This window comes from Planktothrix sp. PCC 11201 (genome assembly GCF_900009135.1).
Lineage (GTDB): Bacteria > Cyanobacteriota > Cyanobacteriia > Cyanobacteriales > Microcoleaceae > Planktothrix.
In genome coordinates, this window is sequence record NZ_LT797704.1 from 115343 (window position 1) to 173013 (window position 57671).

A 57671-nucleotide genomic window follows, 5' to 3' on the forward strand; every position below is an offset into this window, starting at 1 on the left:
TTAACCGATGCTAACCTAACCGATGCCATCGGGTTTAATCATGAAGATGCCATGATTTACAATACGATTATGCCCAATGGTCAAGTCCTATTATCAATGTTTTGACACTCCCTGTGCCTAAAGGCGTGGGGATTCTTTGTTCATAGAGCCAACTTGCTCGAACAGGATTTCTCCAGCCCGAGTAGAGGTCGATTCTCCCAAAGCGTTGCTCATGTCTAGCATGAAAGTTCCCGTATGCCCTACGGTACTCAATCCTCGACTAAGGATATTTCTAGCTGCATTTTCATCTCTATCCATGACACAACCGCACCTACAAACATGGGTTCTAGTGGATAGCGTTTTCTTAACAATTTCACCGCAACTAGAGCAATATGAGCTGGTATATTGCGGATTTACCGCTACCGTGACTCTTTCAAATACTTTCCCAAAATATTCAATCCAGACCCGAAACTGATACCAAGATGCGTCATTAATAGACTTAGCTAAACAATGATTTTTTACCAGATTTTTAATTCTCAAATCTTCGTAGGCTATCAAGTCGTTAGACTGAACTACGCACCGTGCTAATTTCACAGCATGGTCTTTACGTTGCCTACTTATTTTGAGGTGGCGTTTCCCTAAAATCTGTCTAGCTTTGCCTCGATTTTTTGAACCTTTGACTTTTCGGGAAATCCGACGTTGTGAACGTTTAAGAACCTTTTGACCTTGACGGAGAAATTTAGGATTCTCAACCGTGACTCCATTTGAATCGGTGTAGTATTCCTTCAAGCCCACATCTAGTCCAATAGTATTTCCAGAAGGTTTTGTATTTTCTTTCCGGTCAACATCGACACAGAATTGAACATACACGCCGTCTGCACGTTTTACTAATCTCACCCGTTTTATTTGGCTAATTTGGTAAAAGTGTAAGTCGCGTGTGCCTTTTAACTTGAGTTTACCAATATTTTTTTTATCGGTAAACTTTATGGATTTTCTATCATCTGCAAGTTTCCAACCCGTTGATTTATACTCAACAGAACGGCAGTTTTTCTGGAATTGGGGATATCCTTTTTTACCCGGAATTGACTTTTTGCAGTTCTCGTAAAAACGGGAAATAGCAGACCAGGCTCGTTCAGCACAAGATTGTCTGGCTTGAGAATTGAGTTCATTAGCAAACGGAAAATTCTTCGCAAGCACGGCGCAATATTTATTTAAATCATACTTATCTATTTTTTGATTATCCATCCAATAGCGTAAACAGCTATTGCGGACAAATTGTGCTGTACGAATTGCTTCCTTTACTGCTTCAATCTGACTGGCTTTTCCGTAAGTTTTGAACTCAAATACTAACATTGCCTTACCTCTCGCCTGATTTTTTATACTATATCTTTGGGCACAAGATTGGCTGATATTTTAACAAAGGNCACTAACATTGCCTTACCTCTAGCCTGATTTCTTATCCTATATTTTTGGGTACAAGATTGGTTGATATTGCAACAAAGGTTTACAATAAAAAGCCTAAGTAGAACTTAGGGGTTTTAAACCCATTTTTCCGATAAATTAACCGTTAAGGTTTTTCCATTAACCAACACTTTATCCCCTGTGACTAACTTTCGTCCCCTGCGAGTTTCAACCTCACCATTGACTTCAACATCACCAAATTTAATTAGGATTTTGGCTTGTCCCCCGGTGGAGACTTCACCCATAAATTTTAGAAATTGATCGAGTTTAATGGTTTCAGACATAAATCAAAATCGGTAAACAGTAAACAGTTATAGCAAGAGGCAATAGGGAATAGGCAATCTCGCTATAGGTAAATACTTACTGTGAGCAGCTTTTAGCTTTCAAGAATGTCCTAATAGATGTAGAGACTGCTATATCAGTTATCAGTGTAAGATTTATCAGTGTTTACAGTTAATAAAAAATTAACTGTAAACTTCCTAACTGATAACTGTTTACTGATGACTGATAACTGATTTTATTCGTCTTCGTCCTCGTCGTCTTCGTATTCGTCATCAATTAACTCATCATCGAGGATAGCCGATAATAAAGGATCATCTTCACTATCTTCAAATAGGACTTTGCTGCCTTTGCCGAAACTAGAGGTTGCTGCTTTGGGTTCTGGGGGTAATTCCCGTTCAAAACTGTTATAGACCCGGGCGGTTTTATCATCCAAGACCACATCCCGCAGTTCGTCCTCGTCTTCCTCATCCAAATACAACGTCCCGTTATCGAAGCCATACTCGGCATTACCGGATTCCTCATAGGCATTGAATCCCGTTCCCGCCGGAATCAGGCGTCCGATAATCACGTTTTCCTTGAGACCGCGTAACCAGTCGGATTTGCCCTCAATCGCCGCTTCGGTCAAGACCCGGGTGGTTTCTTGGAAACTAGCCGCCGAGATAAAGCTATCGGTATTTAAGGAGGCTTTGGTAATCCCCAATAACACGGGGGTATATTTGGCGGGGGCACTTCCGGTAATCGACATGGCATCATTCACCTGTTCCACCTGGCGCAGTTCCACCAATTCCCCAGGTAACATAGTCGTATCGCCCCCATCATCAATCCGCACCTTAGAGGTCATCTGACGGACAATCACCTCAATATGCTTATCGGAAATATCAATCCCCTGGGACTGATACACCGACTGCACCTCGTTGACCAGGAACGCTTGACACTGGCGGAAACTGCCCAAAGCCGCATCATACATTCCTTCCCCCTGTTCCAGATAATGGTCATAGAACACTTCTAGGATTTCATGGGGATTGCTAGGGCCATCGGTCAGGGTTTGTCCGGCTTCTACTTTGTGACCATCGGAGACAATTGGGGATTGACCCGAACCCAGGGGATAATCCGTAACCGTGCCATCATTTTCAATCACCCGTAGTTCGGTGACGTCATCATCCATCGTCACCTGGGCCGTTCCCGGACGTCGGGCTAAAACGCAGGCTTCCTTGGGTTTGCGGGCTTCTAATAATTCTTCAATTCGGGGCAACCCTTGAATAATATCTCCGGTTTTGGCCCGTTCAAACACCAGCAACACCAAGTTATCCCCCCGTTGTACCAAGTCTCCGTCCTTAACGTGGAGAATGGCACCGGAAGACACCCGATAGGGCCGACCCCGACGCAGGGTAATCTGATTTCCCGTGACCGGGATAGTCCCCTGACCCACGATTTTGTCACCAACGGCAATGACTTGACCGGACTCCGATAGCTTAACCCCTTCAGCAATTTCAATCCCTTCTACCAACAGTTGACCCAATTTCACCGTCGGTTTAACGCCTTCGGGCAACTCAATGGTCATTTGGTCAATATCTCGTACCACTAAACAACGGCGCAGAATTTCCGACCCCGACCGAATCCCCTGAATAATCCCGTCTTCCTTACACATGATTTCCGTGCGGGTGACCACGGCGCCTTTTTCTATTTCATCTCCATCCTTGACCAGTAACCGGGTGCGGGTACTGCCCTGGGTGGCATCAGCGATCACATCCCGACGAATCACCAAGGATTCCAAAATCACTAACTGTAACTTCCTGACATCGGGGTCATTCTCATCGGGAAGTAACTCAATATCGGCCGCTAACTGCGGGGCTTCGATGCCAATACTAATCACTAACTGGGTTCGTAGCAGTTCCACCCCTTCCACAGACCGTACCCGTTCCCCATCTTTATAGGTTAAACGTTGCACGGCTCGCAGGACAATAGATTCGTTCAGAGATTCCTGAGAAGGTACGGTAGGATTTTCGGGAACGCTAAACTCCACCACAGGGCGCAACAGCAAGGCTGGGCCTTCGGGAGTTTCCACATATTCCACATAATGCAAGTCCTGAGACACAATTCCCGGAATCACCTCTTGGCCGGGATTGACAATCTGGCCATCAATCGCCATCACCATTTCCGGGTCATCCACCAGATGCAGTTCCCCGGGTTTGATGACGATTTCTCGCAGAATATCATTTTTCTGAGTAACTTCAATCACCCCATTACTCTGACAGAAGATATCCTTAACCACTTCCATCCCCGCTTCCACATACTGTCCATCCTCAGTTAACAGTAGGGAAATATCCTTATTCACCTCATGGCATTCTTCGGGAATCCATAATAAAGTGCCTCCCTGGGTGACTTCATAACCCTGTTTTCCCTTACCCCGTTTGGCGACTTCCACCCCGGCGTATTTAATAATCCCCCCGGTTTTGGTGCGGTAGCTATCATCCATCAGTTCCGCAATCACATCGTGGTTTTCCACTTTGGAACCCGGACTGACTTTGAGCATGAAGCGATGGTTACTATTGGTTTCAATAATATGTTGTTCCCGTCCCTGCATCTGTACTAAGCGAACTAAGGCTTGATCCAGCAATACCGAAGCGGTAATAATCTCAATTTCCCGAGGTAGCTCATCGGGAGCAAACTGTTCCCGAATTCGGACTAATCCCCCATGCTCAGAAACCAGTTTGGTTTGGGCGAGAACGCTTCCTGGATGCACCTGGTCACCATTTTTGACCAATGGTTCCGCCGCCGGGGGCAGGTTATACACTTCTCCTCCGAGAACCCAAATCAGCCCCCCCCGTTGGGCGATGCGGGTCATGTTCCCTTGACGGTCGGTTTTTTCTTCGGGAACTACGTCAGCAAATTTGACTTCCCCAGCTAAGTCCGTGGCCACGTCCTTGGTGGCTTTTTCCGTGGTTTTCCGGGCTGTCCGACCCCCAGCGGCAATTTCCGCTAGGATTTCGTCAGCTTTGACCCTTTGGCCTTCTTGAACAATAATCGTTGTTCCTTGGGCGATACTGTGTTTTTCGGTGTTTTTTCCGCCACCTTCGACAATAATCTGGCCGGTGCTTTCCACGATAAAGGCATCATCCCCGTGACGGGTACGGAAGGGACGGACTCGCAGGGATTTGGAGAACTTGACTACCCCATCAATTCGAGCTCGGATCATTCCGGCGGCTTCGGCGGTGAATACCCCTCCAGTGTGGAATGTCCGCATGGTTAACTGGGTTCCGGGTTCGCCGATACTCTGGGCGGCAATAATTCCCACCGCTTCCCCCAGGTTAACGTTATGACCATGGGCTAAACTCCAGCCATAGCAATGTTGACAGACGGAACGATTGGCTTCACAGGTTAGAGGCGATCGCAATAGCACTTCCTCAACCCCGGCTTCCTGAATAGCTAGGGCTAACTCCTCACTCACGGAGTGATTTTTCACCGCCTGTTCTGACTGATATGTGACAATTTCTCCGGTTTCCGGGTGGCGAACATCTTCCCCTAACACCCGGCCCATTAACCGATCTTTGATCGGAATTAACACCCGTTCCCCATCGGTCATACTGCGAGTCCAAATCCCCTTGCTGGTTCCGCAGTCAATTTCCCGCAGGATCACATCCTGGGAAACGTCTACTAAACGGCGGGTTAAATACCCTGAGTCGGCGGTTCGTAGGGCCGTATCTACTAGACCTTTACGCGCCCCATAGGAGGAAATAATATATTCCGTAACGGTTAAGCCTTCCCGGAAGTTGGTTTTAATCGGTAAATCAATAATCTCCCCTTGGGGATCGGCCATTAATCCCCGCATTCCTACTAACTGACGGACTTGGGAAATATTCCCCCGGGCGCCGGAGAAGGCCATCATATAAACGGAGTTCAGGGGGTTACTGGCTTTAAAGTTTTCCACCACCCGATCTTTCAGGGCTTCGGACGTCCCATTCCAAGTATCAATAACTTTTTGGAACCGTTCAACTTCGGTAATTTCCCCTTTAATATAACGGCGTTCTGTATTTCTAATTTCTTCTTCCGCTTCTTCTAATAAGGCTTTTTTGGAAGGGGGAATCTGTAAGTCATCAACACTAATAGAAACCCCGGCTTTTGTGGCATAGGTAAACCCTAATTCCTTTAATTCATCGGCAATTTGGGCGGTACGAGCCGTGCCATAATTCATAAAAGCCCAGGACATGATTTTCTTTAATTGTCCTTTATCAATAACTTGATTCCGAAAGATTTTTTTGTTAGTCATGATGTAAATCAGTTATCAGTTATCAGTTATCAGTTACCAGTGCAAGATTAATCAATGTAGAGACGTTGCATGCAACGTCTCTACACTGATTACTGTATTAGTGTGTCTTGAACGGTTTTATTGAAAATGACACGTCCCGGGGTAGTACGGATATATTGAGCTAGAATATTACCCTCGGAATCTTCTCGAACTCGTCGCATTAGTTTCCCTGTTTTTTTGCCCACATAAGTTTTAGTGATCACTCCAGTTAAGTCGTCTGTATGTTCGACTCCTATCTGTTCTGTTTCATCCGATAAAATCTCCCCATCAAATCGCACCATAACATAGGAATGTAAACCCAAAGCACCCTGTTTATAGGCTAAGATTACGTCTTCTAAATCAGCAAAATAGCGGTGACTTTGATCCTCTAATTTGGGGTTTTCTGCGGTTAAATAATAACATCCCAACACCATATCCTGACTGGGTGTCACAATCGGTCTACCCGTGGCTGGGGATAGGATATTATTCGAGGCTAACATCAATAACCGAGCTTCAGCCTGGGATTCAATCGATAGGGGGACGTGAACAGCCATTTGGTCACCGTCAAAGTCAGCGTTAAAGGCGGGACAAACTAACGGATGCAGTTGAATCGCCCGACCATCGACTAAAATCGGTTCAAAGGCTTGAATCCCTAAACGGTGCAAGGTTGGGGCGCGGTTTAGCATCACCGGATGTCCTTGGATGACTTCTTGTAAGACTTCCCAAATGCTGGCATCATTCCGTTGAATCAGTTTTTTCGCCGCTTTAATATTGTTCACTAATCCTTGACGAATTAGGCGGTTAATTACAAAGGGTTGGAACAATTCAATTGCCATTTCCCGTGGTAAACCGCACTGGTGCATTCTTAATTTTGGCCCCACCACGATAACCGAACGTCCAGAATAATCGACCCGTTTTCCTAATAGGTTTTGACGGAATCGTCCTTGTTTTCCTTCGATAATATCGGAGAGGGATTTTAAGGGTCGATTATTCGCCCCCACCACCGTCCGACCCCGGCGACCGTTATCAATTAAGGCATCAACAGCTTCCTGTAACATCCGTTTTTCGTTACGGATAATAATTTCTGGGGCGAGAATTTCCTGCAACCGGGCTAACCGATTATTTCGGTTAATCACCCGACGATATAGGTCGTTTAAGTCGGAGGTGGCAAATCGACCCCCATCTAACTGCACCATTGGCCGTAAATCGGGAGGAATGACGGGAATCACATTCAAAACCATCCAATCTGGTTTGGAACCTGTCGCCACAAAGTTATCAATTACCCGCAATCGTTTAATTAATTTGGCGCGTTTTTGTCCCTTAGCAACGGCAATTTCTTCGCGTAATCTTTCGGCTTCTTCTTCTAAGGGAATATCTTCGAGCAAACGGGAAATGGCTTCGGCTCCAATTCCGACTTCAATTCCGGTTAAGGTGGAATCCTCACTATAAATTTGGTCTTCAATTTCTAACCAAGTATCTTCGGTTAATAACTGTTTATAGGATAGGCCATCATAGTTACCCGGATTTAACACTACATAGGCATTAAAATAAACGACCTGTTCTACATCCCGCAATGGCATATCTAATAAAATAGCCATATAACTAGGAATCCCTTTCAGATACCAAACATGGGTCACAGGAGCGGCTAGTTTAATAAAACCCATACGGTGACGACGAACCCGGGATTCTGTTACCTCCACCCCGCAGCGTTCACAGACAATTCCACGATGTCTTACCCGTTTATATTTCCCACAATGACATTCCCAATCCTTTGCCGGGCCAAAAATTCGTTCACAAAATAACCCGTCCATCTCCGGTTTCAGGGTTCTGTAATTGATGGTTTCAGGTTTTGTGACCTCTCCAACCACCTGACCATTCGGTAGGGCTCTTTCTCCCCACTGGCGAATGCGTTCTGGAGAAGCGATTCCAATTTTAACGTAATCAAACCGTTGTTCAATTTTAGCCATTTTATTCAGGGAATAGGGAACAGGGAACGGGGAACAGGGAATAGTAAAGAATTCAACAGTTGGTTAACTTCTCAACTGATAACTCCTCAACTGTTAACTGTTAACTGATGACTGATAACTGATAACTGTTAACTGATGACTGATAACTGTTAACTGATGACTGATGACTGATAACTGATTACTCGTCTTCTTCGACTGAACTACTTAAATCATAAGTAGGTTTAGCGGGGGCAAAGTTATTGGAGGTGTAGGTCATCCGGGTAGCTGGAATATCAGCCATCAGGTCTACTTCCACATCTCGGCTTCCACCTTCGTCGGTGGTTTCCACTTTATGCACCGCAATATCCAAACACAACGACTGCAACTCTCGCATCAACACCTTGAAGGACTCCGGTGTCCCAGGACGGGGAATGGCTTTACCCTTAACAATAGCGTTGAGGGCTTCGTTGCGTCCCTGCATATCGTCGGATTTGACCGTTAACAACTCCTGCAAGGTATAAGCGGCTCCGAAGGCTTCCAAGGCCCAAACCTCCATTTCTCCAAACCGTTGTCCTCCTTGTTGGGCTTTTCCTCCCAAGGGTTGCTGAGTTACCAAAGAGTAGGGGCCAGTAGACCGGGCGTGAATCTTATCATCAACCAAGTGAACTAGTTTCAACATATAGGCAATCCCCACGGTGACGGGTTGGTCAAAGGGTTCTCCGGTACGGCCGTCATAAACGATGCTTTTCCCAGGATAATTTTCGTTAAACAACCAATCTTTCTTGGTTTTCTCCCGGGCTTCTTTTAACTTCCCGTGCACGGTTTCCCGGGACATTTCGGGGCCGTGCATTTCATCAAAGGGAACCACTTTGAAGCGTTTTTTCAGGTTTTGACCCGCCCACCCTAATAAACATTCAAAGATTTGGCCGACGTTCATCCGACTGGGTACACCCAAGGGATTCAAGACAATATCCACAGCCCGACCATCGGGGAGATAGGGCATATCCTCAATCGGCAGAATCCGAGACACAATCCCTTTATTCCCGTGGCGTCCGGCCATTTTGTCCCCGACTTGGATTTTGCGTTTTTGCGCTACATAAACCCGCACCACCATATTCGCCCCAGGCGGTAACTCATCCCCCTGTTCCCGGGTGAAGACGCGCACATCCACAACCCGACCTTTTTCTCCATTGGGAACCCGCAGGGAGTTATCCCGCACATCCCGGGCTTTTTCTCCGAAAATTGCCCGCAGTAATTTTTCTTCCGGGGGTTGGTCGGATTCCCCTTTGGGGGTGACTTTCCCGACTAAAATATCCCCTGATTCCACCCAAGCCCCGACTCGAATAATCCCGTTTCCATCGAGTTGTCGTAGGGAATCTTCCCCGACGTTGGGAATTTCCCGGGTAATTTCTTCCGGGCCGAGTTTGGTTTGTCGGGCTTCAATTTCGTATTTTTCAACGTGGATGGAGGTATAAATATCCTCTTGGACTAGACGCTCACTAATTAAAATCGCGTCTTCGTAGTTATATCCCTCCCAGGGCATATAAGTCACCAGAATATTATGACCTAAAGCCAGTTCAGCCCCTTCGGTGGAGGAACCATCGGCTAACACCTGACCCGCTACCACCTGATCTCCTTCATAAACCAAGGGGCGCTGGTTTAAACAAGTATCTTGGTTAGAACGTTGATATTTTTGTAACTCATATTCATGTTCTTTGCCCGTGGTATCCATGACCCGGATACAAGACCCGTCAATATAGCTAACTTCCCCATCGGTACGGGAGACAATCACCATCCCGCTATCCCGGGCGGCTTGGGCTTCTAGTCCGGTTCCGACTAAGGGCCGTTGTGGACGGAGCAGGGGGACGGCTTGCCGTTGCATATTAGACCCCATCAAGGCCCGGTTGGCGTCGTCGTGTTCCAAGAAGGGAATCAAGGAGGTGGCGACGGAGACAATCTGTACCGGAGATACGGCGGCATAGTCCACCTGCATCGGAGTTGTGGTGGTGAATTCCTGGCGATAGCGCACCGGCACAATATCCCCTAAAATTGTCCCCTCGGCATCGGTTCTAATATCCCCTGGGGCAACCCGCAGGTCGTCTTCTTCGTCGGCGGTCATGTACACCGCAGGTAAGTCCCGGCGGACTTTACCATTTTCGACTTTATTGTAGGGGGTGGCAATAAATCCGTAGGGGTTGACCCGGGCTAAGGTTGCCAAAGACCCAATTAATCCGGCGTTTGGCCCCTCTGGGGTTTCAATCGGACAAATCCGACCGTAGTGGCTGGGGTGAATATCTCGGACAGCAAAACCAGCCCGTTCCCGGGTTAGTCCCCCGGGGCCAAGGGCGGATAAACGGCGTTTATGGGTTAGTTCCGCTAAGGGATTGGTCTGATCCATAAACTGCGATAATTGGGAACTACCGAAGAATTCTTTAATGGCAGCCACTAGGGGTTTGGGGTTGACCAGGGAGGCCGGGGTTAAGGCATCGGCATCACTTACGGTCATCCGTTCTCGGATAATTCTTTCTAAGCGGTTTAAACCGACCCGAATTTGGTTTTGCAGCAGTTCGCCCACTGACCGTACCCGACGATTTCCTAAGTGGTCAATATCGTCGGTTTCACCAATATCAAATTCTAGGTTAATCAAATAATCAATCGCCGAGAGAATATCAACGGAGGTTAACACCCGGGTAGTATCGGGAATGGTGAGTCGCAGCTTTTTATTCAGTTTATAACGTCCGACCCGGCCTAGGTCATAGCGTTTGGCATCGAAGAAGCGGTTATTAAGTAACTGTTCCCCACCAGCTACCGTCGGGGGTTCCCCGGGACGGAGTTTGCGGTACAGTTCCATTAAGGCGTCATCTTCGGTAAATTCCCCTTCCCGTTCAATGGTTTTTTCAAAGTATTCGGGGTGACGCAGGGCATCGAAAATTTCGTTATTGGTGAGTCCCAAGGCTTTTAATAAGACCTGGGCGGATAGTTTGCGGGTTTTATCAATTCTGACCCACACTAGGTCATTTTTATCGGTTTCAAATTTTAACCAGGCGCCTCGGTTGGGAATTAGGGACGCACTATACGTCCGTCGCCCGTTTTTATCAATTTCAGATTTATAATAAACCCCGGGACTTCTGACAATTTGGTTGACGATGACTCGTTCAGCCCCATTGATAATAAAAGTTCCCCGTTCTGTCATTAGGGGTAAGTCCCCAATAAAGACTTCTTGTTCTTTAATTTCTCCAGTTTCTTTATTAATTAAACGAGTCGGAACGTACATTTGAACGGCATAGGTACTATCCCGTCGTTTGGCTTCATCAACGTCATATTTAGGACGTTTAAGTTTATAGTCTTTAGCTAAAAAATGCAGTTCTAGTTTCCCTGTATAGTCGGTAATAGGGGAAAAACTTTCTAATTCTTCAATCAACCCGGCTTCTAAAAACCAACGGAAACTTGACCGTTGAATTTCAATTAAGTCAGGAAGTAAAAAAGTGGGTTCGTTATGGGTTAGACTTGCCATTTATCAGTTATCAGTAATCAGTTATCAGTAATCAGTGATTGAGTTAATTGTTATCAGTTATCAATAATCAGTTATCAGTCATCAGTCATCAGTTAATCGTTAAGAAGTTTACAGTTAATTTATTAACTCCTCAACTGATAACTCCTCAACTGATAACTGTTAACTGTTAACTGATAACTGAAAGAGTTGACAGGCGTTATCGGTGGTTTGTTGAGATAGGGTTTCTAGGGAAATGTCCCGTAGTCGGGCAACGGTTTCGGCAACATGGCGCACAAAGGCGGGTTCGTTCCGTTTTCCCCGTTGGGGAACAGGCGCTAGAAAAGGACAGTCCGTTTCGATTAAAATTCGATCAGACGGAACTAGACGGGCGCATTCCTGAATGGCGATCGCATTTTTAAAGGTCACGGTTCCGCTAAAGCTGATATACAGTCCCAATTCTAAAAACGACTGTTGTTCCTCGGGAGTGCCTCCCCAACAGTGCATGACCCCGGAAACTTTGCCCCGTTGTTGCCAAAATTGCCTTAGTAGAGGAATCATGGTTTCTGCCGCCTCCCGACAATGGATAATCACAGGTTTATGCAAACGATAGGCAATTTCTAGCTGTTCGGTAAAAACCTGGATTTGTTGATCTCGGTTATCGGCTTTATAGAAATCCAGCCCCATTTCCCCAATCGCAACGACTCTATCATCGGATTGGGCAAGTTGGGTAATGGTTTGGGCCGAGGTAGAATCCCAGAGTTTAGCATCCAAGGGATGCAACCCAACAGCAAAGCTGAGTTCCGGGACTTGATTGGCAATTTCCTGTATTTCCTGAAATTCTCCAGGGTGAACACAGGAATGCACCAAACGGACTACTCCCGCCTCTTGCCATCTCTGCCGAATTGCGTCTAAATCCGATGCCAAGGCTTTGAAGTTAATATGGACGTGGGTATCGATCAGTTGCATAGTCCCTTTACTCAGATTGATCAGCAATCAGTGATCAGGATCAAGACGTGCCGATATCGAGCCATGCTGTTAGGCGATTGGCGCGTCCGTAATCAGTTATTGGTTTTTTCGTGCCAGCGTCCTCGCCGACTCCTTTCTATTCCTATTAGCTGTTTACTCATAACTGATTACTGATTACCGTTGACTGATCACTGATGAGCTAGGCTGCAACAGTTTGGTGGCGCTTTAAAGCTCTAGCCAAGCGAGATTTTTTCCGAGCACCATTGTTAGGATGCAGCACGCCCTTTTTCACGGCTTTGTCGATTTTACTAAAGGCAGCCGACATTTGTTGATTGACGGCGGTGAGATTATCGGTTGTAGGGTCAGTCCCGAATTTATCAACAGAGGTCAGACATTTTTTCATTAAAGTCTTGACGGCTGACTTGTAAGATTTATTACGCAACCGATTGCGCTCTGCGATTTCGACTCGTTTGACAGCAGATTTAATATTAGCCATAGGTTCTGATTGAAGAAGACGCAGGTATTCCGATTAGAGATACTAAGTTACAGACATACCAATATAACATTTATTTTGTCAAATTTAACCAAACTTCCTATTCACCTACAGGAAGCATCACAAAAATTATGGACTCCAGTCATTGTAGCAAAAAAAAAAGGGTTTAACGCTCTGTTCTTGGTTCAACAAGCCCCGTAACCATCTAGGATAGCTTTTTGTGCTATACTGAACCAGGTATGAATCCCCAGAGTGTTGCCCCAGTGGCTAGAACTCTAAAGTATCGCTTAAGGATACAAAGTCTGGGTATGGACAGGGAAACCAGGGGTAGAGGTTCATCCCGGTTGTCTGTTCCGTATCTGCTTCTGTGTGTGTTTTTTAAGGTTGGCACTCCGAATCACCATGCTGCGAATTATTACTCAGTGGGTTGAAGCACAAGCTGAATTGCGACGGATCTCTGACCGTACCCATGATGACGCGATGATCCATAAAGAAGCAACCGTGCGGGAAGTCTTGCAAACGGTTCGGCGTCAAGGGGATAAGGCACTTCTGCACTATACGGAAGAATTCGATCAAAAAATATTGACATTAGATGAGTTGCGGGTGAGTGGTTCGGAGTTGGACGCAGCTTACCAGCAAGTATCGAAGGAATTGTTGGATGCGATCCAATTTGCCCGCCAACAAATTGAAGCCTTTCACCGCCAGCGCACACCTAAGTCCTGGGTGCAGTTTGGAGAGGATGATATTGTCCTGGGCAAACGGTTTACTCCCGTTGACCGGGCGGGTTTATATGTACCTGGGGGAAAAGCTTCGTACCCCAGTACGGTTTTGATGAATGCGGTTCCGGCTCAGGTAGCCAAGGTTCCCCGAATTGTGATGGTGACTCCCCCAGGGCCAGATTCTAAGGTGAACCCGGCGGTGTTGGTGGCGGCTCAAGAGGCGGGAATTCAGGAGATTTATCGGGTCGGTGGGGCGCAGGCGATCGCAGCTTTGGCCTATGGTACGGAAACGATCCCGAAGGTGGATGTGATTGCTGGCCCGGGCAATATTTATGTCACCTTGGCAAAAAAATTGGTTTATGGCACGGTGGGGATTGATTCCCTGGCTGGGCCATCGGAAGTTCTGATTATTGCTGATGGGGTGGCGAACCCGGTTCATGTGGCGGCGGATTTATTAGCCCAGGCTGAACATGATACCCTGGCGGCGGCAATTTTATTAACAACGGATTCGGCCTTAGCCCGGCAGGTGGTGGCGGAGGTGGAACGACAGTTGGTGAACCATCCCCGACGCACGTTGACGGAAAAAGCGATCGCCCACTATGGGGTGGTGGTGGTTGTCGATTCCTTAGAGGCCGCGGCGGAGTTGTCCAATGAGTTTGCCCCGGAACATTTGGAATTAGAAGTAGCCGAACCCTGGGACTTACTGGAGAAAATTCGCCATGCCGGGGCAATATTTTTGGGTTGTTCTACCCCAGAAGCGGTTGGGGATTATTTAGCTGGCCCTAACCATACTTTACCGACATCGGGGGCAGCCCGTTATGCCTCGGCCCTGGGGGTAGAAACGTTTATGAAACATTCGAGTTTAATTCAGTATTCCCCCACGGCTTTACAGAAGGTTGCAGGCGCTATTCAGGTGTTGACGCTGGCTGAGGGTTTACCTTCCCATGGGGACTCGGTAAGGTTGAGAACGGAACCTTCACTGTGAGTGATGGCTGTTAACTTTGAGGTCTTACCTTTAGAATAAGGGTTTGAAGTGGTAGGATTTCAAGGCGCGGTGATTTTCCAGTTGTTTAAAGGAGACGTTTTTGTGCTAAATACGATTTTGGTTGCTGTGGATGATTCACCAACTGCTAAGTTTGTGATTAAGGCGCTGGGTCAACTGCAATTGCAGCCCACAACCAACGTGATCTTCTCTCATGTTGTTCCGACGGTGGAATCGGATTTTGATCTGGTGGCGGATCGGCCCGGCCACCGGACGGATGAATTTCCCTATGGTCATCTGGAAAAGCAACTACGGGTTTATCAAGATCAGTTAGATTGTGAGACGGAAATTGAGATCGTAGCGGGTGATCCGGCGGAAGAAATCATTCGATTGGCCAATATTTATCAGGCGGATCTGATTATTATTGGAAATCGAGGATTAACGGGAGTCAAGCGAATCTTGGAAGGATCGGTGAGTTCTCAGGTGGTTTCAGAGGCGAATTGTTCGGTTTTGGTGGTTAAGGAAATTTAAAGTGAGTGGTAAGTTGCGATCGCCAATCAGTCTTTAAGTATCAATTTATCTAATCTAAATAAGCGCATTAAGCCCCAAACCTGCAACGTTGGAGTTGGCTTTTTGGGCAACTTAATAATAGTAATAAATCCTATTTTAAGTAAAGTAACCAAATATAACGCTAAATATAGCGGGAAATAAGATTTTTGTCAATCCCTGTCACTAAATATGGAATTAGAGTACAGTGGTAAGGCGTCAATTCATTATAGCATTGGGTAAAAATATTGACTATGCAATCAACATCACCATCCCTTACCATCACCCCTAATAAAAATATTAAAGTTATTAAACGAGATGGTAGTCTGGCCCCATTAGATGTCTCTAAAATTCGAGAAGTCGTTAACTGGGCTTGTGAGGGAATGGAGGCGAATCCGATTACCCTAGAAGCGGGACTCACCACCCGTCTGCGCCATGGTGTGACCACCCGAGAAATTCAGGATAATTTAATTAATTGCGCCTTGGAGTTATGCAGCCCCTCCGACCCAAACTGGCGTTATGTGGCGGGAAGACTACAGATTTGGAGTTTATGGAAGGATACCTTAGTCCGTCGGGGTTATGAATACGGCGACTATTGCAGAACGGTTCATAATAAAGTGGAACAGGGACAATATGACGTTCGGATTCTGACCTACACCGCCGAGGAACTTCAAGAAGCCGGCAGTTGGATCAACCCCGAATGGGATAAGGATTATGATTATGCTGGGGCTGTTTTGTTAAATAAACGCTATTTATTAACGGATGAATTACCCCAGGAAGCTCTATTAACCTGTGCATTGCTATTAGCAATTGTGGAAAAACCCGAAAATCGGTTATTTTGGGCTAGAAAGTTTTATCAAGCGATCGCCGGGCGGAAAGTTTCCTTAGCCACCCCAATTTTAGCAAATTTAAGGATTCCTCACGGCTCCTTAAGTAGCTGTTTTATTACGGCAATGGATGATAATTTAGAAAGTATTTTTGACACGATTAAAGATGCCGCTAGAATTTCTAAAAATGGCGGGGGTGTGGGTACAAATGTCAGCCGAGTCCGGGCAACGGGCAGTTGGGTGATGGGGAAACAAAACACCTCGGGGGGTGTGATTCCTTGGATTAAATTATTAAATGATACGGCGATCGCAGTGAATCAAGGCGGACGTCGAGCGGGGGCGATTACGGTGAGTTTAGATGTCTGGCATTTGGACGTTCCTGAATTTCTGGAAATGCAGACGGAAAATGGCGATCAACGTCGCAAAGCCTATGATATTTTTCCTCAATTAGTGATTCCTGATGAGTTCATGCGTCGGGTAATCAGTCGAGAGGATTGGACACTGGTTGATCCCTATGAAGTTAGGGAAAAACTGGGCATTGAATTGGCTACGACTTGGGGAGAATCCTTTGAAAGTGTTTATCAAAAAATAGAAGCCAACTTAGATACGGAAATCACCCTTTATAAAAAGGTTAATGCCCGGGATTTATTTAAGTTGATTATGCGTTCCCAAGTGGAAACCGGAATGCCCTATTTATGGTTTAAGGATACCTCAAATCGGGCGAATCCGAATCAACATGAAGGCTATATTCCCGGGGGGAATTTATGTCAGGAAAGCTGGTCAAATGTCAAGCCCGGAGAGGAAGCCCATACTTGCAATTTAGATTCGTTAAATTTGGCAAATATTGAACAGGAAGAACTACCAGAAGTCTGTGAAATTGCGGTGCGAATGTTAGATAATACGATTGAAATTACTAACACTCCTTTTGAAGCCAGTAAAAACCATAACCAAAAATATCGGACAATTGGGGTCGGGGCGATGGGATTAGCCGATTGGTTAGCCAAAAATCGCTTAACCTATAACCATTTAAACGAAATTAGTCATCTGTTTGAGGATATTGGTTTTTATTGCACTCAAACCTCTATGGAACTCGCTAAGGAACGGGGGTATTATCCAGCTTTTCAAGGCAGTGCTTGGAGTCAAGGAAAGTTAATTGGGGCGAAATCTGTAGAGTGGTTTTTGCAACACGCAGCCCAGAAAGAACGCTGGCAACAATTGAGTTTAGATATTCAAAAATATGGGATTCGCAATTCTCATATTACCGCGATCGCGCCTAACACATCTTCTTCCTTAGTTCAAGGATGTACCGCTAGTATTTTACCCTGTTATAGTCGTTTTTTCTATGACAAATGGGCAAAAGGAACGGTTCCCATTGCTCCGCCATTTCTTCAGGATCATTTTTGGTTTTACCCGGAAAATAAAAGCCTCAATCAACAAATTGTTGTTAAGGCGGTGGCGACGGTTCAAAAGTGGATTGATACCGGAATTTCCATGGAATTAATGTTTAATTTGAATGAGGGCGTGTATTTTCCAGATGAACCCGATCGGGCTATCAAAGCTAAGGATATTTTTGATACCTTAATCTTAGCTTGGCAAGAAGGCTGTAAGGCGGTTTATTATGTCAGAACGGTACAGCGTGATAGTTTCAAAGAAGCCGATGATGGCTGCGTTGCTTGCGCTAATTAAAGGCTAACAGGCTAACTTTATAGAACTATGTCATACTGGTGGAGGAAAGTTATCTTAAATTCCTTGACTTTACGAGTATGACTTTAGACTTTGCTTCATCCCCAGCCCGGGACAAAAATGGGCATAAAAAGCCCTTAACGATGCCGATCAATCCGATTTTCAATCCGAATGGAAATGATGATATTAATCATCGTTCTATTTGGTTTGGGGAAACCACAAATTTAATGCAGTTAAATGATGTGCGTTATTCCTGGGCCGTGGGTTTGTATAAACAAATGCGCGAGAATTTCGTGCGACTCGTTTTAGCCTAAAGATGCTCAAACCCTTGTGTTATAAAGCATCGGGACGGTTAGTTCCTGAATAGTTTAGGAATAACTTTTGTATCCATCTAGGTGAGCTTAATTTAAGCAAGTCCTAGCCTCTGAGTGCAAGAGGAAACGCCCTGACATATCCATCTTGGATAGCCCCTACTAAGGCGACTGATTATCAATTTAGTAAAGCGGGGACAGTTTCAAAACTGATAATTGCTGAAAACAGTTAAGAAGTGGCAGGAACGTCATGGGTAGAACAAACGAAGTACCGTTGAGCCATCGTTATCGCGCAGCAGGGAATATAAGCTTGTGTTATGGACACGCCCTGCGTCGGAAATAACCGACAAGAGTAGAGAAATCCGATATCGAAATTTTCTGGATTTGCACTTCTCATACCTCCGGTGGAAAGGTACGCCCTAAAACGTTCAAACCAATGGATACAAAGGAACGAGATAACCCAATTTCAAGCTCTTAATATCAGGTCGAAATATTAAGAAGTCAGTCAAGACAAAAATCTAGGAAACTAGGCTGAAATTGGGAAGGATGGGATAAGAAGCAAACGCTCACCATGAATTGACATGGAATGCCTAAAAAGGGATGGGGTAATGCCCGAGATAAGCAGACGTATCTCGCAATATGCTGATAGCTAGATTTTGGAAGTAGTAGGTTAAATGTCTAATTCACATTCGGAAATTAAACCCAATAGTGAGGAATGGAGAAACATCGATTGGCGTAAAGTCGAGAGATATGTCTTCCGCTTACAAAAACGAATCTACGCAGCTTCACGAGATGGCGATGTGAAAAAAGTCCGCCAGTTTCAAAGAACACTCATGAGGTCATGGTCAAGCCGAGTCTTAGCGGTACGACGGGTTACTCAAGATAATCAAGGGAAGAAAACAGCAGAAGTGGATGGAGTTAAATCTTTATCCCCAGAAGCTCGTTTACACCTTGCAGGACGACTTCAGATGACAGGGAAAGCCAAACCAACAAAAAGAGTATGGATACCCAAAAGGAATCAAAAAGAAAAACGTCCGTTAGGAATACCCACAATGTACGACCGCGCAGCACAAGCATTGGTTAAATTAGCCCTAGAACCCGAATGGGAGGCGAAATTTGAACCCAATAGCTATGGCTTTAGACCAGGACGTTCTTGTCACGATGCGATGTGTCAAATTAAAAATCACCTAAAGCATGAAGCTAAATATGTACTAGATGCAGATATAGCCAAATGCTTCGATAAAATTGACCATCAAAAATTACTCAATAAACTTGGCATGAAAGGTAAAGTCAAGCATCAAATTAAAGCTTGGCTGAAATCTGGAGTTCTCGATAACAGAAAATTTCATGAAACCATTGAAGGAACACCACAAGGGGGAGTTATATCGCCCTTACTGGCTAATATCGCCCTTCATGGATTAGAGGAACGACTAAACGAATATATCAAAACTGTTCCTCTAAAGGACTGGAATCAGACGCAAAATAAATGGCTTGTAAAAAGCAAAGAAAGAAGGATAAGTTCATTGGGATTTATCCGATATGCCGATGATTTTGTAGTTCTTCATAAGGAAAAGTTTGTCATTGAGAAATGCCAAGAAATTATTATTGAGTGGCTGAGTGACATTGGTTTAGAACTCAAACCTGAAAAAACCAGTATTTCTCATAGTTTAGAGACAAATTTATTCTCTAATGGGAAAGCTGGGTTTGATTTCCTTGGCTACCATGTACAACAGTACAAAGTTGGTAAACATCATCAACATAAAGCCGGAAATAAAAAGGTTGAATTTAAAACCTACCTGACTCCAACCCAAGACAATCTCAAAGCTCATCAAGAAAAAATCAAGTCAATTATCCTTAAACATGAAAGTAGCCCCCAATCCGTCTTAATTAAAGAATTAAATCCTGTAATTATCGGATGGAGTCGCTATTATTCATTTTCCGATGCTCAAACATTAGGAATTTTTAAAGGGCAAGATAATTTGACTTATCTAAAACTTAGAAGATGGGCTAAGAAAAGATGTAAAACGATAGGGAAGGCTTCAAGAAAATATTGGAAAAGAGATGGCACAAGAAATTGGGTGTTTATATCCAATGAAGCTAAATTATTTTTCCATGTTGACTTTGAAACCACAAGCAATCCTTTAGTTTACAACAAAGTCAAGGGTGATAAAAGTCCTTATGACGGAGATTGGGCTTACTGGAGCGCAAAATTAGGTAAAAACCCTAACGTACCTCAAAGATTAGCAAAAATCTTAAAGTATCAAAAGGGTAAATGTAACCATTGCGGACATTATTTTTACGATGAAGATGTGATTGAAATTGACCATATTACACCTAAATCACAAGGCGGAAAAGATGAATATAAAAATCTTCAAGCCCTTCATCGCCATTGCCATCATCAGAAGACAAGATTGGATAAACAATCTTGTCAGGAAGTCTGATATTTCAGTAAGCGTATTGAGTAGCCGTGTGAGGTGAAAGTCTCATGCACGGTTTCGGAGGAGAGATGGTTAATGGCAACATTACCATCGACTCTAACTGGGTACCTGAAAAATTAGATATTACTCAGGATGTCGTGGATGTGCGATTCGTTTAACCTAAAATAAGCTGAAAGGTTTATGGGACGGTTAACCCAGTTGTTAAAACTGGTGATAACTGATTACATTTGTGGGTGAAATTCCGTGAATTAAGTCCCACCCCTCAAGTGCTGAGGTGAAAGCATAACCCCTAGTTTGACTGGGTAGCAACCAACAGATTAAAGCGGGGTTAAAAGGTAGAACTACTGGAAGCCAAATCTGGTAACTATCGAGCAAGAAGTCCATGCGTAGCGCAAGCAAAGATGTGTCTAAACCATCGTTACATCTAATGGTGTAATGGCTAAATCAAGACAAAACTTGATTAACACCAAGCCAAAAGGCAAGAATAAGGCATAAGCGATTATCTACTCGACTTATAAGCACCGCCAATAAATCCGGTGGAAAGCATCACGCTAAAGACCTCAAACAAATGTGTAATCGGAACGAAGTAACCCCTATATATCTCTGGAAAAAGGTCGAAAATCCAGTAAGTAGCTAACGAATGATATGTAGGGAAGGGATGGTGTCAAAAGCGAATGCCTTGTTGTAATGACAAGGATATGCTGACAGATGCTCGGTAATTCCAAAGAAATAGAACAAGTAGCAATTTATATGTCTAAAACGCAGAACAATCTGACGGTGGAATGGAACCAAATCAATTGGCGTAAAGCTGAAAGATTGACGTTCAAGTTGCAAAAGCGAATATTTCAAGCGAGTAAACGAGGCGATGTTAAAGCAGTTCGTAAACTTCAAAAGACCCTGATTAGGTCTTGGTCGGCAAAATGTATCGCGGTACGTCGGGTAACACAAGATAACCAAGGTAAAAATACGGCGGGTGTGGACGGAGTAAAATCTCTGAACCCGAAGCAACGTATAAACCTGGTAGGAAAGTTGAAGTTAACCAATAAGGTAAAACCAACTCGTAGAGTTAATATCCCCAAACCTGGAGCAACGGAAACTAGACCACTAGGAATACCCACAATCAACGACCGCGCATTGCAAGCGTTAGTTAAACTAGCGTTAGAACCAGAATGGGAGGCGCTCTTTGAGCCAAACAGTTATGGTTTCAGACCAGGACGTTCCTGTCACGATGCAATCGAAGCAATATATGTCAGTATCAATAAAAAAGCCAAATATGTGCTTGATGCTGATATCTCAAAATGTTTCGATAAAATCAATCACAAAGCATTAATTTCAAAAATACACACATACCCTACATTAAGCCGTTTAGTAAAAACATGGCTCAAGGCAGGGTACTGTGACGGAAAAGAACTTTTTCCTACCCATGATGGTACACCACAAGGAGGGGTAATTTCACCCTTACTTGCGAATATTGCCTTACATGGTATGGAAGAAAGAGTCATGCAATATGCAGAAACTCTGAAAGGGTCAAAAGTAAAAAATCGTCAAGCCCTTAGTTTAATCCGTTACGCTGATGACTTCGTAATAATCCATGAGGATTTAAACGTTGTCAAAAAGTGTCAAGAGATAATCGTTGATTGGTTAAGTGATATGGGATTGGAATTAAAACCAAGTAAAACAAAATTAACCCACACACTCAATGAAATTGATGGAAAAGTCGGGTTTGAGTTCTTAGGATTCTATATACAGCAGTACAAAGTAGGAAACTACAGAGGTGCTTATAGTGCATACGGAATACCACTAGGTTTTAAAACATTAATCACACCCTCTAAAGTCAAAATCAAAACACATCTTGCCAAAATAGCTGAAGTAATAGATACCCATAAAAATGCACCTCAAGCGGCTTTAATTAACAAGCTGAATCCAATTATTAGAGGTTGGTCAAACTATTACTCAACTAAAGTTAGTAAGGAGACTTTCTCAAGAGTTGACCATCTAACTTATGACAAGTTGAGAGCTTGGGCAAGAACGAGGGGGAAAGGGGACATCAATAAAGACAAATACTGGAGAACAGTAGGCGACAAAAATTGGTGTTTCAGTACAGAAGATGGAATAGAACTAATCAAACACGCCAGTACGCCAATCATCAGGCATACAAAGGTTAAAGGTGAAGCTAGTCCATTTGATGGTAACTGGATTTATTGGAGTAAACGAAGAGGCGAATATCCTGAAACTCCTAACAGAGTTTCTAAATTAATCAAAAAACAAAAGGGTATTTGTCCCCACTGTGGTTTGTATTTCACAAGTACAGACATTGTAGAAGTTGACCATATTAAACCAACATCATTAGGTGGTAAAGACATCTATGATAATTTACAACTTCTACACAAACATTGCCACGACATAAAAACGGCTCATGATGGTTCTTTAACGAAAAATAAGCAATTACCAATAGTTGAGAACTATGACAAGAGTCCGTTTTGAATCGTATCCATAACAAGGATGGAATTATCAAGGAGCCGTGTGAGGCGAAAGTTTCATGCACGGTTCTGAAGGAGAGGTCGGAGTGGTAACGCTCCTATCGACTCTAACTATGTTAACTTAACTCCCGATGAACGTTGGGCATTTGATGGAATTTTAAGTTATTTAACCTTCTTAGATTCTGTTCAAACCTGCAATATTCCTCATCTGAAAAGTTGTGTAACTGCTCCAGAAATCAGTCTTTGTATGGCGGAACAAACTTCTCAGGAGGCGATGCACAATCAAAGTTATCAATACATGATTGAAACGATTATTCCATCTGATCGGAGAACCTTTGTTTATGAATTTTGGAAAACCGATAGTGTCTTGCGCGATCGCTGTGAATTCATTGCCGGGATTTATCAACAATATATGGATAATCCCACCCTGGAAAATTACTTTATTTCCCTGTTAGCAGACTATATGTTAGAAGGGATTTACTTCTACAATGGGTTAAATTAGTGGCCCCCTAGCACCGCGAGATGTTAGTGAAAACTCATCAAATTGCTGGAACCCCCTAAAGCCTTTATACCAAAGCGAAATTAGAAATGATTAGCGCGCCAGGTGCGAGAGCAGAAAAAAGTTAAAGGATTGATTGGAAGCCGCAAGGGATCTAATCTTTACAATGGGCAATCAGCAGCCAAGCTCCTCATAAAAGGAGAAGGTTCAACGAACAGAGGGTGAGTATCTTTAACCGACTTGACCATAAGGGGATTGACTTTTATAATGGATGTATCATCTGATTTAATAGTGATCTGTATGGCAAGTTTAACAGGTGTTGTCTATCAGATTAAAAATCTTAAAAACGGCAAGATTTATATCGGTTGCACAACGATTAATTTTGGCAATAGACTGGCGCAACATATCCGTAGTATAGGGCAAATTAAAACAGACCTATATGATGATATGAAAAAAGACATTAAGGATTTTTCTTTTTGTGTTATTGAAGATAACATCCCCTGTCGTGATTTGAGAAAAAGAGAGTCACACTGGATTCATTTTTTTCAATCTACAGTCAATGGCTATAATCAAGTCATTTTTAATGGAAATGAGAAACTAACGGAACACAATATTTGGGAGATTAAAGATTTAATTATCAGTACAAATCTTAAATTCCTAGAAATTGCTGATATGTACAGTATCTCACCTGATGCAATCGCTGATATAAATCTTGGTCGCGCATGGCTAGATGAATCTGCCGAGTATCCCTTGAGAAAGCGGACTATTAAAAGGAAAAAACTTTCTGAGAATGATATTCACCAGATTTATGAATTGCTGCGTGATCAGACACTATCTTTTAAACAAATTACTGAAAGATATGGGTGGTCAAGTGAAGCCGTTTTAAGAAAAATTAATAATGGTACATACAACATCAGTCCATTACCTAAAGAATGTTATCCGATTAGATCGGTTGATTCTCGGAAAGGGCACAAGGTTAAAGATAATGGTATGTTCTAGCCCCTACTGAAAGGATGGGTAGTAGCGTTATCTACTTCTACAATTTAGCTTCACGGATGTTAATGCCGGGATCTGCTGATATTTTCAAAATGATTAACCGTTAAATTCATAGCGGCTTTTCACGGTAACGTGGATCGAAAACCCCTCTAATTCAGGGAAACTCTCAATTGAGACAATCCTGAGCCAAGTAGAAAAATTAACTTTCCCCTGTCATTTGGATTGATGCTTGGGAAGTTATTGATTCTAAAGGTGCAACGACTAGCAATAAAAGCGTAGGTTCAAGTGAACCGAAACGGGGGGCTTCCTATTAGGAAGATGATATAGTCTATTCTGAAAGGTAACTTTCAGCAGTTCTTAAGAGAACGGGCAAGGAGTAACGACCCTTGTTGAATATTAAGGATGAACTTTCTCATGTTCGGTTATTCCAAAAATTAATTCCTGAAGCCATGGAAGTGTTTACCCACTCCGTTGATCAGATTTATGAAATGTTCAATACCGCCGTTGAACATGAATGTAAATGGACGAATCATATTGTCGGAAATAATATCTTGGGAATCACGGAATATAGTACGGAACAATACACCAAATATCTAGCCAATATTCGGTTACGGTCTATCGGTTTAGAGCCCCTTTATCCCGATAAAAAGTACAGTAAAAGTCCCTATACCCATTTAGAACGCTTCTCGGATACCAAAAAAGAAGCCCATACTAAAGCTAACTTCTTTGAAGCCAGCGTCACCAGCTATGTGATGTCTTCTGGGGTCAGTGGTTGGGACGAAATCTAACCCATCGTAGAGACGTGCCATGGCGCGTCTCTCTTGTGGCTCTGTTGCATTTCTCTACCCCAATCCTAAAATTTGTGTCACCATAGAGAAAATAGCTTTCTAATGGTTTTTGCTCAAACTCCGTATGAATACTATCCGTCCCACAACCGCTGCTCTAATTCCGATAGAAAGACTCAAACATTTAATTAATCAATCCATTACCACCCTAGAAACCCTACTTCAAGACCCAGCAGTTTCTCCGACTGAACGAGCGAATATTGCCTTAAAAATATTAGAAATGTCGGGATGTTCTTCCGTTACTCCCCTGCAAGTTCCACACTCTCCATCCTTACTAGCTTCATCCACAAATTTTAACGCTTCTTCTATTTCCCAACCCGCTACAACCACCATTGAACTTCTCCCTCCTTCCGCCCCAATTGTAGCGGAGAACAATCTGGAAATTTTACCTGCCAATTATGTGCAGATTGAAAATTTTTTAAAACCTCAAGAACACAAAGAAGCCTTAAAAATTGCTTTCAAACAACCGGATAAATTTGTGGGTTCTAAAACAACTACTCAAGCCAGTAATTATCGAAAATCTTCCATTCTATATGCCACTTTGTTTCCTGATTTCTATGAATTACTGCGTAAAAAACTAATTGCTACAATTCCTTCTATTCTGACTCAGTTAAACCTTTCGCCCTTTACCGTTTCTCAGGTGGAAATGCAACTAACCGCCCATAATGACGGGTGTTTTTATAAAATTCATAATGATTCGGGTAGTCCCGAAACCAATACTCGCATAATTACTTATGTCTATTATTTTTATCAAGAACCTAAAAACTTTTCGGGGGGAAATTTAAGACTGTATGCTACGGAATGGCAAAATGGTTATGCCTTGAATGAAGGGGAATTTATTGATATTGAACCCCATAATAATAGTATTGTTTTTTTTGATAGTCGTTGCAAACATGAGGTCATGCCTGTTAGTTGTCCCTCCCAACGGTTTGAGGATGGACGCTTCACCCTCAATGGTTGGTTTCGGGCAGGCTAACTCAATATTAGATAGTCGCAAAAAGCGATCGCCTAATTTAAAGACTGACCGCTTTTTAAGCCTAGATTGAAAATTGGATTAATTAGGAAAACCACTACAGCGAACACCCTTCTGGAGTATAAAGGTTTAAATATTTTCCTGATATCCAACCATAGGCTTTTTTATCATCACCTAACGGTTTTCCTAACCACCATAATTGCTGATTAAAGCAACATTCAATTAATTCGACATCAACATGATTTGGGATTTTATAAATTATATTATCAGAAACAGCATTGGGAGATGAACGTACATTAAGATTGGTGTCCGTTGACAAACTAACAGTTGCAAATTCTCGATCAGAAAGTAGAACTAAGGCGTGGGGTTTATAGACATACCAAACCATACTTTTATCTTTGCCACTTCCTAATGATGCAACTAATGTAAGTTTGTAATGATCGGGGTTGTGATCTTCGTAACTACTTAGAATTAAGCGACTCCCGAGCGGAAAATTGATTTTTTGAGCCTCTGTTAAGGTTGAGGAATCAACAGGATGCAATTTTAACAGGGTTGTGTGAGTAATAATTAATCGCATTTTTATTCGGGGTGTAATTTGATTTTGACTTCACCGACGGTTTCATAAATTCGGGAGAATTCTGAGATCCAGATGCTCCATTAATTGAGTTTATGACTTTTAATTATTTTGCTATTCTAGCACGCAGGAAAAAGAATACTTAATCCTTGATCTCAAAAACATACATAGTTATTTGATTTTGTCAATATAAATTACAAATATTTACATTTTGTAATAATCAAAAATATTTCACGAGGGGGATTAAGCCCGGAGTTTTTTGGCAGAAATGCTGCCTAAACTCAGCATAAAATTGCTTAAATCAACAATAAATTGGGATTTGTAGCCACTATTTTGTATTTTTTACATAAAAAACGCATTATGGTATCTTGACAAAAATTCTACATCTTCGGGCTCAACCTGTCAACCCCCTAATTTTTGGTCAAAAATATGAGAATTATTCTCAATAATTTGGCAGTTTACAGTTGTTTACAATTCTGAGTGTTTGAAATTTTAAAATCATCTGTACAGATTTATTATTTTTACTTATTTGTTTTTCCTTGGGGATGGGAGATAATAGAGTTAAAAATAATAGTCGATAATTGAATGTCCGTTTCAAGCTAAAGTAAGAGACGTTGCTCTAGCGGTCAGCATGATTGAAGTCGAAAAGTTGTGTAAAACCTACGGTTCTACTGTAGCGCTGCGGGATGTTTCCTTTGCGGTGGAACCTGGGGCAATCTTGGGATTTTTAGGGCCGAATGGGGCGGGAAAAACCACCACCCTGAGAATTTTATCGGCTTATCTTCCGGCGACCAGTGGAACGGCGAGAATTGCCGGGTTTGATGTGCATGAAAAATCCATGGATGTGCGACAACGGATTGGTTATTTGCCGGAAAATCCGCCGTTGTATCCCGATATGACCGTGGAAAGTTATTTGTATTTTGTGGCCCAGATTAAACGAGTTTCGGCGGGCGATCGCCAAACCAATGTAGAAACGGCGATGAGAAAATGCGGATTATGGGACAGGCGAAAATCCCTGATTAAAAAATTATCGAAAGGCTACCGTCAACGGGTGGGAATTGCTCAAGCCATTGTCCATGATCCACCTGTAATTGTATTAGATGAACCCACGGTCGGGTTAGACCCGCGACAAATTATTGAAGTCCGAAATTTAATTAAGAGTTTAGCCGGGAATCATACGATTATTTTGTCAACTCATATTTTACCTGAAGTGAGTATGACCTGTAGCCAAGTGGCGATTATTAATCGAGGTGAAATTGTGGCAACGGGGACACCGGAAACCCTGATGGAACAGTTGACAGGAGGTTCGGGATATGAAGTAGAACTCGACGCAGAAATAGAGGCGGAAAAATTAGCCAGGTTGAAACAGATATCGGGGGTAAAGGTTATTGAAAAAGTGGGTGATTTAGGGGAGTCAAACCGAGGGATATGGCGATTGGGTTGTGAACTCGATCAAGAACCGGCGCCGGAAATTTTAGCGATGTTACTGGCATCGGATTTGAAAGTGTATGAACTGCGGCGGACTCGTGCGAGTTTGGAAGATGTATTTTTAGAGTTAACCACCCAAACTCAGCCCGAAAAAACAGAGGTGATCACAACAGCAGATTCCCAGACCCTAGAGGATATAGAAACCGAGAAAAATATTAGTTCAGAATTGGGGAATGAGGAATCTAAAAATAGAGAAGATCCTGATTCTCAACCTAAAAATTCCACATTAGATCGGGAGGAAGAATAATTATGCTAATAATTTTGAACAATATTATGGCAATTTATCGTAAGGAATTACAGGGGTATTTTGCCTCTCCCTTGGCCTATGCCATTGCTGGAGTGTTTTGGCTAATTACCGGATACTTTTTTATTGAGATTTTATTAGGGCCAGAGGGGTTAATTCAACAGGTTGCCTACCGAGATCAGATGGGAATAACCGAACCTCCCATTGATTTACCCTATGAATTTTTACAAGTTTATTTGCGCTTGATTGGCACCTTATCGTTATTTGTGTTACCGATGTTGTCCATGGGTTTATATGCAGAAGAACGGAAACTGGGAACTTTAGAATTGTTAGCCACTTCTCCGATCACAAATTGGGCGATCGCCACGGGAAAATTGTTAGGGGTACTGACGTTTTATATCACAATGATTTTACCCTTAATGGGATTGCAAGCCTTAGCATTCAGCGCATCTCAACCCCCGGTTTCTCCTGGGTTATTTTTATTAGCTCATTTAGGGTTAATTTTATTGGCGGCGGGAATTTTATCCCTGGGGATGTTTATTTCTTCCCTGACCGATAGTACAATTTTGTCGGCGGTATTTACCTTCGCGCTGGTTTTATTTCTCTGGGTAATTGACCTAATTGGTGGAAGTCTGGGAGGAGTATTAGGAGAGGGGTTAAAACAATTATCTCTAATTTCTAGTTACACTAACTTTATCCGAGGAATTGTGGATAGTAGTAGTATAGTCCTGTTAGCCAGTTATATTATTTTAGGAGTATTTCTAACAGCACAGTCCATTGATGCTTTACGTTTCCAACGTTCTTAATAATAAATATGATCAAAACCCAATTTAAACTCAATCGTCAATTTATACAATTCCTATTCTGGCTTGGCCCTAGTTTAATCGTCATGGGATTATCTGCGGGGGTCGTGATCGGAAGTTGGGAACCAATTCCTTTAATCTTAATTATTACCGGAGTTGTAATTTTAGGATTATGGTTTTTATTCCAAGCCTATTTTAAACCCCAGGATCAGTCTCAAACTCCCTACTGGACTCGCCGATCTACCCAAGCTGGAACTAATGCTTTAGCTTCTACGGTTTCTGTATTCCTAATTTTAGGATTAATTAATTTTGTCGCCATTAGAAATAACTTCCGCATTGATTTAACCGAAAATCAACAATTTACCCTATCTCCCCAAACTCAAAACTTAGTTAAAACCGTTGAACAACCTGTAAAAGTTTGGGTTTTTGATCGAGGAAAAAATCCCCAAATTCAAGAATTATTAACCAACTATCAACGCATTGGCGGTAAAAATTTTCAGTATGAATTTATAGACCCCCAAGCTCAACCCGGACTGGCGCAACAATTTGGGGTGAAAGAGTTTGGCGAAATCTATTTAGAGTCAGGAAAAAAACGACAACGGGTCAGGAAAGAAGCCTTAGAACCTTTAACCGAATTAAAACTGACCAATAATATTGAACAATTATTCAGTAACCGGACTCCCAAACTTTACTTTATCCAAGGTCATGGAGAACGACCCTTAACCGAGGGACAGGGAGGATTATCAGAGGCAATAAAAAGTTTAACCGAAAAGAATTTTATCGCCGAACCTTTAAATTTAGCCGAACAAACGGCTGTTCCAGCAGATGCGGATGTGATTATTCTGGCTAGTCCCCAACGTAAATTATTTGAAGGAGAAGTTAAGGCCCTAGAAACCTATTTGGATCAAGGGGGTAGTGTTTTATTATTATTAGACCCGCAAACTAATCATGGTTTAGATGAACTCCTAGAAAAATGGGGAGTTAAGGTTGATCCGCGCCTAGCTATTGATGGGTCGGGGGGTGGCCGTTTAGTGGGGTTAGGGCCGACAGTTCCGATTGTGCGAGAATATGGTAAACATCCGATTACTCAAGATTTTGGTAATGGAATTTCGATTTATCCCTACGCTAGTCCGGTGGAAACCCGCACCATTGATGGGATTACCGAGAGTCCGTTAATTTGGACAAATGATCAAACCTGGGCGGAAAGCGATCTCAAAAGTCCTGAACTCAAGCTTAACCCGCAAGTAGACCGACCAGGCCCCCTATCCCTGGGAGTTGCCTTGAGTCGTCCCCAGAAACAGGCTGAAAAGTCGCCAACGAAACCATCCTCCCAACCCTCTCCAGAGAAACCCGAAGCCCGGTTAGTGGTGTTCGGAAATTCGCAATTTGCCACCAATGGATGGTTTGGTCAGCAACTGAATGCCGATGTGTTTCTTAATTCTGTCAGTTGGTTGAGTCAGTCCGACCAAGAAACTTTATCTATTCGTCCGAAATTAGCCACCAGTCGCCGAATTGCTATGACCCCAACTTTAGGACAAACTTTGAGTTGGTTGGCGTTATTGGTTTTACCGATATTTGGGTTTGGGATGGCGGTGTTTGTGTGGTGGAAAAGACGTTAGTTGGAATTAATTGTTGTTTTTACGGGGGGAAGCCTGATATAAACACAAAGACACAAAGACACGAATAATGATAATATACTTCCATGAGTTGACTCCACCATTTTCGACCTGCTACCCAACAACCACACATCTTTCAACGTCTGAAAAGACTGATAGACTTTGGTAACATTTTATCAGCCTATTGTTGTATATTTCATTTTAATTCCAGGGGGAAATATGGGTATAGGCAAACTAATCTTGGGAGGATTAGGTATTTTGGGTGTGGGTGCATTTTTAGGGATGCAATGGATTAACTCCCAACAACAAGAAGCTATTGCTCAAGTCCAAACTCAAATCTCTGAACTTGAATCCAGAAAAGTGTCGGATTTGAATACTTTAAAGGCTAAAAAAAATCAACTAGAAGCGGTGAATATTCGTTTAGATAATATACCCAATTTACCGATTTTTCCCGAACCCTTTGAACTGCAAACCCTGGATTCAAAGTTAGAAAAAATTGCAGCACAGTTGAAACCAGAAACCCAGGCATTAGAGAATTTAGAATCGGCTCAAAAATTAGCCATGTCAGCTTCTGTGCTGGTTCAAAATCCCCCTCACCCCACCCAAGTTTGGCTAGATGCTCAACAACAATGGGAGCAAGCCATTAATTTATTAAAGGGGATTTCTAAGAATACCTATGCTTACCTTGAAGCTCAAAAAAAAATGATCAGTTATGGGGAAAATTATGAGATTATTAGTATGCGAGCTACACAAGCAAATCAAGCTGTTCAACTTAATAATAAAGCTCTAAAACAAATAGAATTGGGTGCATATCAACAGGCGATTCAAACTTTAAACCAAGCCACAAAAATCAATCCAGGGTTAATCGAATCCTATTTGAATCGAGGTGCTGTTTATGTTCGATTAAATAGTCATCAATCTGCGATCGCTAATTTTGATCAAGCCCTTAAAATTAATCCTGAAAGTCCAGAAGCCTATTTATTGAGAGGAGAACAATATTTAGGAATGGGAGATTATGGCCTGGCGTTATGGGACTATAATCAAGTGATTAAATTGAATCCTAATCATACCAATGCTTATTTAGATCGGGGTTATATTTATCGAGAATTAAATCAGCCAGAAAAGGCTATTGCTGACTTTAAAAAAGCCTCAGAATTATTGGGAAATGATGGGGATATTAAAACACAACAATTAACCCTATCTATTGTCCAAGAATTAGAAGCCTCTCGTCCGGTCATAGTTGTAGAAACAGAGGATAACAATGATTATCAAAGGTTAAGACGGAAGAAAAATAATTATTCTAGTTATTCTGGGAGTTCTAGGAGTTCGAGTCGCAGTCGTAGCCGAAAAAGACGATAATAGACCCAAACTATAAATGGTAGGGGGAATTAATGAATTCCCCTACATCTGGGGTGAAATCCCCAAATTCCCGTCAGTCCCGTTAAATCTAAAACCCACAATCAGGGTTAATGGAAAGTCGCCAAGTTCGGTCAAAACCTGAACCAAAGGTATCATAACTGTAACCTAAACGATAGGGAAAATGTCCCAAGGGCATCGTTTTAGGATTACCTTTCTCATAAATCATTTCCCGAGGATCAATACCCCAGCCCACCGCTTTTTCAAACCTTTGATAACGGTCTTCGAGTTTCTCCGAGGAATTACCCATGGCTTTAAAAATCTTGCCCTGAACACTCAAACCAAACCGCCCACCGGAGTATTTTACCCATAACCGATCAACCCCCTGGAGTTCTGAACAGGGAATCTCAGAAATTACCAGGGGCGCCGGAACATGAGGGCGATTTTCCATCGGAATTCGATAGGCTTCAAAGAGTTCCAGAGTTTTCCAGTCCGCTTTGATCCATTGACCCGTCGCTAACGCATCAATCACCGCACAATATTTAACCCGATGGGTGATGGAGGCGACCCCATTCCACACCCCCCCACTCACCCCGTTGCCCGTGGTGGCGGGTAAATGTCCTTGGGGGGCGCGGGGGGAAAAATTCAGTTGTTCATATTTTAGCCACTGGCCCCCTTTGCGCCAACCGACGCGATCGCCAAATTTCTCAGCTATATCGGGGGTATACTCACCGATTATCCCCCCCAGAGATGTCCAAATTTTTTCCTGTTGGCTAAATCCAAAACGACCATCACTATAGTAATTCCACAAGCGATTAATTGTTTGTAAATCCTCACAGGCTAAACCCGACCCATCCTTTTTTCCCAACCAACCTTCTGCTTGTCGGTTACTCAATTTAAGTAAAATCTGAAAGGTTTCTTGATCGGCTTCTTTCCAGCGATTTTCAGTTAACAACTGTTTTAGGGGTTGATAGTTTATATTGGTATAGGAGGTCAAATTAAAGACTGGATCGGGTTTAGGCTGTTGACCCCCAAACTGACAAGCCTGAAAACTCCAAAAGCCTATCAATACCATCAATCGCCAAGTTAAAGATTTTTGTAACATCTTAAGAGTGGTTGTTTGAGGAAGACTAGCTAAAATCAATTCTATAAATTGCGAAAATCATGATATTATTCTAATAATATTGCGGTTTTATATATTATTAGTTAATCCTTGAAAAACCCATAATTTAACTTCCCTCCTAACTCGGATAGAACCTAGCACAGCTTAATCGCAGTCCCAGCGTCGTTGGGTTATTCTTTCCTGGGGTTTCTCTGGTTCTTGCTATCTTTTTTGTTACAATAACTGGGCAGCTTCAATCCAATTTCCCATAAAATATAATGTTATCATGTTTTCACATTCATGATTTTTATTACCCAAAACCCAAAACCCAAAACCCAAAACCCATTACCCCTTAACCCTTATGACATTTTCTCCGATTCCTTTAATTGGGCTGCGGGCTGATCATTTCCGTCATCCTTTGGATTTACAAGCCACGAATACCTTAAAACAATTTCCGGGTTTAGATTTGTTAGTGCGACAATTGTTAGGAGGTCTGGGAGAACAGTTTTTTTATTTAGAAAATATTGCTTCCAGTATTTTGGTGAGTGAAAAACAGTTACCTCATTTGCATCAATTATTATTAGACGCTTGCAAAATATTGGATTTAGAACCTCCGCAACTGTATATTCGCCAAAATCCTGTTCCCAATGCCTATACCTTTGCCATGCGGGGAAAACAGCCGTTTATTGTAATTCATACCTCCTTAATTGAATTATTAACCCCAGATGAAATTCAAGCGGTGATTGCCCATGAGTTGGGACATTTAAAGTGTGAACATGGGGTTTATTTAACCCTGGCGAATTTAGTGATATTAGCGGCTAATCAATTATCTCCCTGGGGAACAATGTTGACCCAGGGTTTACAGACCCAGTTAATGGAATGGGTACGTTGTGCAGAATTTACTTGTGATCGGGCGGCATTACTGGCTACCCAAAATCCTAGAATAGTCATGTCGGTATTAATGAAACTATCGGGAGGCTCTCCCAGTTTAGCCCCGCAACTCAACTTAGATGCCTTTGTCGCCCAAGCTAGAACCTATGATCAAATTAGTAGTACGGAACTGGGAGAACTGCTTAAACAAGCCCAAACAGCCCAATTAAGCCATCCCCTGCCAGTGCTACGGGCGAGGGAAATTGATCGTTGGTCAAGTAGTCCGAATTATCAGGACTTGCTAAAAAGAAAGTTTATGGTGTATGATGGTGAAGCCAACCGAAAGGGCGGGTGGCGGAATTGGTAGACGCACCGCACTCAAAATGCGGCGGCTTCGGTCATAAGAGTTCAAGTCTCTTCCCGCCCACTTCAAAGCCTTAAAGAGCTTCACTCTCGTAGTAAGCCCTTTAGGGCTTTATCATTATTTAAAGGTTTTTGTATCCCAATCACCCCATATTAAAATTATTTAAACATGGACATCACCCTAAATCCCGGTGACTTAGCCCCGGACTTTGTTCTACCCGATAGCGATGGCAACCCCGTGGGTCTGAGTGATTTTCGCGGGAAAACGGTGGTTTTATACTTTTACCCCCGGGATAATACCCCGGGATGTACAAAAGAAGCCTGTGGGTTTCGGGATAATTACGGAGAATACCAAGAAAAAAATATAATTGTTTTAGGGATTAGTACGGATAATTCGGCTGCCCATCGTAAATTTATTAATAAATATCAGTTACCCTTTCCTCTATTAGTTGATGAAGGAGGAAAAGTAGCAACTGAATATGGCAGTTACGGACTGAAAAAATTTATGGGGAAAGAATTTATGGGGGTATTTCGTCATACTTTTGTGATTGATACTGAAGGTCTGATAAAAACTATTTATCGCAAAGTTAAACCAGAAACCCATAGCCTAGAAATTCTGCAAACCCTTGATAAACCATAGGATTTTCCTGATTTTGTACTTATGATAGGGATAGGCTGGTTAGTGGCAAAAACTTAAAAACGCCCATATTCTTTGAATTAGAGGAGAAAAAAACACTTTGGTTGTATCATTTGCCAAATATGTTTGGAAGTTTGGACAAACGGTATTAGGGATTATTTTTCGTCATCCTATTCCCGGAACCAGTATTATCCCAATTCTACCCGATGGCAAAATTGTGCTGGTGCGCCGTCGAGATAATGGCAAATGGGCCTTACCCGGAGGCATGGTAGATTGGGGTGAAGATATCCCCACCACAATTAAACGAGAACTGGCAGAGGAAACTGGGTTAGAATTGGTTAAAATTCGCCGTCTAGTGGGGGTCTATTCTGCACCTGATCGAGATCCGCGAGTTCATTCTATTTGTGTTGTCGTCGAAGCGGATGTTCAAGGTAACTTTCAAGTTCAGGACATCCAGGAAATTACGGAGGTCAAAGCCTTTCCTATTACATCTCTCCCCTCCGGTTTCAGCCATGACTGTGAACGACATCTTCAGGACTATTTACAGGGTTTAACCACCTTAGCGTAAGGTTTTGTCCACGATATTAAAAATTTAGGATGTATCAATTATTTCATCACTTCCGAATTCAAGTGTCCCAGGGACAGATTTTCTGGCGTGAAGTCGGTGATGGCCCAGCAATTATTTTTCTCCATGGGTCTTGGACGGATAGCAGTCAATGGGTGCCGTTGATGCAGCATTTAAGCCTGGATCATCATTGTTTTGCACCGGATACCTTGGGATCTGGAGAGTCTCGAACGGTTACAAAAATTCACCCTTCGATTAATTTAGAAGTTGAGTGTTTAGCTGAATATATTCAAACCCTCAAAATTAAAGAAGTTTGTTTAGTCGGTAATGGGTTGGGGGCTTGGATAGCAACCCGTTATGCCTTGAAATATCCCGAAACGGTTAAGGGTTTAGTGGTAATTGCCCCGGAGGGAATAACCTTTAAAAACTATAAAAAAGAATGGGGATGGAAGCGACAATTAGCTGCTCATTTTTCCCCGTTATTTTTGTTTTTGAAACTGATTTATCCCCTAGGGTTTCTATTGGGACAAGGCAAAAAAATGAAGGCTTGGTTTAGCGATCGCCAAATTATGCGGGAGTGGCCGGTTGCCAGTAAACTCTTGTACTGTCGTCGATGGAAGGAAATTCAAGAGGAAATGTTGAATCAACCTCTGGAATGGTTGAAGTTGCCCACTTTGGTTTTACAAGGAGATGAGGATACCGCCACCGCCTTGAACCAGAGTAAAACTTTCTCCGAGATCGCACCGATGGCTCAATATCAGATGATTGAGGGGGGAAAACCGAATTTACCCCTACAAATGCCGGAGGTTATCGCCCAATATATTCGGGAATTTATTACCCATCAGGTTCAGTTTTCAGAGCCGCCATCCCCCGAAATATTAGATCAGGGTCAGCCACAGGATGAATACCCCTATCGGGAAACTGCTTGGTAAAGTAGGAAAGTAACAAATTGCGATCGCCTCCGGTGATCACCATCGCCCCCTGGGGATATTGTTTTTGCCAGGCTTCGATAAAATCGCGTATTCCCGCCAACAGGGTATAAATAATTCCGCTCTGAATTGCCTCTGGGGTTTCCGTAGCCCAGCGTGGTGGCAGTTCGGGGGGAAATTCAATTCCAGGTAAGGCGGCGGTTTTCTGAACCAGGGAAGACCGTTGTAGCCCTAAACCGGGTAAGATAGCCCCTCCCACTAACTTTTGATCGGCATCGGCGGCGGTGAAGGTCAGGGCAGTCCCGGCATCAATCACTAAAATTGGCCATCCATACTTTATTCCCGCTCCTAAGACCGCTAAGGCGCGATCAATACCTAGGGTTGAGTACATTCCGTTCAGGGGAATATCAGCTAAGGTCAAAACCCGAACTTGGGGGAATGTTGCCAAATATTCGGTGGGTTCGCAGACCACTGAAGCAACAATTAAAGGCAAATCATCTTTGAGGGTGGGGAGTGGCTCGGTATTGTCCTCATCCCAAGTCTCTAATACCGTTTTACCTGATAACTTAGCCCAATGTCGCCGAGAATTTCCCAGCATTAACCCTAACCAGGGACGATTTCGGAATGAGTATAATTGAGGGGATTGACACATCTATCTTTAGGAATACTTTCAATTTTATCGAGAATATTGTAAAATATCTTTACATTCAGGTTTCAGGGTTGACAGTGCATCTGCAAACTCTATTTTCATGGATCAGTGACCATCCTGATATTAACCCGCTTAACCCAAAACTTTTTCTTCGCCTCAAGCTAAGAAATATCTGATTTATAAAGTTGATCAAATTTTATTGAATAGTTATTGGGTACAATTTTATGTCTATACTTGATTTAGATTCTCCATACTGTTCATTACCTAAAAATTCTCTTTTTAGCAATTCTGAAAACTTATCATCAGTTACCGCCTCTGAAGGGGATACAGAAGCACACCGGATGCAGTTTTATGATCTAGTCAATCAGATTAATAAAGAAATTATTAGTACGTTGGATTTAGATCAGGTATTGAGTTCTGCTTGTCAACATTTGGGGCGAATTATTAACTGTAGTCGAGTCAGTATTTTAGTTAAAGAATCTCATTCTGACCATGAATTTACCACTAAAAATGAATATAATCAAGGTGAATATTTAAGTCAGTTAGGGATTAAACTCAATGTTGATGATAACCCCCATTTACAAGCCTTATTATCTCAATCTCAACCTTTAGCAGTAACAAAATTTCAAGAATTTCCTGGTTTTGGGGAAACGATAAAAGCCTTAATTGATCAATTAGATATTAAATCTATGTTAGCGGTGGCTGTGCGCTATCAAGGGGAAGTCAAAGGGATTATTGGACTGCATCAATGCAATCATGAACGGGAATGGCAGGACTGGGAAATTCAACTTTTAGAGGGTATTGCTTCTTCCTTAGCGATCGCAATTCATCATGCACAACTCTATCAAGAAAGCCGTGCTAAGGGGGAACAAGAAGCATTATTAAGATTAGTGATTAATCAAATTCGGAGTAGTTTAGATTTGACGGCAATTTTAAACACCGCAGTGGCGGGAGTTCGGCAAGTTCTGAATACAGATCGAGTTGTGATTTATCAGTTTATTAATGGTTGGGAAGGAGAAATTAAAGTAGAGAATTATCGAGTCCCTTGGCCATCAATTTTTGGAGATAAAATTACCGATAATTGCTTTCCCGAACAACATGGGCAACTCTATAAAAATGGACGAGTTCGGGCAATTGATGATATTCATAAATCTGATTTAGATCCCTGTCATCTGAATTTCTTAGATATGTTACAAGTTCGAGCCAATTTAGTTGTCCCGATTATCATGGGAGCAGAAATAGAAGATCATCAACCGCAGATAGATGGTCAACTTTGGGGATTATTAATTGCTCATGAATGCAGTAATCCTCGTTCTTGGAAAAACTGGGAAATTGATGGATTAAAACAACTTGCTGATCAATTAGCGATCGCCATTAAACAAGCACAACTTTATACACAAGTTAAAGAAACAGCTTGCCAATATCAACTCCAAACTCAAGAGTTACAAACCACATTAAAAGAATTAAAAACCACCCAAATTCAATTAATTCAAAGTGAAAAACTATCAAGTTTAGGTCAAATGGTAGCCGGAATTGCCCATGAAATTAATAATCCCAATAACTTTATTTATGCTAACATTTCCCATGCCAGAAATTACGTTCAAAACTTGCTAGAAGTTGTGAACAAATGTCGAGAGTTTAGCCCAGAAGTAGGAGAGTTTTTAAATCAAATTGGTGAGGAAATAGAACTAGATTTTATTAGAGAAGACTTTCCCCAGTTAATTGATTCTATGGAACAGGGAAGTGTGAGAATTCGTTCTATTGTTGACAGCTTAAAAGATTTCTCCCATTTAAACGAATCTGAATGGAAATCCGTTGATTTAACCGAAGGTTTGGACAGTAGTTTGGCTTTGTTGGAACATCGAATGAGTCAAGTTAAAGTTAATAAAAATTATCAAACTATTCCCAAAATTAATTGTTTCCCTAGTCAAATTAATCAAGTATTTTTCCAGATTTTAAGTAATGCCATTGATGCGGTTAAATATTCTACTGAAGGTGGACAAGTGACCCTAACTACAGAAGATCACAGTCCAGATTTTATCAGAATTAAAATTAAGGATAATGGATTGGGAATTCCCGATGAAATTAAATCCCGAATTTTTGATCCATTCTTTACAACAAAACCCGTGGGTCAAGGGACAGGAATGGGACTGGCAATTTGTTATCAAGTGATTGTTAAAGCTCATGGTGGCAAACTAGAAGTTAATAGCAAAGAAAAGCAAGGAACAGAGTTTATTATTGAAATTCCTTGTCCATAACATGATACCATCAGAGGAATCCCCCATGAGGGCTAACCATGAACTATTTGAAATATTATATCAGGCATCTATCTAAAAAAGTACGGTTGCAAACAGTTTTGATTATTCCATTTTTGCTGCAAATTATTCTTGCCGTCGGATTAACCGGGTATTTATCTTATCAGAATGGACAGCAAGCAATTAATGATTTAGTCGCGCAATTACAAGCAGAAATTGCTCATCGAATTAAAGAACGTTTAGATAACTATTTAGCCAGACCTTATTTTTTAAATCAAATTAATGTAGAAGCCATTGAAATGGGGCTTTTGGATCCAAACAACCCGGAAGATTTAGAGCGACATTTTTTTAAACAAATTCAATTATTGAAGTCAGTCCAAGGGATTTATTTTACTAATCCTCAAGGAGAAATTATTTTAGTCCATCACAGTCCTTCTCAGGGGTTTCTTACCTTGATTAGTGAAGATTTCCCCAAACGAGCAGTTTATAAATTAGATCAAAATGGGAATCGAACTAAACGAATTGAAACGGATTTTTATGATGCTAAAATTCGACCTTGGTATCAAAAAGCTATGGAAGCTAATCACACGCAATGGAGTGATATTTATACTTTTTCCAGAGGGGATGTCGGAATTACTTTAATTACTCGTATTTATTATGATAATGGAGAATTTCAAGGATTTATAGGTATTGATTTACTATTAGAATTAATCAGTAATTTTTTACAAAATATTAAGATTAGTCCTGCCACTCAGACTTTTATTTTAGATGCGTCAGGGCAATTAGTTGCGACTTCAACTGGAGAAAAACCCTATATTGAACAAGGAAAAAATAAATTTAGAAAATCGTTAAAAGCCGTTGAAAGTTCTAATAAATTAACTCAATTAACGGTAAAATACTTAATGCAAACTTTTGGTCAATTTAATCAAATTCAGAAGTTAGAGCAATTAGAATTTAATTGGAATGGACAAAAATATTTTGTGCAAGTGCTTCCCTATAAAGATGATTATGGTCTAAGTTGGTTCGTGGTGGTAGTAATTCCTGAATCGGATTTTATGGAACAGATTCATGGCAATAATCGGACGACTATTTTATTATGTTTAGGTGCTTTAGGATTAGCTACTATTTTTGGAATAATTACCAGTCGTTGGGTAACTAAACCTATTTTTGAACTAAGTCAATCCGCGAATGAATTATCTAAAGGAAACTGGGGAACACCAGTTAAGTGCGAACCAATTTATGAATTAAGAACTTTGGCAAAAGCATTTAATCAAATGCGAATTCAGTTAAAAAAATCTTATCAACAATTAGAAGAATATTCCAAAAGTTTGGAACATAAAGTGGCAGAAAGAACCCATGAATTAGAAGAAGCAAGAGAAGCTGCTGATGCTGCTAATCTGGCTAAGAGTACCTTTTTAGCTAATATAAGTCATGAGTTAAGAACGCCATTACATTCAATTTTAGGATTTAGTCAATTAATGTCACGCGACCCTATTTTTATCAAAAGTTATCAAGAGTTAGGGATTATTAATCGCAGTGCTGAACATCTATTAGAACTGATTAATGATATTTTAGATTTGTCCAAAATAGAAGCGGGTAAAATTATATTAAATGAACAAAGTTTTGACTTTTATCAATTCTTAGACAACTTGGAGGCAATGTTAAAAATTAAGGCGACTTCCAAGGGAATTCAGTTTATTATTCAGCATGATGATGAGGTTCCTCAATTTATTATTAGCGATGAGAAAAAATTACGTCAAGTATTAATTAATTTGCTGGGAAATGCTATTAAATTTACGACAAAAGGTCGAGTCATTTTACGAATAAAAACCATACCACTTTTAGAAAATAAAACAGTTGAAACTACTAAATCTAAACTAGATCTTAATTTTGAAGTAGAAGATACAGGCATAGGAATAAAAACAGAGGAAATTCAGGATTTATTTAACCCGTTTGTCCAAACTGAATCAGGAAAAAAAACTCAACAGGGTACTGGTTTAGGGTTAGCTATTAGTCAAAAAATCGTGCATATACTAGGAGGAAATATCACCGTTAATAGTATCTTTGAAAAGGGGAGTATTTTTCAGTTCACAATAGTAACAACTAAGGCAGAATCTTCTGAAATTTCACACCAACAACCTTTAGGAAAAGTTATTGGTTTATTCCCTAATCAAACTGCTTATAAAATATTAGTAGTCGATAAAGTTTTTGAAAATCGTTTATTAATAAAACAATTGTTAAACTCCATAGGATTTGAAGTTTTTGAAGCCGAAAATGGTTTAGAAGCGATTCAAGTTTGGGAACAATATCAACCTGATTTAATTTGGATGGATATGCGAATGCCTGTGATGGATGGATATACAGCAACTCGCCAGATTAAAGAAAAACCCAAAGGTAAAAATACAGTGATTATTGCTTTAACCGCTAATGTGTTACAGGAGGAAGAACATATTATTTTTGAAGCTGGATGTGACGATATCCTTAGAAAGCCGTTTAAAGAGGCTCAATTGTTTAGTAAAATGGCTAAATATTTGGGGATTAAATATGTTTATGAAAACGAAAATATTCAGGATTCCTCACCTATAAACCCAACTCAATCCTTGACACCAGAAAATTTTAAAGAAATGCCCTTAGCATGGGTAAAACAATTGCATCAGATGGCGCTAAGTGGAGATGATGCCAAGGTAAAAGAGTTGATTCAACAAATCCCTGATTCTCAAGTAGAACTAGCAGAAATTCTGAACATATTAGTCAATGAATTTCGATTAGATACCATTAGTAATATCACAAAAATTATAATTTAATCCCCTTTATTTGTGACAAGAGTATTTTTGTGTTTCCCTATTTCTGGTCGCTTTAAATCTAATTAAATTCGTTTAAAAACTAATACACCATTCTTTTGATATGATAATTTAAAATTGGGTTTTGCTTTTAATTGAGTGGCATATTTTTCCCCTAAATCTTTCGTATCTGGCCAAGGATGACGTAAATTTAAAATCACATAATCAAATTCTCTTAAATTAAAGTCTGGTGACACTTGATTGAGTAATTTAATAGTTTTACGATGGGTAAAATGGGGGGCAAGTCGGTTATCGGTTAGAACTCCTCCCTTGGTGTGAATTTGGCTGACAGCTTTTTGGGTTGCTGACCAATTATTAATTCTAGTAAAATAGCCTAAAACTTGTGTATGATCTGCCCATAATAAGAATACTAAACTTGACCAAAGTATGATCCATTTCGGTAGTTTTTGATGGGGAATTGTAAATAGATGAGAAGAAGACCCCCCCCGTTCCTCCTTTGCTAAGGGGGGGTGAAAAGATGAAGACTGGTAATCAATTTCTTCCGAGGGTAAAGAGGAGTCAGAGGATACATTTTCACCTGCTTCTTTCCCCTCCATTAGCAAGGGGGGGACGGTGGGGGTCTGAAATTTATTCCATAAACCCCATAAACTATTAGCAAGTCCTGGCTTTTCTGCTGCTAAAGTTTGAATCATAACTAATAATAAAAATGGTAACGCCGGGAGAGAATATTGATAGATTAAACTGCGTTGCATGGGGTCAATGGATAATATATTGAGTAATAAAGTAGGGATGGCGGGAACTAATACAATAAACTTTTGAGGATTTAACCACCAAATCACCCCCACACTAAATTCCAGCAGATAAACAAAGGTATTGATAGAAAATAGTTTCCCTAAAATTAATTGGGGTTTAATAATTGTATTGAAAATCACCCCGAAAACCGAATCCCCTAAATAATCATATCGAGATACTCCGGCGGCTTCTTGACCACTATAAAGAGGAATCATAACCTGAGTTGCAATTAAAAACCAGGTGATTCCTAGCGCTATTGCTATCATTCCATAGAGACGCCGTTGTTCAAAAAATATCAACCAAAATCCAATCGCAATCACAGTTAAAGCTAAAACTGCTTTACAGGCTAATATCCAAATAATTGCTATAATAAACCAGATGATTTTTTTCTGTTTTGCTGCTAAAACTGCTCCAAAAATAGCGGGAACGGCTAAAACATCGGGATGGAAATCAAATAAATTAATATTAAAAATTTCAGGGTAGAGTAGATAAGCGATCGCAACTGCCAAAGATAACCGTTGGTTTAATCCAGCTAATTGAGCTAATTTCCAAGTCAATCCGGCGGCGGAACTCAAACAAATTGCTTGGACTAAAAACAACCAATAAACAGTAGGATAAATCTTATATAATAATGATAAAGGATAAATAGCGATCGCGGCATGATCTCCCAAAAAATGAAACCCTAAAAAAGAAGAAATAGGTTGCCTTCCTATACTAATTAAGTATATAATTTGGTCATAAATGCCTAAGTCATAGGCAGTAGACTGAAATAAAAAATGACGTAAACTACTATAAAAAAATAAAATAACTGTGCCAATTCCCATAACTCTCCAGATAGAAACGGAAAATAGGCTGTTAGTCTCTATCGATGTTGAAGGTTCGGGATGGTCTGGATGGGTTTGCATTTTGTTCAATACTCACAACAAAATTCAGTCTACCTGAGTGTGAATCTTATGAACAGTCGAATCTTTGATTGCACCCGAATCTTTTAACTCATAGATGACATTCCCAAACCGATTTGAGCAGGAATTGGGCAATGGGGATCAACCATCGTACTATGGTTATATCAAATAGTTCTTAAGAAAAGATGAAAGCAATTACACTTCTGGGTTCTACAGGTTCCATCGGGACTCAAACCTTGGACATTGTAGCAGAATATCCCGAACAGTTTCGGATTGTGGGGTTAACCGCCGGACGGAATATTACCCTGTTAGCCCAACAAATTCGCGCCTTTAACCCCAGTATTGTTGCTATTTCTAATCCCGACCAGTTACCCGAATTGAAAGCCCTGATTGCCGACATTGACCCCCAACCAATTTTAATCGCGGGAGAGCAAGGAATTATCGAAGTTGCACGCTATGGGGACTCAGAAGTTGTTGTTACCGGAATCGTCGGTTGTGCGGGATTATTACCCACCATTGCTGCGATTGAAGCCGGAAAAGATATCGCTCTGGCTAATAAAGAAACCTTAATTGCTGGGGGGCCGGTTGTCAACCCTTTAATTGAAAAACATGGAGTTAAATTATTACCTGCGGACTCGGAACATTCAGCTATTTTTCAATGTTTACAAGGAGTTCCCCAAGCGGGATTAAGACGAATTATTCTAACAGCTTCTGGGGGTGCTTTTAGAGATTGGCCTGTCGAAAAATTAAAAGAAGTCAAAGTAGCCGATGCCATTACCCATCCTAACTGGTCAATGGGCAAAAAAATCACCGTTGATTCAGCCACAATGATGAACAAAGGTTTAGAAGTAATTGAAGCGCATTTCTTGTTTGGATTAGATTATGATGATATAGAAATTGTGATTCATCCCCAGAGTATTATTCATTCTTTAATTGAATTACAAGATACGTCTGTTTTAGCGCAATTAGGTTGGCCGGATATGCGTTTACCGATTTTATATGCCATGTCTTGGCCAGAACGAATTTATACGAGTTGGGAACGTTTGGATCTGGTTAAAGCCGGAAGTTTAACGTTTAAAGCACCGGATGATCAAAAATATCCTTGTATGTCTTTAGCCTATGCAGCAGGACGGGCAGGAGGTTCAATGCCTGCGGTTTTAAATGCGGCAAATGAACAAGCTGTTGCTTTATTTTTAGAAGAAAAAATTGAGTTTTTAGATATTCCCAAGGTTATAGAATCAACTTGCGATCGCCATCAAATTGATAATCGTCAAGATCCTACATTAGAAAATATTATAGAAGCAGATCGTTGGTCAAGACAAGAAGTAATTGCAGCCTCTGAAAAACTCAGCCAAAAAGTTGCAGTTTAAGTTTTAATAAAAGGGTTAACCCAATAAAATTTGAATCGCTTTTATCAATTTCCTAAGATCACAAAAACTGTAGGGTCGAGGCACGCCTTGCCCCTACAAATGATCTGGGTATTTTTTGAGATTTTACTCATTTTTATGTTCCAAATATTATGAATAATAAACTCATTAGTGCGCTCTTGCAAATTATTGAAACATTAACTCCAGAAGAATATCTGATTTTATCCCTCTTCTGTCACTCTCCGAATTAAGCAAGTAGTAAATCAACTAAATTATCCAGAAGAATAAAAGGGTTTAAATCCATTCATGGCACTAATGAGACGATTGAATCCCAGCAATAAATCGGAATTGGGAAAAATATCTAGCCAGGGATAAATTAACCAAAATAGCAACAGTGGTTGGACAATGTCGCTAAATAGAGGGATAACAGTTAACTCCTAACAGTTAACTGTTAACTCCTAACTGTTAACTGTTAACTGATGACTGATTATTATTCTTCCTCAAAGCCTGATTCTGCTGTTAAATCTGGGGTTTGATTGTCGGTTTCCGGGTCAATGGGGATACAAATGAAGTTATCATCCTGAGTATAAATCAGGTTTTGTTGACGGAGTTTTCCCATCAGCCGGGTTACCGTAACCCGTGTAGTCCCGATCGCACTACCAATTTGAGAGTGAGTTAATGACCAAGGGAGACGGTAACCCTTAAACCCATCTTCTCCATCGCCACTGGTATAATATTCGCCGTATTCTTCAATCAGTAAGGTTAAAAATCCCAGAAGTCGGTCAATGGTACGTCGTTGACCCAATGTACTTAACCACAGTAATTTCCGTTGATGCTGGTAACGAAAGGCATCAAGGACTTCCCGACGAAAATGGGGCCAGTTATCCAAGTCATGCCAATACATCCATAAAACCGTTGTATCATCGGCGTGACTATAGGCTTGCAAGCTAAAAGGCGACTGGGCAATCAATTCAAAGGGTTGACCCGCACCCACAAAACCCAAAAAGGCTTCGTCTAAATTGCGATTACGCGGTCTGGATTTGGGTCTGCTCTCGGCATATTGGAGTTCAGCGCTACCCACTAACCGGACAGCCCCTCGTTGCACTAAATACAGTAACCCAGGACGGGCTGGAATCCGTTCATCTTTAGTGAAACTACGACAACGGTAATGTTCCTGAGCCCAGTCGGTAATCCGTTGCCAGGTTAAAAACGGTCGGTTAGAATCGGTTGGAATCGGGGAAGACTGCATCATTAGATCGGGTAATTAGAAATTTTCAATCAAAATCAAAGGCGAGAGGGCGGTTAAGACACCTAGGGGTTAAACGGTGTATTTGGTGCTTGAGGTAAACGGGTTTAAGATATTTTAACCAATGTAGCAAAAAACACATCCCTTTGGGAATCAATAATCAATTCTTTTCAAAAATAAATTTCAAAAAATTGGGATCGTGCTTTGACCGGGTGTGCTGGTAATATCAGATTTGAGCAACTTGCCAAGGTCGTTTGATCACTCATGCTAACTCTAGCAGGTAGGTTAAGGGTACAACTGAGACGAACTTTAGATTCTTTAGGAATTGATACGGCGGACTCTCAGGAAATTCTCGTAAATTGGATTAAAAATAATACCAGGGTAATCTATGGATCGGCGATCGCCCTGAAATTAGCCTCCCGTTTGCATCAATCCCCTTTGGATCTGGCCACGTCCATCGGTCTGAAGTTCCAAACCCTCAACTTGGGTAAATTACCGGATGTCACGATTCGGGTATTACCCTCGGGACTATTGCAGTTTGAGTTCACCGATCTCGGAATTGCCGCTTGGTTAGAACAAATGATCCGCCATCCCTGGACACCCACTCCGATTCAGGAGCGGCAAATTCTGCCCGATCTATTTGGGATTCAATATAGTCATGCTCGCTGTTGTTCCTTATTGCGTTTAGGCGATCGCGATCAGTTAATTACCCTAGAATCATCTAATTTAATTGCTACATTACCCTTGAAAATTAATCCCAATTCTCCGCCGATTCCCTGGTTAAATCCCCAAGGAAAACTACACTTTACCCAAAGTTATGAATATCAATTATTGACCCAATCGGTGAATCTGGTCGATCTTCTATTCTGTTCAGCTATTCCTCAAAATTGGCAAAAAATTGCTGAACAATTTAGCCAACATTTTCAACAATTTTATCGTTATTGTCAAATTTGGGGAGAAGTCAAACAAAGCCAACCTGAGTTAGCTCAAGCCAGACTAGGTTTGGTTTTGATTACCCAAGTTCTCCTCAAAATTTTATTAGAAGAAAAACTAGGAATAATGCCTCCCCTAGACCTGTAGTCAGCCCTTTAGGGCTAACTAATCCACTAAAAAATCCGTCAGAACTTCATCCGGCTCATCCTGATCATTGTCATCGGTTAACAGTTGGGAAAAAGTAGAACTAGGGGAAAGCGAAAGTTCCGGGATAACTATTTTTTCCAGAGCGACTATTTTGGCTTCTAACTTGGCAACTTTATTTAATAATGGTTTTAAAGATTCAACTTTTCCCTGTAAATCTAATAATTCTTTTTGGAGATTAAAATATTCCAAATCGACGGACTGACTACTCAAAAAAACTCGGGTTTTATCTAAATACTGACCAATGGCTTCTTGAACTAATTCTTCTAAGGAATGTCCGGTTTCCAGGGATAATTGATGGAGTTGTTCGGCCCATTCTGAAGAAACAGTTGTTTCTATTTTTGTATTATTTAAGCTCATGAATATTCAGGATTTTAACAAAGAACGGTCGGTCAAGTTTGGAGAAATTTAGGGGAATTTACTCTAGGATAAAAACACCCATTTAAGGTGAATAGGGACGAGGTAATGGTCAATAGGAAAGTATTTTATTGCCTATTGCCCATTCCCCATTCCCCATAGAAAATAATTGACCGTTAATTATGATCGGAATTCGGAAAAGTCCGCTTAAATTCTTCGATTAATTCGTCAATTTCTTCTAAGGCTTGATTAACGTCTATTCTAAGAGTTCCTAAATTGGGTTTTTCCAATAGCTTAACGAGGGATTCTCGTTTACCTTCAATTAAAGCAACTCTTTCTCTAATAGTATTGGCATCCATGTTTTTTTCCTCTCTCAGTAAATCAGTTATTAATTTAACATCCCACCGTCAACTATTCCAATATTAGATAACAGAGGATTTAAGTTAGAAAAACCCTGGGTCGGGAAGGAGAACTCCTCCTACTCTGGGTTATAAATTTATTATACCCTATGGAGATGATCAAATTGAATATAGAACCCCAAAAATAAAGTAGCCTATTCAAGTTCTTTGAGACGATCTAACACCTCTTGATAGGCAGCTTTTCGACCTAATTTATCATAAAGTTCAGCTGCTTTTTGAAAATCCGATCTCGCGTTAATTTTATTCTTCAATTTCAGATAAGCCAAAGCTCGATTATAATAGGCATCCGCAAAACCAGGATTTAAACGAATGGCTTCGGTATAATCCTCAATTGGATTAAGGCCACGAGTGGGTTCACCAATATTAGTGGCTAAAAGAGTCCGGGCAATTCCCCGATTAAAATAGGCTTCAGGAGTGTTAGGATTTAATTCAATCGCATGATTGAAAGCATAAATCGCATCCCAGGTTTCACCTTGATCTAATAAAGTTAAACCTTGAAAATAAAACGCCTGATAGGTTCGGGGAAAATCCAAGGAAACTGGGTTAGCTTCCGGTAGTTTTTCATCAATGACTAAATCCGATGATTTTAAGCCTGTTTCTAATAGTTTTGCGATAAATAAATTAATGGGAATAGCCGCATTGAATCCCGTTTTAATCGGAGCTACATCACCAGAACTGGTTTGGGCAAAGCCAAATTCCCCCTGGCCATGTAACCCCACTACCCGGCCTTCAGAATCGAAAACCGGCCCCCCACTCATGCCACTCCAAGTCACCGCTTGATAGCGTAAATTATAGCCTTCTGGACGACTTTTCGGGCGACTGGTAACTAATCCCGGGGATAATTCCGGTTCCCTTTCCACTCCAGTTAATCCCCCGGTTGCCGGATATCCATAAACATAAATCTGAGCACCAATAACCGCCTGTTCAGAATTACCTAATGTGGCAATTGGGTAGTTTTGAGAACTTTCAAATTGAATAATAGCTAAATCCGGTTCTTTATCATCATTTTGTAGCCGAACAATTTTTATCTGCGGATGACTATTTCCATCGGAGGTTCGCACACTATATTTAACATTTGGATCTTCTACAACATGATTCACCGTCAAAACCGTATAAACCCTGTTATTTTTAGCAATAATGACCCCAGACCCATCCCCTAACGGACTATTAATTTGTACGGTAATGGGTTCGGCGATTTCTGCCACCTGTTGCGCCGTTTTTGCCAGGACAATTGCAGATTGACTCACCACCAGGGTGACAACCGTTGCTGTGCCCGTTAGCAGATAAAGAAGGGAATCAGATGAAAACGACCCTAAACCCATAATTTAACTCCTAGATATAAATTCCCTTGATTTGCCATTACCCGTTACCCGTTAAAAACTGGGACAAAATTCATCAGAGGACAATTTGATCAATAGACGCAAATTCACTGGATTTTGTTCATCATTTTTTTGACTTCTATCTTAAGTTAATCCCAATTAGACGAGCTTGCAAGTCGGGAAAAGATTACCTCAAAGGAGAATCACCCACTTGCTCAAAATTCCTAAATCAAAAAATACTTACCAAATTGTTTTGACAAATGGATAATTAAGAATCTTAGCATCGCAGGTGACAAGGGAAATTTCATAGCGTCGTGCGATCGCTACTAAAATTCTATCGGCTGGATCTTTGTGAAAAACCTCTGGTAGTTGTGTACTCGCTATGGCATCTATGGGTGATAAAGGTTCGATCACAACCCCCGAATGAGTTTGTGCTAACTGATCTCAGGCATAGGTTCATCAAAATCACTGGCAATAGTAATTGGTTTTCCCCTAAGTGGATAATGTTTTGTTATCGGTGTAGTTTGACAGGGGACAATTCTAACAATGGGTAAACCATCGCGAGTAATTACAACTTCAGATTGGTTTGTCGTCACCTCGTCAACAATCGTATTTAGGGAGAGATCAATTTCCTGTATATTGAGATATTTCATATCAGTAGCTATTCTCTAATAGATCTATCATTCTCCAAACTTCTGAAAACTATTTTATCCTAATTTGTCTCAAAAGTGGAATTACTCAACAGGAATTAACGACTAATCAGTCAATTTTAATTGAAATAGGGACAAGTGATTAATAATTGCTTGAGTTAATCCTTCTAGGGTATATTCTCGCGCTTCGATGTCTACCCGTCCCAACAGATTCATGCAGCTTTTAGAGGTTTGGGGGCCAATCGAAGCAATACAAATTGTATCTAAATAATCCGGGGTTAAAGCTTGTTCCGGTAGGGCTTGAATCAGTTGACAGAAATTCTTAACGGTTTTGGAACTGGCAAAAGTAATCACATCAATTTTTTGAGTTTGTAATGCCTCTAAAACTTCAGGCGAAATCCTCTCAGGACAACCGGATTCATAGGCAGCAACTTCTGTAATAATTGCTCCTTTTGCCGTTAATTCCTGTACTAAAATTTCCCGTCCTCCGGTTTCAACTCGGGGGAATAAAATTCTTTTTCCTGCTAGGGAATCGGGGAAATATTCAACTAGGGAATCCGCAATAAAATCCGGCGGAATAAAATCAGGTTTTAAATAACGTTCTTGTAAACTAGCGGCGGTTTTTTTACCGACTACGGCGATTTTGGTTTGACCTAAACTGCGGGTATCTTTCCCCAAGGCAATTAAGCGGTTAAAAAAGTATTCTACTCCATTAGAAGATGTCAAAATTAACCAATCAAAACTATTTTCTAATTGTTCAATCGCTTGATCTAAACTCTCCCAACTCGACGGAGGGGTAATCACTAAAGCGGGCATTTCAATAACAATTGCTCCTTGAGCTTTTAATAAGTCACTTTGGAGACTGGATTGTTCGACGGAACGAGTTAATAATATAGTTTTACCAAATAGGGGTTGGTTCATAGTAGCCGAATTTAAAATAGAATTTTGAGGCAGTTTTTCCCGTTGCCAAGGGTATTGATCCGGGTTGATAAAATCGCGTAAACGGACGACTTCACCCACCACAATCACACAGGGAGATAGGGATTGATTGGCTGTTATTTCTACAATATCATTTAATCTGCCAACCCAAACTTTTTGTTGTGGACAACCGCCGGATTGAATAATAGCAATTGGGGTTTGAGGGAGTCGTTCATGGCGTAAGAGTTGATGAACAATTTCAGCTAAATTCCGTCCTCCCATTAGAATAACTAGGGTTTCTATCTGAGAAACAATTTGCCAATCTAAGGCTTCTAAATCATGGGCAGTTAGGACGGCAAAACAACGACTCATTACCTGGTCAGTTAGGGGAATATGGGCGAGGGTTGGAGCCGCCAAAGCCGAAGAAAGTCCGGGGATTACTTCAAATTTACATTCCGATTCAATTAAGGCTTGAATTTCCGATGTTGTTCGTCCAAAAATAAAAGGATCACCTCCTTTTAAACGAATTACTTGTTTTCCTAATTGACAATATTGAACTAATAATTGATTGATTTCAGTTTGGAGAGTGCTGGGTTTCCCACCTCGTTTTCCGACTTCTAATTTCAAACAATTTGCCGGAACTAAAGTTAAAATAGAATCATCGACTAAAGCATCATAAATTATGACTTCTGCTTGGGAAAGTAATTGTTGTGCTTGTAGGGTAAGATAGGCAATTTCCCCTAGCCCAGCCCCCATTAAATAAACTTTTCCAGTTGGGTTAATCATTGATAAATTTCATAAAAATTTGGGTTCAAATCTAATTTTATCCTAATTTCAGGGTGTGAAACTTTAAGAAGTGTCACAGGGGCGATCGCGATCTGAATATTTTTATCCATAATCGGGATTAAAAGAGAACAGGGAAATCCGACTTTTAAATAGAAAGCGCAAATAGGGTTGGGTCTTCCAAACCCTGCGGGTTGTTATCACAAATCCTATACGGATTGCCATATCATTAATTAGGATTAATCATCATGAGAGTTCAGTTTAATTATGGTTTTTTTGGTTTGGGATTAACCATCCTTTTGTTAATTTTGTTTAGTGTGTTACAATGGTTGCAAATTTCGGCGGGAACCTTTTTAGATTGGGTGATTGCCTGTGCCATTTTTTGGTGGTTATTATTAATTGTAACCGTTCCTTGGAATATTCATTTTGAAGCTAAAGAAGTTTTAGCCGAAGCCGAGGAATCGAAAAAAAAAGGGATTCCCGTTGAACCGAAACAAGTGGAATATGTCACCCAGTTAGCCCGACGTTCCCTGGGAGTGGCTTTGGGTTTACATTTGATATCTACTTTAGGACTTTATGGGTTAGCTTGGTCGGGAATTAGTCTGGTAGGTTATTTGGGTGCGGGGGCGGCTTTATTATTAACTATTTTACGGCCATCGGTGCGAGCTTACCAATATTTATCAATCCGATTATCCATGGTTCGCCGTCAAATTTCCTATCCCCGCGAGGACGTGGTAGAACTGCGAAATCGCTTTGAAACTGTAGAATTAACCTTGAAAGAATTACAAAGCCAATTGAATCTTAAATATGCGGATTCTTGGGCTTCTCAACAGGAACAAAGATGGCAAGCAACTCGTCAAGATTTCACCCGACTAACGGCGAATTTAGAATCCTTAAAATCCACTAATTTATCCGAACATGAGCGTTTAGAAAAAGAGGCTAAAAATGCGATCGCTCAATTAACCACCGATGGACAATTCCTTAATCATGTTAGAGAAATTATTCGATTTGTAAAAGAAGCCTAAAGATTGAGGGGAGAAAGGAAAATAATCAACCTTCTCCTTTTTTTGTGTCTTTGTATTTCCTTAAATTTCATACAGTCTTCTTAGCAAGGCTAAAATTTGATCGCCGTAGGTGGAATCATCTGACCATCTCCCGCTTAATTGCTGAACAAAAGGAGCAATTCCTCGGGTAACAAATTCAAAGCGAGGATCAACAATATCTTGGACTAAAGGTTCATAACTTGCATAAGCTTTTAGATGTTGAATATGGGCTCTAACTCCGATTTGAATTGTCTGGAAAGAAGCACTTTCGGCAGATCCACCCAAACTTCCTAAACCTCCAAAATTATTTTGTTCGGGTTTGAGAGTGCCGCCAAATTGTAGAAAGTTAGTTTCCAAACACATTTGAGAGAACGCAATATCATGATTCACACCTTCTATAGCCGCTTCTTCTCGATAAAATTTAGCAATTTCAGGCACGGTATTAAGCATCTGATAATCTTGAGTTTTGATAAACATAATTAGTTGAACTTCTGTGGTTAAACCATTGCCCATAATCTGATCCATTTGACTATTATAGGGACGAATATTAGAACGAAAAACCACACTTCGATTGGGATTATCCCAGCCCACAGAAATTCCAAAACTCTTGAAATCAACAGCCCGAATATAAACAATATTATTATATCTAATTCTTCTTACCCGAGCAGAAATTTGTGATAAATTCAATCCAAATTTATCGACTATATCAATGGGAATATAAGCATTTCCATTGACTAAAATTCCATTTTCCCCATAGCGACGACCATTAATATTAATCCCAATAGAACCATAAACTGGTGTACCTGGGGGAACGGTTGGAATAGGATTTGTTGAACTATTTCCTAACCAATCTGTCAGTCCATTAGCAATGCCAATCGCCATATCTTGACGTCGAGTTTGAATCAAAGCCCGATCGGTGGGATTGGTTAGAAATCCCAATTCCAGATAGAGGGAAGGAATAGCAATCCAACGGCAAAAAATTAAACTTCCTAAGCCAGTTTCGGTGTCCGGTTTTGTCCCTCGGTTGGGGAGTTGAGGCACTTGTTGAAGCAGGGATAATAATAGGGATTCGGCGTCTTGTTTTCGAGATTGATTGTTGGCAATATAAAAAGCTGTAGCCCCTCGAATTAGAGGGTTTGATGAGCCTCCCATTTGCAATTCTAAAGCCCTATCTCCAGAGCGGGAATGGGTATTAATCCAATCAATGGTTTGAGTTTGACTCAAATCATCAGGAACCGCAATCACTTGTACACCCCGAGAGCGCAATTCACCGATGACTAAATCCCGAATCCGAATCATTTCTTGGGCTTCGGTTGTCCCCCCGGCAATTGTACCTGGGTCTCTTACACCATTTTCAAATCCTCCATGACCTGCGGATAAAAAAATTCTTGTCATTAGTTTATGCTCTCAATTTTAAGTTTAATATTAAGGTTAAATATTTTAATTCCCTTTATGGTTTTACACTGTAATCAGGTATTTGTCACCCTCGGTGATCCAAAAATGGAAATTTTGGTTGAGTTTTATGCTCAATTGTTGGGAATACAACCGTTAAATTATATTCCTAATCGTTATGCAGAATTTCAGTTACCGAGTTTGAAATTAGGAATTTTTCAACCTAAAGCCACCGATATTTCTGAATTTTCTCCGACGGGTAAAACTGGGATGAGTTTGTGTTTAGAAGTCCTAGATTTAGAACAAGCGATCGCCCATTTAAAAAATCTGGGATATCCGCCCCCGGGAGAAATCATCACGGCTGCCCATGGTCGAGAAATTTATGCTTATGATCCCATGGGAAACCGTTTAATTTTATATCAAATTTAGGCGAATTATTCACCCAATTAAATCCAAGAGGGTGTAAAGGCTCAGAATTAACAATAATATTGCCAGTTTTTGGGTGAGTTGTATACTGGAGGAAGGAATCATCGCTTCCCTCACTAAAATCGAAGTAGATGATCCCGCGACATAACTCATGGACAGCACCAAATAGGGCCATTGTTGATTTCCCATCCAAATCAAGAGTAAAAAAAACCCTAATATTAACATTAGTAACTCAATAAATTGAGGGGGGTTATATTGGGTTGATAACACTAAAGTTTGCCACCAAAAATTCCAACGTCTGATCATGATTAATAATTATCTGAGCCAGGTTTGTTTTTGTAAATCGGATAAAGCTGTTTCTGTCTCTACCTGTTCAAATTGTTGATAAAACCGACTAACATTAAAAAAAGGATGGGGAGTTTCTAAGACAATAACGCGATCGCCCCATAGCTGCATAGAGGGAATTAATTCTAGCGGCGCCACGGGAACACAAATCCAAATTGCCAGGGGGTGATGAGCTTTCAATGCCTTTGCCGCCACGGCCATGGTCATTCCCGTGGCAATACCATCATCGACAATCAGGGCTAAAGCTCCATGGGGGTTAATCTCAGGACAGGCCGGAGAAAGCCGTTCCCACCCCTGCTGGGCTTTGGTCTGAGCCTGTTCCAACATCCTCTGTTGAAGCTCCAGATCCAGGGGTTTGCGTTTCGACCATAACACATGGCCATCGGAGGTGACCGCACCCAAGGCCAATTCGGGGTTATCGGGAAAGGTGATTTTTTTGGCCACAATCACACTCAAAGGAGCGTGCAACCCTTGAGCAATAGGCACAGCCACGGGTACACCCCCACGGGGTAAGGCATAGACAACAATTCTTATGTCCCGACTCGGATGTTCTAAACTCATCTGTAACAAAATTTCTTTTGCCAGTTCCTCACCCGCTTGAGTCCGATCTTTAAATATTGGTGTGAATAACATGATCTGCTTGCCCCCGACCATCGCATCATCTCTATGATGACTGTTGCCGTTGAGAGTTGCAACTTGAGAAATTCCCACGGGATGGAAAATAGTTGTAAATTGGGTATCGGTTAATCGTCAATACTCTAAATCCTACTCCCTTTAATTATGTCTGATCACGAACAATTGAGTTTATTTGATTTTAAAAATACTGAACCTGCTGCTCCGTCAACAAATTTGAATCGAGATTTAATTCCGACTGATGCCAAAATTGCGATTCCTGTAGGAACTTATCAAACCTTAGAAGAAATTGCTAACCATTGTAATCATTGTTATCGATGTGAATTAGGACAAAATCGTACCCATGCGGTCATTGGTCGAGGCAATATTCAAGCGCCAATTATGATTATTGGAGAAGCACCCGGGCAAAATGAAGATGAACAGGGTTTGCCCTTTGTCGGTCGGTCGGGACAACTATTAGAAAAAATTTTGGAATCCGTGGGTTTGAGTACAGAAAAAGAGGTTTATATTTCTAATGCCATTCGCTGTCGTCCGCCCAATAATCGCACCCCAACCCCAGCAGAAATCGAAGCCTGTAAACCGTATTTATTAGAACAAATTCGTTTAGTTAATCCTAAAATTATTTTATTAACTGGAGCAACGGCGGTTAAATCCTTGTTAGGAGATAAACGGGGTATCACTAAAATCAGGGGGCAATGGATGGAGTGGGAAGGGCGATTATGTATGCCCATTTTTCACCCGGCTTATTTATTAAGAAATCCTGCTAAGGAACCCGGATCTCCGAAATGGTTAATGTGGCAAGATATTCAGAAAGTTAATCATAAATTGAATGAATTAATCAATGGGTAATAATCGTAGTGAGGCGTTTACGCCTCTATTAGATCGTTGATTTAGCAGTTGGATAAACAACATCATGGGTCTTTCTATTCTAAGTTTAATTCGGTTAAGTTGCAGTTCCTTATTAGGTAATCCCGTTCGTTCTTTTCTATCGGGAATCGGGGTATTTATGGGGGTAGCGGCGGTGAGTGCAACCTTGCAGGTTAAAAATATTAGCACGGCGGTGATTAAGCAACAATTAGATGAACGAGATGCACCACAAATCGAAATATATACACCCTGGAGCCCGATTACAAAAGATCAGGCAAAAGTCGGTTTAGAAGATCTGACAGTTTTGCAAAAACAGTTGAAAGGGTTAAAATCTATCAGTGCCAATAATTGGATAGGTTCCCTATCAGTTTCTTTTGAAAATCAGCAAGCTAATCCTTTTTCTTTCGCTACAACTATAGATTTTTTAAACACATTAGGACGTAAATTAATTGCTGGAAGATCTTTTAATTCCAGTGACTTTGAAACCTATCAACCCGTAGTCATTATTGATCAATTTTTAGCCGATAAACTCTTTGGAAGTATAGATCCTTTAGGAAAAACTATTTATATTAATTTTAGGCCCTATGTTGTGGTTGGAATTGTTGTGACTAAACCGCTA

Annotated in this window: 47 protein-coding genes, 1 tRNA gene and 1 pseudogene (2 of these 49 running past the window's edge); 28 read left to right on the forward strand and 21 right to left on the reverse strand. The window is 41.2% G+C overall.

All coding sequences use genetic code 11. From position 1 onward, the window contains the following. Positions 1-105: the 3' portion of a pentapeptide repeat-containing protein gene (locus tag PL11201_RS15820; protein WP_079677062.1), read on the forward strand. The gene continues 438 nt to the left of window position 1, outside the view; only the last 105 of its 543 coding nucleotides appear in the window; the start codon falls outside the window, past its left edge; it ends in the stop codon at positions 103-105. Positions 106-117: 12 nt separating this feature from the next. Here the strand turns inward: PL11201_RS15820 and PL11201_RS15825 are convergent, their stop codons facing one another. The 7 genes from PL11201_RS15825 to rpsT form a co-directional block, all read right to left on the reverse strand. Then, on the reverse strand, positions 118-1332 hold the full coding sequence (locus PL11201_RS15825; protein WP_079677061.1) for an RNA-guided endonuclease InsQ/TnpB family protein: 1215 nt from the start codon (positions 1330-1332) through the stop codon (positions 118-120). 185 nt (positions 1333-1517) lie between these two features. Further along, positions 1518-1724: an RNA-binding S4 domain-containing protein gene (locus PL11201_RS15830; RefSeq protein WP_079677060.1), complete on the reverse strand. Its 207-nt coding sequence runs from the start codon at positions 1722-1724 to the stop codon at positions 1518-1520. A 233-nt stretch (positions 1725-1957) separates the two neighbouring features. Continuing rightward, positions 1958-5992 (reverse strand): DNA-directed RNA polymerase subunit beta', encoded by a 4035-nt coding sequence (locus PL11201_RS15835; RefSeq protein ID WP_144017781.1) that lies wholly within the window; start codon positions 5990-5992, stop codon positions 1958-1960. 86 nt (positions 5993-6078) lie between these two features. Further along, positions 6079-7974, reverse strand: a complete 1896-nt coding sequence (locus tag PL11201_RS27350) for a DNA-directed RNA polymerase subunit gamma (RefSeq protein ID WP_079679893.1) — start codon at positions 7972-7974, stop codon at positions 6079-6081. Positions 7975-8152: 178 nt separating this feature from the next. Beyond that, a complete protein-coding gene (gene rpoB, locus PL11201_RS15845; RefSeq protein ID WP_079679894.1) occupies positions 8153-11467 on the reverse strand; it encodes a DNA-directed RNA polymerase subunit beta in 3315 nt (1104 codons plus the stop codon). A 159-nt stretch (positions 11468-11626) separates the two neighbouring features. Next, positions 11627-12412 carry a TatD family hydrolase gene (locus tag PL11201_RS15850; RefSeq protein WP_079679895.1) on the reverse strand — a complete coding sequence of 262 codons (786 nt, stop codon included), beginning with the start codon at positions 12410-12412 and terminating at the stop codon, positions 11627-11629. A gap of 199 nt (positions 12413-12611) precedes the next feature. Further along, complete coding sequence (rpsT, locus tag PL11201_RS15855; RefSeq protein WP_079679896.1) at positions 12612-12908, reverse strand: 30S ribosomal protein S20; 297 nt, start codon at positions 12906-12908, stop codon at positions 12612-12614. A 399-nt stretch (positions 12909-13307) separates the two neighbouring features. Between rpsT and hisD the strand changes: the two genes are divergently transcribed. From hisD to PL11201_RS15905, 10 genes are all read left to right on the forward strand, one after another. Next, positions 13308-14609, forward strand: coding sequence for a histidinol dehydrogenase (gene hisD, locus PL11201_RS15860; RefSeq protein WP_079679897.1), 1302 nt, complete (start codon positions 13308-13310; stop codon positions 14607-14609). Positions 14610-14711: 102 nt separating this feature from the next. Beyond that, positions 14712-15137 (forward strand): universal stress protein, encoded by a 426-nt coding sequence (locus PL11201_RS15865; RefSeq protein WP_079679962.1) that lies wholly within the window; start codon positions 14712-14714, stop codon positions 15135-15137. Between the two features lie 269 nt (positions 15138-15406). Next, a complete protein-coding gene (locus PL11201_RS15870; protein ID WP_079679898.1) occupies positions 15407-17665 on the forward strand; it encodes a ribonucleoside-diphosphate reductase subunit alpha in 2259 nt (752 codons plus the stop codon). A gap of 77 nt (positions 17666-17742) precedes the next feature. Next, entirely contained in the window at positions 17743-17976 is a 234-nt protein-coding gene (locus PL11201_RS15875; RefSeq protein WP_234996721.1) for a ribonucleoside-diphosphate reductase, read from the forward strand. 671 nt (positions 17977-18647) lie between these two features. Next, entirely contained in the window at positions 18648-20414 is a 1767-nt protein-coding gene (ltrA, locus tag PL11201_RS15880; RefSeq protein WP_079679899.1) for a group II intron reverse transcriptase/maturase, read from the forward strand. Positions 20415-21119: 705 nt separating this feature from the next. Next, the gene (ltrA, locus tag PL11201_RS15885) at positions 21120-22895 is read left to right on the forward strand and encodes a group II intron reverse transcriptase/maturase (RefSeq protein WP_234996722.1); all 1776 of its coding nucleotides are present in this window, start codon (positions 21120-21122) and stop codon (positions 22893-22895) included. Positions 22896-22991: 96 nt separating this feature from the next. Beyond that, on the forward strand, positions 22992-23393 hold the full coding sequence (locus PL11201_RS15890) for a ribonucleotide-diphosphate reductase subunit beta (RefSeq protein WP_369821845.1): 402 nt from the start codon (positions 22992-22994) through the stop codon (positions 23391-23393). Positions 23394-23690: 297 nt separating this feature from the next. Continuing rightward, positions 23691-24389: a GIY-YIG nuclease family protein gene (locus PL11201_RS15895; RefSeq protein WP_159451548.1), complete on the forward strand. Its 699-nt coding sequence runs from the start codon at positions 23691-23693 to the stop codon at positions 24387-24389. A 383-nt stretch (positions 24390-24772) separates the two neighbouring features. Beyond that, the gene (locus PL11201_RS15900) at positions 24773-25174 is read left to right on the forward strand and encodes a ribonucleotide-diphosphate reductase subunit beta (protein WP_079679901.1); all 402 of its coding nucleotides are present in this window, start codon (positions 24773-24775) and stop codon (positions 25172-25174) included. Between the two features lie 124 nt (positions 25175-25298). Then, complete coding sequence (locus PL11201_RS15905) at positions 25299-26207, forward strand: 2OG-Fe(II) oxygenase (RefSeq protein ID WP_079679902.1); 909 nt, start codon at positions 25299-25301, stop codon at positions 26205-26207. A 94-nt stretch (positions 26208-26301) separates the two neighbouring features. Here PL11201_RS15905 and PL11201_RS15910 read toward each other — a convergent pair whose 3' ends face one another. Continuing rightward, positions 26302-26781 carry an SH3 domain-containing protein gene (locus PL11201_RS15910; protein WP_079679903.1) on the reverse strand — a complete coding sequence of 160 codons (480 nt, stop codon included), beginning with the start codon at positions 26779-26781 and terminating at the stop codon, positions 26302-26304. A 628-nt stretch (positions 26782-27409) separates the two neighbouring features. Between PL11201_RS15910 and PL11201_RS15915 the strand changes: the two genes are divergently transcribed. The 4 genes from PL11201_RS15915 to PL11201_RS15930 all read left to right on the forward strand — a co-directional run bounded on the left by PL11201_RS15915 (position 27410) and on the right by PL11201_RS15930 (position 32288). After that, positions 27410-28513 (forward strand): ABC transporter ATP-binding protein, encoded by a 1104-nt coding sequence (locus PL11201_RS15915; protein WP_079679904.1) that lies wholly within the window; start codon positions 27410-27412, stop codon positions 28511-28513. A 2-nt stretch (positions 28514-28515) separates the two neighbouring features. Beyond that, entirely contained in the window at positions 28516-29316 is an 801-nt protein-coding gene (locus PL11201_RS15920; protein ID WP_079679905.1) for an ABC transporter permease, read from the forward strand. Between the two features lie 8 nt (positions 29317-29324). Further along, positions 29325-30932, forward strand: coding sequence for a GldG family protein (locus PL11201_RS15925; protein WP_079679906.1), 1608 nt, complete (start codon positions 29325-29327; stop codon positions 30930-30932). Positions 30933-31148: 216 nt separating this feature from the next. After that, positions 31149-32288 carry a tetratricopeptide repeat protein gene (locus tag PL11201_RS15930; protein WP_079679907.1) on the forward strand — a complete coding sequence of 380 codons (1140 nt, stop codon included), beginning with the start codon at positions 31149-31151 and terminating at the stop codon, positions 32286-32288. A gap of 88 nt (positions 32289-32376) precedes the next feature. Here PL11201_RS15930 and PL11201_RS15935 read toward each other — a convergent pair whose 3' ends face one another. Further along, positions 32377-33390: a GUN4 domain-containing protein gene (locus PL11201_RS15935; RefSeq protein ID WP_079679908.1), complete on the reverse strand. Its 1014-nt coding sequence runs from the start codon at positions 33388-33390 to the stop codon at positions 32377-32379. A 358-nt stretch (positions 33391-33748) separates the two neighbouring features. Between PL11201_RS15935 and PL11201_RS15940 the strand changes: the two genes are divergently transcribed. From PL11201_RS15940 to PL11201_RS15960, 5 genes are all read left to right on the forward strand, one after another. After that, positions 33749-34624 carry a M48 family metallopeptidase gene (locus tag PL11201_RS15940; RefSeq protein ID WP_079679909.1) on the forward strand — a complete coding sequence of 292 codons (876 nt, stop codon included), beginning with the start codon at positions 33749-33751 and terminating at the stop codon, positions 34622-34624. Beyond that, a tRNA-Leu gene (locus PL11201_RS15945) sits at positions 34603-34684 on the forward strand. The genes PL11201_RS15940 and PL11201_RS15945 overlap by 22 nt, the downstream gene beginning before the upstream one ends. Before the next feature lie 111 nt (positions 34685-34795). Further along, positions 34796-35260, forward strand: coding sequence for a thioredoxin-dependent thiol peroxidase (gene bcp / locus PL11201_RS15950; RefSeq protein ID WP_079679965.1), 465 nt, complete (start codon positions 34796-34798; stop codon positions 35258-35260). Positions 35261-35357: 97 nt separating this feature from the next. Continuing rightward, positions 35358-35825: an NUDIX hydrolase gene (locus PL11201_RS15955; protein WP_079679910.1), complete on the forward strand. Its 468-nt coding sequence runs from the start codon at positions 35358-35360 to the stop codon at positions 35823-35825. Positions 35826-35854: 29 nt separating this feature from the next. Continuing rightward, positions 35855-36754, forward strand: a complete 900-nt coding sequence (locus PL11201_RS15960) for an alpha/beta fold hydrolase (RefSeq protein ID WP_079679911.1) — start codon at positions 35855-35857, stop codon at positions 36752-36754. Here the strand turns inward: PL11201_RS15960 and PL11201_RS15965 are convergent. Continuing rightward, positions 36657-37403, reverse strand: a complete 747-nt coding sequence (locus PL11201_RS15965) for a pantothenate kinase (protein WP_079679912.1) — start codon at positions 37401-37403, stop codon at positions 36657-36659. The two genes, PL11201_RS15960 and PL11201_RS15965, sit on opposite strands and share 98 nt — an antisense overlap. A gap of 221 nt (positions 37404-37624) precedes the next feature. Here PL11201_RS15965 and PL11201_RS15970 point away from each other — a divergent pair, with 221 nt between their 5' ends. Both PL11201_RS15970 and PL11201_RS15975 read left to right on the forward strand, forming a co-directional pair. Beyond that, positions 37625-39658 (forward strand): GAF domain-containing sensor histidine kinase, encoded by a 2034-nt coding sequence (locus tag PL11201_RS15970; protein ID WP_079679913.1) that lies wholly within the window; start codon positions 37625-37627, stop codon positions 39656-39658. Between the two features lie 38 nt (positions 39659-39696). Then, positions 39697-42459, forward strand: coding sequence for a response regulator (locus tag PL11201_RS15975; RefSeq protein ID WP_079679914.1), 2763 nt, complete (start codon positions 39697-39699; stop codon positions 42457-42459). Between the two features lie 62 nt (positions 42460-42521). Here the strand turns inward: PL11201_RS15975 and PL11201_RS15980 are convergent, their stop codons facing one another. Beyond that, positions 42522-44153: a DUF2079 domain-containing protein gene (locus tag PL11201_RS15980; protein ID WP_079679915.1), complete on the reverse strand. Its 1632-nt coding sequence runs from the start codon at positions 44151-44153 to the stop codon at positions 42522-42524. 182 nt (positions 44154-44335) lie between these two features. Between PL11201_RS15980 and PL11201_RS15985 the strand changes: the two genes are divergently transcribed. Then, positions 44336-45520, forward strand: coding sequence for a 1-deoxy-D-xylulose-5-phosphate reductoisomerase (locus PL11201_RS15985; RefSeq protein ID WP_079679916.1), 1185 nt, complete (start codon positions 44336-44338; stop codon positions 45518-45520). Between the two features lie 487 nt (positions 45521-46007). Here the strand turns inward: PL11201_RS15985 and PL11201_RS15990 are convergent, their stop codons facing one another. Then, positions 46008-46766, reverse strand: coding sequence for a Crp/Fnr family transcriptional regulator (locus PL11201_RS15990; RefSeq protein WP_079679917.1), 759 nt, complete (start codon positions 46764-46766; stop codon positions 46008-46010). Positions 46767-47027: 261 nt separating this feature from the next. On the opposite strand from PL11201_RS15990, the gene PL11201_RS15995 reads away from it, so the two are divergent. Then, positions 47028-47843: a DALR anticodon-binding domain-containing protein gene (locus PL11201_RS15995; protein WP_079679918.1), complete on the forward strand. Its 816-nt coding sequence runs from the start codon at positions 47028-47030 to the stop codon at positions 47841-47843. A gap of 18 nt (positions 47844-47861) precedes the next feature. Here PL11201_RS15995 and PL11201_RS16000 read toward each other — a convergent pair whose 3' ends face one another. The 6 genes and pseudogenes from PL11201_RS16000 to cobA all read right to left on the reverse strand — a co-directional run bounded on the left by PL11201_RS16000 (position 47862) and on the right by cobA (position 52349). Next, entirely contained in the window at positions 47862-48260 is a 399-nt protein-coding gene (locus tag PL11201_RS16000) for a hypothetical protein (RefSeq protein WP_079679919.1), read from the reverse strand. 173 nt (positions 48261-48433) lie between these two features. Further along, the gene (locus PL11201_RS16005; protein ID WP_079679920.1) at positions 48434-48616 is read right to left on the reverse strand and encodes a hypothetical protein; all 183 of its coding nucleotides are present in this window, start codon (positions 48614-48616) and stop codon (positions 48434-48436) included. Between the two features lie 194 nt (positions 48617-48810). Beyond that, positions 48811-49998 (reverse strand): tetratricopeptide repeat-containing S1 family peptidase, encoded by a 1188-nt coding sequence (locus tag PL11201_RS16010; protein WP_079679921.1) that lies wholly within the window; start codon positions 49996-49998, stop codon positions 48811-48813. A 237-nt stretch (positions 49999-50235) separates the two neighbouring features. Continuing rightward, positions 50236-50415, reverse strand: a pseudogene (locus tag PL11201_RS26830) (type II toxin-antitoxin system VapC family toxin); the annotation flags it as partial. Positions 50416-50429: 14 nt separating this feature from the next. Then, positions 50430-50648 carry a type II toxin-antitoxin system Phd/YefM family antitoxin gene (locus PL11201_RS26835; RefSeq protein WP_079679922.1) on the reverse strand — a complete coding sequence of 73 codons (219 nt, stop codon included), beginning with the start codon at positions 50646-50648 and terminating at the stop codon, positions 50430-50432. A 102-nt stretch (positions 50649-50750) separates the two neighbouring features. Further along, a complete protein-coding gene (gene cobA, locus PL11201_RS16025; RefSeq protein ID WP_079679923.1) occupies positions 50751-52349 on the reverse strand; it encodes a uroporphyrinogen-III C-methyltransferase in 1599 nt (532 codons plus the stop codon). Between the two features lie 245 nt (positions 52350-52594). Here cobA and PL11201_RS16030 point away from each other — a divergent pair, with 245 nt between their 5' ends. After that, positions 52595-53371: a hypothetical protein gene (locus PL11201_RS16030; protein WP_079679924.1), complete on the forward strand. Its 777-nt coding sequence runs from the start codon at positions 52595-52597 to the stop codon at positions 53369-53371. A 60-nt stretch (positions 53372-53431) separates the two neighbouring features. Here the strand turns inward: PL11201_RS16030 and PL11201_RS16035 are convergent, their stop codons facing one another. Beyond that, positions 53432-54784: a hormogonium tapered terminus morphoprotein TftA gene (locus PL11201_RS16035; protein WP_079679925.1), complete on the reverse strand. Its 1353-nt coding sequence runs from the start codon at positions 54782-54784 to the stop codon at positions 53432-53434. Positions 54785-54841: 57 nt separating this feature from the next. On the opposite strand from PL11201_RS16035, the gene PL11201_RS16040 reads away from it, so the two are divergent. After that, complete coding sequence (locus tag PL11201_RS16040) at positions 54842-55210, forward strand: VOC family protein (RefSeq protein ID WP_079679966.1); 369 nt, start codon at positions 54842-54844, stop codon at positions 55208-55210. A 9-nt stretch (positions 55211-55219) separates the two neighbouring features. Here PL11201_RS16040 and PL11201_RS16045 read toward each other — a convergent pair whose 3' ends face one another. Beyond that, the gene (locus PL11201_RS16045) at positions 55220-55513 is read right to left on the reverse strand and encodes a hypothetical protein (RefSeq protein WP_369821844.1); all 294 of its coding nucleotides are present in this window, start codon (positions 55511-55513) and stop codon (positions 55220-55222) included. Between the two features lie 9 nt (positions 55514-55522). Then, a complete protein-coding gene (locus PL11201_RS16050; RefSeq protein ID WP_339394365.1) occupies positions 55523-56263 on the reverse strand; it encodes a phosphoribosyltransferase in 741 nt (246 codons plus the stop codon). 69 nt (positions 56264-56332) lie between these two features. Between PL11201_RS16050 and PL11201_RS16055 the strand changes: the two genes are divergently transcribed. Both PL11201_RS16055 and PL11201_RS16060 read left to right on the forward strand, forming a co-directional pair. Then, complete coding sequence (locus PL11201_RS16055) at positions 56333-57034, forward strand: uracil-DNA glycosylase (RefSeq protein ID WP_079679927.1); 702 nt, start codon at positions 56333-56335, stop codon at positions 57032-57034. 64 nt (positions 57035-57098) lie between these two features. Further along, a protein-coding gene (locus tag PL11201_RS16060) for an ABC transporter permease (protein ID WP_079679928.1) crosses the window boundary here: on the forward strand, positions 57099-57671 show its start. The gene runs 615 nt beyond the window's last position; the window shows 573 of its 1188 coding nt (coding positions 1-573); it begins with the start codon at positions 57099-57101; its stop codon lies off the right edge, out of view.

What these genes read in the sequence shown, in the direction of transcription:
- PL11201_RS15870 (WP_079679898.1), top strand. Translation starts at nt 15,407, where the DNA reads ATGCAATCAACATCACCATCCCTTACCATCACCCCTAATAAAAATATT.
- PL11201_RS27350 (WP_079679893.1), bottom strand. Translation starts at nt 7,974, where the DNA reads ATGGCTAAAATTGAACAACGGTTTGATTACGTTAAAATTGGAATCGCT.
- PL11201_RS26835 (WP_079679922.1), bottom strand. Translation starts at nt 50,648, where the DNA reads ATGAAATATCTCAATATACAGGAAATTGATCTCTCCCTAAATACGATT.
- PL11201_RS15990 (WP_079679917.1), bottom strand. Translation starts at nt 46,766, where the DNA reads ATGCAGTCTTCCCCGATTCCAACCGATTCTAACCGACCGTTTTTAACC.
- PL11201_RS16010 (WP_079679921.1), bottom strand. Translation starts at nt 49,998, where the DNA reads ATGGGTTTAGGGTCGTTTTCATCTGATTCCCTTCTTTATCTGCTAACG.
- PL11201_RS16005 (WP_079679920.1), bottom strand. Translation starts at nt 48,616, where the DNA reads ATGGATGCCAATACTATTAGAGAAAGAGTTGCTTTAATTGAAGGTAAA.
- PL11201_RS15920 (WP_079679905.1), top strand. Translation starts at nt 28,516, where the DNA reads ATGCTAATAATTTTGAACAATATTATGGCAATTTATCGTAAGGAATTA.
- PL11201_RS15970 (WP_079679913.1), top strand. Translation starts at nt 37,625, where the DNA reads ATGTCTATACTTGATTTAGATTCTCCATACTGTTCATTACCTAAAAAT.
- PL11201_RS15905 (WP_079679902.1), top strand. Translation starts at nt 25,299, where the DNA reads ATGAATACTATCCGTCCCACAACCGCTGCTCTAATTCCGATAGAAAGA.
- ltrA (WP_079679899.1), top strand. Translation starts at nt 18,648, where the DNA reads ATGTCTAATTCACATTCGGAAATTAAACCCAATAGTGAGGAATGGAGA.
- PL11201_RS15915 (WP_079679904.1), top strand. Translation starts at nt 27,410, where the DNA reads ATGATTGAAGTCGAAAAGTTGTGTAAAACCTACGGTTCTACTGTAGCG.
- hisD (WP_079679897.1), top strand. Translation starts at nt 13,308, where the DNA reads ATGCTGCGAATTATTACTCAGTGGGTTGAAGCACAAGCTGAATTGCGA.
- PL11201_RS15875 (WP_234996721.1), top strand. Translation starts at nt 17,743, where the DNA reads ATGACTTTAGACTTTGCTTCATCCCCAGCCCGGGACAAAAATGGGCAT.
- PL11201_RS15830 (WP_079677060.1), bottom strand. Translation starts at nt 1,724, where the DNA reads ATGTCTGAAACCATTAAACTCGATCAATTTCTAAAATTTATGGGTGAA.
- ltrA (WP_234996722.1), top strand. Translation starts at nt 21,120, where the DNA reads ATGCTCGGTAATTCCAAAGAAATAGAACAAGTAGCAATTTATATGTCT.
- PL11201_RS16055 (WP_079679927.1), top strand. Translation starts at nt 56,333, where the DNA reads ATGTCTGATCACGAACAATTGAGTTTATTTGATTTTAAAAATACTGAA.
- PL11201_RS15925 (WP_079679906.1), top strand. Translation starts at nt 29,325, where the DNA reads ATGATCAAAACCCAATTTAAACTCAATCGTCAATTTATACAATTCCTA.
- PL11201_RS15960 (WP_079679911.1), top strand. Translation starts at nt 35,855, where the DNA reads ATGTATCAATTATTTCATCACTTCCGAATTCAAGTGTCCCAGGGACAG.
- PL11201_RS16000 (WP_079679919.1), bottom strand. Translation starts at nt 48,260, where the DNA reads ATGAGCTTAAATAATACAAAAATAGAAACAACTGTTTCTTCAGAATGG.
- cobA (WP_079679923.1), bottom strand. Translation starts at nt 52,349, where the DNA reads ATGATTAACCCAACTGGAAAAGTTTATTTAATGGGGGCTGGGCTAGGG.
- rpsT (WP_079679896.1), bottom strand. Translation starts at nt 12,908, where the DNA reads ATGGCTAATATTAAATCTGCTGTCAAACGAGTCGAAATCGCAGAGCGC.
- PL11201_RS15980 (WP_079679915.1), bottom strand. Translation starts at nt 44,153, where the DNA reads ATGCAAACCCATCCAGACCATCCCGAACCTTCAACATCGATAGAGACT.
- rpoB (WP_079679894.1), bottom strand. Translation starts at nt 11,467, where the DNA reads ATGGCAAGTCTAACCCATAACGAACCCACTTTTTTACTTCCTGACTTA.
- PL11201_RS15850 (WP_079679895.1), bottom strand. Translation starts at nt 12,412, where the DNA reads ATGCAACTGATCGATACCCACGTCCATATTAACTTCAAAGCCTTGGCA.
- PL11201_RS16045 (WP_369821844.1), bottom strand. Translation starts at nt 55,513, where the DNA reads ATGATCAGACGTTGGAATTTTTGGTGGCAAACTTTAGTGTTATCAACC.
- PL11201_RS15935 (WP_079679908.1), bottom strand. Translation starts at nt 33,390, where the DNA reads ATGTTACAAAAATCTTTAACTTGGCGATTGATGGTATTGATAGGCTTT.
- PL11201_RS15825 (WP_079677061.1), bottom strand. Translation starts at nt 1,332, where the DNA reads ATGTTAGTATTTGAGTTCAAAACTTACGGAAAAGCCAGTCAGATTGAA.
- PL11201_RS16030 (WP_079679924.1), top strand. Translation starts at nt 52,595, where the DNA reads ATGAGAGTTCAGTTTAATTATGGTTTTTTTGGTTTGGGATTAACCATC.
- PL11201_RS15975 (WP_079679914.1), top strand. Translation starts at nt 39,697, where the DNA reads ATGAACTATTTGAAATATTATATCAGGCATCTATCTAAAAAAGTACGG.
- PL11201_RS15910 (WP_079679903.1), bottom strand. Translation starts at nt 26,781, where the DNA reads ATGCGATTAATTATTACTCACACAACCCTGTTAAAATTGCATCCTGTT.
- PL11201_RS15965 (WP_079679912.1), bottom strand. Translation starts at nt 37,403, where the DNA reads ATGTGTCAATCCCCTCAATTATACTCATTCCGAAATCGTCCCTGGTTA.
- PL11201_RS15930 (WP_079679907.1), top strand. Translation starts at nt 31,149, where the DNA reads ATGGGTATAGGCAAACTAATCTTGGGAGGATTAGGTATTTTGGGTGTG.
- PL11201_RS15940 (WP_079679909.1), top strand. Translation starts at nt 33,749, where the DNA reads ATGACATTTTCTCCGATTCCTTTAATTGGGCTGCGGGCTGATCATTTC.
- PL11201_RS16040 (WP_079679966.1), top strand. Translation starts at nt 54,842, where the DNA reads ATGGTTTTACACTGTAATCAGGTATTTGTCACCCTCGGTGATCCAAAA.
- PL11201_RS15995 (WP_079679918.1), top strand. Translation starts at nt 47,028, where the DNA reads ATGCTAACTCTAGCAGGTAGGTTAAGGGTACAACTGAGACGAACTTTA.
- PL11201_RS16035 (WP_079679925.1), bottom strand. Translation starts at nt 54,784, where the DNA reads ATGACAAGAATTTTTTTATCCGCAGGTCATGGAGGATTTGAAAATGGT.
- PL11201_RS15985 (WP_079679916.1), top strand. Translation starts at nt 44,336, where the DNA reads ATGAAAGCAATTACACTTCTGGGTTCTACAGGTTCCATCGGGACTCAA.
- PL11201_RS15895 (WP_159451548.1), top strand. Translation starts at nt 23,691, where the DNA reads ATGGCAAGTTTAACAGGTGTTGTCTATCAGATTAAAAATCTTAAAAAC.